The organism is Flavobacterium sp. MEB061, assembly GCF_000834715.1.
Taxonomy (GTDB): domain Bacteria; phylum Bacteroidota; class Bacteroidia; order Flavobacteriales; family Flavobacteriaceae; genus Flavobacterium; species Flavobacterium pectinovorum.
In genome coordinates this window covers 1-57,671 of record NZ_JXQR01000015.1, presented here as the reverse complement: position 1 = coordinate 57,671, position 57,671 = coordinate 1, and the positions used below count along the sequence as shown (strand labels likewise).

At 32.5% G+C, this 57,671-nt stretch carries 48 protein-coding genes; 17 read left to right on the top strand and 31 right to left on the bottom strand.

What is annotated here, in order from left to right:
* Positions 1-153: 153 nt before the first annotated feature.
* On the top strand, positions 154-1,506 hold the full coding sequence (locus RT99_RS07535; RefSeq protein ID WP_042564127.1) for a DEAD/DEAH box helicase: 1,353 nt from the start codon (positions 154-156) through the stop codon (positions 1,504-1,506).
* A 169-nt stretch (positions 1,507-1,675) separates the two neighbouring features.
* On the opposite strand, the gene RT99_RS07530 is transcribed toward RT99_RS07535, so the two are convergent.
* A complete protein-coding gene (locus RT99_RS07530) occupies positions 1,676-2,788 on the bottom strand; it encodes a lactonase family protein (RefSeq protein ID WP_042564126.1) in 1,113 nt (370 codons plus the stop codon).
* 294 nt (positions 2,789-3,082) lie between these two features.
* Here RT99_RS07530 and RT99_RS07525 point away from each other — a divergent pair, with 294 nt between their 5' ends.
* The 6 genes from RT99_RS07525 to RT99_RS07505 all read left to right on the top strand — a co-directional run bounded on the left by RT99_RS07525 (position 3,083) and on the right by RT99_RS07505 (position 8,237).
* Positions 3,083-5,011 carry a BatA and WFA domain-containing protein gene (locus RT99_RS07525; protein WP_042564125.1) on the top strand — a complete coding sequence of 643 codons (1,929 nt, stop codon included), beginning with the start codon at positions 3,083-3,085 and terminating at the stop codon, positions 5,009-5,011.
* A gap of 130 nt (positions 5,012-5,141) precedes the next feature.
* Positions 5,142-6,398, top strand: coding sequence for a dihydroorotase family protein (locus RT99_RS07520; protein ID WP_042564124.1), 1,257 nt, complete (start codon positions 5,142-5,144; stop codon positions 6,396-6,398).
* A gap of 5 nt (positions 6,399-6,403) precedes the next feature.
* Entirely contained in the window at positions 6,404-6,730 is a 327-nt protein-coding gene (locus RT99_RS07515) for a membrane protein (RefSeq protein WP_042564123.1), read from the top strand.
* Positions 6,731-6,854: 124 nt separating this feature from the next.
* The gene (locus RT99_RS07510) at positions 6,855-7,499 is read left to right on the top strand and encodes an alpha/beta hydrolase (protein ID WP_042564122.1); all 645 of its coding nucleotides are present in this window, start codon (positions 6,855-6,857) and stop codon (positions 7,497-7,499) included.
* 112 nt (positions 7,500-7,611) lie between these two features.
* Positions 7,612-7,746 (top strand): hypothetical protein, encoded by a 135-nt coding sequence (locus RT99_RS25795; protein ID WP_256365461.1) that lies wholly within the window; start codon positions 7,612-7,614, stop codon positions 7,744-7,746.
* A gap of 14 nt (positions 7,747-7,760) precedes the next feature.
* Positions 7,761-8,237 (top strand): hypothetical protein, encoded by a 477-nt coding sequence (locus RT99_RS07505; protein ID WP_042564121.1) that lies wholly within the window; start codon positions 7,761-7,763, stop codon positions 8,235-8,237.
* An 81-nt stretch (positions 8,238-8,318) separates the two neighbouring features.
* Here RT99_RS07505 and RT99_RS07500 read toward each other — a convergent pair whose 3' ends face one another.
* Genes RT99_RS07500 through RT99_RS07490 form a run of 3 tightly spaced genes read right to left on the bottom strand, consistent with a single transcriptional unit; the run spans position 8,319 to position 10,067 of the window.
* A complete protein-coding gene (locus RT99_RS07500) occupies positions 8,319-8,741 on the bottom strand; it encodes a hypothetical protein (RefSeq protein WP_042564120.1) in 423 nt (140 codons plus the stop codon).
* 44 nt (positions 8,742-8,785) lie between these two features.
* On the bottom strand, positions 8,786-9,289 hold the full coding sequence (locus RT99_RS07495; protein WP_042564119.1) for a hypothetical protein: 504 nt from the start codon (positions 9,287-9,289) through the stop codon (positions 8,786-8,788).
* Positions 9,290-9,302: 13 nt separating this feature from the next.
* Positions 9,303-10,067, bottom strand: a complete 765-nt coding sequence (locus RT99_RS07490) for an MBL fold metallo-hydrolase (RefSeq protein WP_042564118.1) — start codon at positions 10,065-10,067, stop codon at positions 9,303-9,305.
* Positions 10,068-10,158: 91 nt separating this feature from the next.
* Here RT99_RS07490 and RT99_RS07485 point away from each other — a divergent pair, with 91 nt between their 5' ends.
* Positions 10,159-11,619 (top strand): TonB-dependent receptor, encoded by a 1,461-nt coding sequence (locus RT99_RS07485; protein WP_042564117.1) that lies wholly within the window; start codon positions 10,159-10,161, stop codon positions 11,617-11,619.
* 268 nt (positions 11,620-11,887) lie between these two features.
* On the opposite strand, the gene bcp is transcribed toward RT99_RS07485, so the two are convergent.
* Positions 11,888-12,340 (bottom strand): thioredoxin-dependent thiol peroxidase, encoded by a 453-nt coding sequence (gene bcp / locus RT99_RS07480; RefSeq protein ID WP_042564116.1) that lies wholly within the window; start codon positions 12,338-12,340, stop codon positions 11,888-11,890.
* Between the two features lie 368 nt (positions 12,341-12,708).
* On the opposite strand from bcp, the gene nth reads away from it, so the two are divergent.
* Entirely contained in the window at positions 12,709-13,365 is a 657-nt protein-coding gene (nth, locus tag RT99_RS07475; protein WP_042564115.1) for an endonuclease III, read from the top strand.
* 127 nt (positions 13,366-13,492) lie between these two features.
* On the opposite strand, the gene RT99_RS07470 is transcribed toward nth, so the two are convergent.
* From RT99_RS07470 to RT99_RS07435, 9 genes are all read right to left on the bottom strand, one after another.
* Complete coding sequence (locus RT99_RS07470) at positions 13,493-14,557, bottom strand: tetratricopeptide repeat protein (protein ID WP_042564114.1); 1,065 nt, start codon at positions 14,555-14,557, stop codon at positions 13,493-13,495.
* 576 nt (positions 14,558-15,133) lie between these two features.
* A complete protein-coding gene (locus RT99_RS25280) occupies positions 15,134-15,277 on the bottom strand; it encodes a hypothetical protein (protein WP_165587188.1) in 144 nt (47 codons plus the stop codon).
* 51 nt (positions 15,278-15,328) lie between these two features.
* Positions 15,329-15,913, bottom strand: a complete 585-nt coding sequence (locus tag RT99_RS07465) for an RNA polymerase sigma factor (protein WP_042564113.1) — start codon at positions 15,911-15,913, stop codon at positions 15,329-15,331.
* 323 nt (positions 15,914-16,236) lie between these two features.
* Positions 16,237-17,001 (bottom strand): family 16 glycosylhydrolase, encoded by a 765-nt coding sequence (locus RT99_RS07460; RefSeq protein WP_042564112.1) that lies wholly within the window; start codon positions 16,999-17,001, stop codon positions 16,237-16,239.
* A gap of 77 nt (positions 17,002-17,078) precedes the next feature.
* Entirely contained in the window at positions 17,079-18,752 is a 1,674-nt protein-coding gene (locus RT99_RS07455) for a family 16 glycosylhydrolase (RefSeq protein WP_042564111.1), read from the bottom strand.
* 11 nt (positions 18,753-18,763) lie between these two features.
* Positions 18,764-20,383, bottom strand: coding sequence for a hypothetical protein (locus RT99_RS07450; RefSeq protein ID WP_042564566.1), 1,620 nt, complete (start codon positions 20,381-20,383; stop codon positions 18,764-18,766).
* A gap of 13 nt (positions 20,384-20,396) precedes the next feature.
* The gene (locus RT99_RS07445; protein WP_042564110.1) at positions 20,397-21,878 is read right to left on the bottom strand and encodes a RagB/SusD family nutrient uptake outer membrane protein; all 1,482 of its coding nucleotides are present in this window, start codon (positions 21,876-21,878) and stop codon (positions 20,397-20,399) included.
* A gap of 11 nt (positions 21,879-21,889) precedes the next feature.
* On the bottom strand, positions 21,890-24,955 hold the full coding sequence (locus RT99_RS07440; RefSeq protein ID WP_042564109.1) for a TonB-dependent receptor: 3,066 nt from the start codon (positions 24,953-24,955) through the stop codon (positions 21,890-21,892).
* A 240-nt stretch (positions 24,956-25,195) separates the two neighbouring features.
* On the bottom strand, positions 25,196-27,997 hold the full coding sequence (locus RT99_RS07435) for a triple tyrosine motif-containing protein (RefSeq protein ID WP_305809549.1): 2,802 nt from the start codon (positions 27,995-27,997) through the stop codon (positions 25,196-25,198).
* Positions 27,998-28,340: 343 nt separating this feature from the next.
* On the opposite strand from RT99_RS07435, the gene uvrA reads away from it, so the two are divergent.
* Positions 28,341-31,136, top strand: coding sequence for an excinuclease ABC subunit UvrA (uvrA, locus tag RT99_RS07430; protein ID WP_042564107.1), 2,796 nt, complete (start codon positions 28,341-28,343; stop codon positions 31,134-31,136).
* 242 nt (positions 31,137-31,378) lie between these two features.
* Here the strand turns inward: uvrA and RT99_RS07425 are convergent, their stop codons facing one another.
* The 6 genes from RT99_RS07425 to RT99_RS07400 form a co-directional block, all read right to left on the bottom strand.
* Entirely contained in the window at positions 31,379-31,678 is a 300-nt protein-coding gene (locus tag RT99_RS07425) for a hypothetical protein (RefSeq protein WP_042564106.1), read from the bottom strand.
* Positions 31,679-31,915: 237 nt separating this feature from the next.
* Positions 31,916-33,559, bottom strand: coding sequence for a mechanosensitive ion channel family protein (locus tag RT99_RS07420; protein ID WP_042564105.1), 1,644 nt, complete (start codon positions 33,557-33,559; stop codon positions 31,916-31,918).
* Between the two features lie 94 nt (positions 33,560-33,653).
* Positions 33,654-35,123, bottom strand: coding sequence for a lipopolysaccharide biosynthesis protein (locus tag RT99_RS07415; RefSeq protein WP_042564104.1), 1,470 nt, complete (start codon positions 35,121-35,123; stop codon positions 33,654-33,656).
* Between the two features lie 95 nt (positions 35,124-35,218).
* Entirely contained in the window at positions 35,219-36,502 is a 1,284-nt protein-coding gene (locus RT99_RS07410) for a glycosyltransferase family 4 protein (protein ID WP_042564103.1), read from the bottom strand.
* 291 nt (positions 36,503-36,793) lie between these two features.
* Positions 36,794-39,244, bottom strand: coding sequence for a YfhO family protein (locus RT99_RS07405; protein WP_042564102.1), 2,451 nt, complete (start codon positions 39,242-39,244; stop codon positions 36,794-36,796).
* A gap of 50 nt (positions 39,245-39,294) precedes the next feature.
* A complete protein-coding gene (locus RT99_RS07400) occupies positions 39,295-39,579 on the bottom strand; it encodes a DUF4834 family protein (protein WP_042564565.1) in 285 nt (94 codons plus the stop codon).
* A gap of 125 nt (positions 39,580-39,704) precedes the next feature.
* Here RT99_RS07400 and RT99_RS07395 point away from each other — a divergent pair, with 125 nt between their 5' ends.
* Positions 39,705-40,691, top strand: a complete 987-nt coding sequence (locus RT99_RS07395) for a transporter (RefSeq protein ID WP_042564101.1) — start codon at positions 39,705-39,707, stop codon at positions 40,689-40,691.
* A gap of 52 nt (positions 40,692-40,743) precedes the next feature.
* A complete protein-coding gene (locus RT99_RS07390; protein ID WP_042564100.1) occupies positions 40,744-41,862 on the top strand; it encodes a GNAT family N-acetyltransferase in 1,119 nt (372 codons plus the stop codon).
* An 81-nt stretch (positions 41,863-41,943) separates the two neighbouring features.
* On the opposite strand, the gene RT99_RS07385 is transcribed toward RT99_RS07390, so the two are convergent.
* Both RT99_RS07385 and RT99_RS07380 read right to left on the bottom strand, forming a co-directional pair.
* A complete protein-coding gene (locus tag RT99_RS07385) occupies positions 41,944-42,423 on the bottom strand; it encodes a hypothetical protein (protein ID WP_042564099.1) in 480 nt (159 codons plus the stop codon).
* Between the two features lie 119 nt (positions 42,424-42,542).
* Positions 42,543-43,805, bottom strand: coding sequence for a pyridoxal phosphate-dependent aminotransferase family protein (locus RT99_RS07380; protein WP_042564098.1), 1,263 nt, complete (start codon positions 43,803-43,805; stop codon positions 42,543-42,545).
* A gap of 280 nt (positions 43,806-44,085) precedes the next feature.
* On the opposite strand from RT99_RS07380, the gene nirK reads away from it, so the two are divergent.
* From nirK to RT99_RS07365, 3 genes are read left to right on the top strand one after another with little or no spacing between them, the layout of a single operon-like run.
* The gene (nirK, locus tag RT99_RS07375) at positions 44,086-45,534 is read left to right on the top strand and encodes a copper-containing nitrite reductase (protein ID WP_042564097.1); all 1,449 of its coding nucleotides are present in this window, start codon (positions 44,086-44,088) and stop codon (positions 45,532-45,534) included.
* 10 nt (positions 45,535-45,544) lie between these two features.
* Positions 45,545-46,315: a formylglycine-generating enzyme family protein gene (locus RT99_RS07370; protein ID WP_042564096.1), complete on the top strand. Its 771-nt coding sequence runs from the start codon at positions 45,545-45,547 to the stop codon at positions 46,313-46,315.
* Positions 46,316-46,331: 16 nt separating this feature from the next.
* A complete protein-coding gene (locus tag RT99_RS07365; RefSeq protein ID WP_042564095.1) occupies positions 46,332-46,937 on the top strand; it encodes an SCO family protein in 606 nt (201 codons plus the stop codon).
* A 36-nt stretch (positions 46,938-46,973) separates the two neighbouring features.
* On the opposite strand, the gene RT99_RS07360 is transcribed toward RT99_RS07365, so the two are convergent.
* The 4 genes from RT99_RS07360 to RT99_RS07345 form a co-directional block, all read right to left on the bottom strand.
* Positions 46,974-48,125, bottom strand: coding sequence for a hypothetical protein (locus RT99_RS07360; protein ID WP_242607177.1), 1,152 nt, complete (start codon positions 48,123-48,125; stop codon positions 46,974-46,976).
* Positions 48,126-48,282: 157 nt separating this feature from the next.
* Positions 48,283-49,005, bottom strand: coding sequence for an iron-sulfur cluster repair di-iron protein (gene ric / locus RT99_RS07355; protein WP_042564093.1), 723 nt, complete (start codon positions 49,003-49,005; stop codon positions 48,283-48,285).
* Between the two features lie 114 nt (positions 49,006-49,119).
* Positions 49,120-49,641, bottom strand: a complete 522-nt coding sequence (azu, locus tag RT99_RS07350; RefSeq protein WP_042564092.1) for an azurin — start codon at positions 49,639-49,641, stop codon at positions 49,120-49,122.
* 25 nt (positions 49,642-49,666) lie between these two features.
* Positions 49,667-50,116, bottom strand: a complete 450-nt coding sequence (locus RT99_RS07345) for an Rrf2 family transcriptional regulator (RefSeq protein ID WP_042564564.1) — start codon at positions 50,114-50,116, stop codon at positions 49,667-49,669.
* A gap of 190 nt (positions 50,117-50,306) precedes the next feature.
* On the opposite strand from RT99_RS07345, the gene RT99_RS07340 reads away from it, so the two are divergent.
* Together RT99_RS07340 and RT99_RS07335 are read left to right on the top strand one after the other, a co-directional pair.
* Positions 50,307-51,095 carry an NYN domain-containing protein gene (locus tag RT99_RS07340; RefSeq protein WP_042564091.1) on the top strand — a complete coding sequence of 263 codons (789 nt, stop codon included), beginning with the start codon at positions 50,307-50,309 and terminating at the stop codon, positions 51,093-51,095.
* A 34-nt stretch (positions 51,096-51,129) separates the two neighbouring features.
* On the top strand, positions 51,130-52,641 hold the full coding sequence (locus tag RT99_RS07335) for an FMN-binding glutamate synthase family protein (protein ID WP_042564090.1): 1,512 nt from the start codon (positions 51,130-51,132) through the stop codon (positions 52,639-52,641).
* Between the two features lie 75 nt (positions 52,642-52,716).
* Here RT99_RS07335 and RT99_RS07330 read toward each other — a convergent pair whose 3' ends face one another.
* The 5 genes from RT99_RS07330 to RT99_RS07310 all read right to left on the bottom strand — a co-directional run bounded on the left by RT99_RS07330 (position 52,717) and on the right by RT99_RS07310 (position 57,603).
* Positions 52,717-53,148, bottom strand: a complete 432-nt coding sequence (locus RT99_RS07330) for a hypothetical protein (protein ID WP_042564089.1) — start codon at positions 53,146-53,148, stop codon at positions 52,717-52,719.
* Between the two features lie 193 nt (positions 53,149-53,341).
* Entirely contained in the window at positions 53,342-53,749 is a 408-nt protein-coding gene (locus tag RT99_RS07325) for a hypothetical protein (protein WP_042564088.1), read from the bottom strand.
* A 10-nt stretch (positions 53,750-53,759) separates the two neighbouring features.
* Positions 53,760-54,944, bottom strand: a complete 1,185-nt coding sequence (locus RT99_RS07320; RefSeq protein ID WP_042564087.1) for a glycoside hydrolase family 88 protein — start codon at positions 54,942-54,944, stop codon at positions 53,760-53,762.
* Positions 54,945-55,352: 408 nt separating this feature from the next.
* A complete protein-coding gene (locus tag RT99_RS25670; RefSeq protein WP_242607176.1) occupies positions 55,353-55,739 on the bottom strand; it encodes a transposase in 387 nt (128 codons plus the stop codon).
* A gap of 142 nt (positions 55,740-55,881) precedes the next feature.
* Positions 55,882-57,603: an ABC transporter ATP-binding protein gene (locus RT99_RS07310; RefSeq protein ID WP_371197937.1), complete on the bottom strand. Its 1,722-nt coding sequence runs from the start codon at positions 57,601-57,603 to the stop codon at positions 55,882-55,884.
* Positions 57,604-57,671 lie beyond the last annotated feature (68 nt).

The window sequence follows — 57,671 nt, the reverse complement described above, 5'->3', positions numbered from 1 at the left end:
TTGAAATTTGTGCAAATTTGTGAATTCGTGTTTAAAATTCATTTACAATATTTGTGTCCAAACGATACGTTCCAATGTGTACATTGCTATCAATAACAGAAATCTAACAAAAAATCACGAATTTAACGTACATTTGCACAAAATTTAATGTAAATGAGCACTTTCGAAAAATTCAATCTTCCAAAATCAGTACAAAAAGCAATCGACGAATTAGGATTTGTTACGCCAACTCCTATTCAGGAAAAATCCTTTTCTGTGATTATGTCAGGTCGCGATATGATGGGAATTGCGCAAACCGGAACCGGTAAAACATTTGCATATTTATTGCCTCTTTTAAAATTATACAAATTTACCCCAACCAATACGCCAAAAATTGTAATTCTGGTTCCAACCCGTGAATTAGTAGTTCAGGTTGTAGATGAAATCGAGAAATTAACCAAATATATGTCGGTTAAAACACTTGGTATTTTTGGTGGTGTAAACATCAATACACAAAAAAAAGCTGTTTATGAAGGAGTTGACGTTTTAGTTGGAACTCCGGGTAGAATGATGGATTTGGCACTTGATGCTGTAGTTCGTTTTGATGAAACTCAAAAATTAGTTATTGACGAGTTTGACGAAATGCTAAATTTAGGTTTCCGTACGCAATTGACAGCACTTTTGGCGATGATGAAAACCAAACGTCAGAACATTTTATTCTCTGCAACTATGACGGATGAAGTTGATGCTGTTTTGAATGACTTTTTTGATTTTCCGGAAGAAGTTACACTTGCTGCTTCAGGAACTCCGCTTGAAAACATTACTCAAATTACTTATAATGTTCCTAATTTTAATACAAAAGTTAACCTGTTAAAACATTTATTAGAAACAAATGAAAACATGGAACGTGTTTTGGTTTTCGTTAATAATAAAAAGATTTCAGACATGCTTCATACCCGAATTGAAGAACATTTTGAAGGACAATTTGGGGTAATTCACTCGAATAAATCTCAAAATTATCGTTTGAGTACAATGGCAGAATTTCAGGAAGGAAATCTTCGCGGATTAATTACAACTGATATTATGGCGAGAGGTTTGGATATTTCGAATATCTCTCATGTTATCAACTTTGAACTTCCGGAATTTCCTGAATTATATATGCACAGAATTGGTCGTACAGGTCGTGCAGATGCAACAGGAACCGCAATTAGTTTTATCACACCTCGTGAAGAAGAATTTAAAGTGGAAGTGGAAGTTTTAATGAATCAGGAACTTGAAATAGCAGAATTTCCTGAAGAAGTCGAAATTTCAGCCAAATTAATCGAACCTGAAAAAGACAAACAGCCTATTAAGTTTTTAATGAAAAAAGTAAAACTGGATGGTGACGGTGCTTTTCATGATAAAGCTAAAAAGAATAAAAAAGTGAATCTTGGCGGGCCTTCAAAAACCAAAAAGAAAACTCACGGATCTGTTAACAGAAACATGTTGAAAACGAGAGACAAGAAAAGAAAAGATAAGGACAAATAGTTTCTTTAAAGATGCTAAGGTTCTAAGTTACTAAGATTCTAAGATTAAAAAAAAGCTCAAAAGGTGATAAGAATTTATCTCACATCTTTTGGGCTTTTTTTTAATTATAAACTTTTGTCTATATAAAAACTTAGATTCTTAGTAACTTAGAACCTTAGCATCTTAAAAATTATATCTTCGTAAAAATCAATCCTACCGGCGAACACAATTCGATCTTTTTTCCGGTATTTTTAAGTTTTCCTGTGGTTTTATCTCTTTTAAAAATGATAATATCGTTTGTGTATTGATGTCCAACTAAAAGGAAATTCCCTGTAGGATCAATTGCAAAATCTCTTGGCCCTTTTCCTAAAGTGCTTTGTTGTTCAACCAATTCAATACTTCCATTTTTAAGAATTTTATAAACCGAAATATTGTTAGCGTCAACACGATCCGTTACGTACAAAAATTTTCCGTCAGGTGAAATTTTTATTGCTGCTGCACCCGTTCCTCCGGTAAAACCTTTTGCAAGAATACTAGTTTCGGCAATTAATTTTAAACTTCCGGTTTTACCATAACTAAAAGTTGTCAAAGTACCATCCAATTCCTGAACCAGATAAACAAACTTTCCGTCTTTGCTGAACGTTAAATGTCTTGGCCCACTTCCTGCTTTTACATCAACAGTTCCTTTTAAAGTCAGGATTTCATGTTTTGAAGCTGCATTGTATTTGTAAATAAAAACCTTATCCTGCCCTAAATCATTCGATAAAACAAATTGTTTATCCGGAGAAAAAACTACCATATGCACGTGCGCTTTTTCCTGACGCGCTGCATTTGGTCCTTTTCCTTCATGCTGAATTAATTGCTGTGCTTCTGTTATACTGCCATCAGCATTCTTTTTAAAAACAGCAATACTTCCGCCGGAATAATTAGCAATAATTACATTTTTATCATCATTAATTAAATGACAAGGATCTGCTCCTAATGAAGCATTTGCATTCAATAATTTAAGTTTACCGGTTTTTGAATCGTAACCAAATGCACTTACCGAACTTTGAGTCCCGTTTTCGTTTACCGCATATATAAATTTATTATTTGCAGAAACTGATAAATAGCTTGGACTTACCACTTTTTCTGTAGAATTTTTTAATTTAAAATCTCCTGAATTAGCATCAAAATCGTAAACGTAAATTCCTTTACTATCGCAAGTATTGGTATAGGTTCCTACCAATAAATTAAATTTGTTTTGTGCTTCCATAGTCGTAAAAGCTAAAATTGAAAAAAGCAAAATATACAATCTTTTCATAGTTTTTTTATAGTTTTTTGAATTAGCTAAAATACTGAATATTCTTATTACAAAGTTTCTTTTTTGTTACAAATGAAATTCCAAAAGTTACATTTTTCAAACTGAATTTTGTTCTTTTCTACCATATAAGATATATAAGTTCATTTAATTGACTCATAATGAAGCTTTACTTATGATATCTTATATTACTTATATGGTTTAAAAAATATCCCTGTAAGGTTTAACTAAAAATTTGTATTTTTGACCAATATCTCCGCGAAAAAAAAAAACGTAGCGAAGTAAATCAAAGCCAGAATGCACTTTAAACAGCCCGAAATTCTATACTTTCTCTTTTTATTGATTGTTCCTATTTTGGTTCATTTGTTTCAATTACGACGTTTTAAAACCTCTTTTTTTACAAACGTCCGTTTCCTTAAAGAACTTGCCGTACAAACACGAAAAAGTTCTAAAATCAAGAAAAGACTATTATTAGCGACACGTTTATTGTTACTTACATGTGTAATTTTAGCCTTTGCACAGCCATTTTTTGAAGCCAAAGACAGCAAAAATGCAACAAACGAAATGTACATTGTTTTAGACAATTCGTTTAGCATGCAGGCAAAAGGCAAAAAAGGGGAATTATTAAAACGTGCCGTTCAGGAATTATTGGAAAACACGCCCGAAACTGCACAATTTTCGTTGTTAACCAACACCGAAAATTTTTGGAATACTGATATTAAAGCCTCTAAAAATTCTTTACAAAACTTAAAATACAGCGCAACACCTTTTGAACTTTCGTCAATAATGGCGAAAATAAAAGCGCATAAATCTGCACATAAAAAAGACATTGTTATTATAACAGACGCTGTTGGTTTAGCAGAAAAAGATGTAAAAAACATTGATACCGAAGAAAAGCCGTATTTCATAATTCCGGAAGCCGAACAAAAAAACAACGTTTCGATTGACAGTGTTTATATTAATCAGACTTTAGAAAATTTCTACGAAATAGGTATTAATTTATCTGCTTACGGTGAAGATTTCAAACCCATTTCGATGGCATTGTACAATCAGAAAAAATTGATTGCCAAAACGATAATCAATTTTGATTCGAAGAAAAAGAAAATCAATTTTACGATTCCAAAAGAAGCTTTTCACGGATATGTTACCATTGAAGATAATGGCCTTACTTACGACAACAAACTTTATTTCAGCATTTCAAAAGCTAAAAAAACTAATGTGATTAGCATTGGCGAACCTGAAAAAAGTAATTTCTTATCCAGAATTTATACTTCTGCCGAATTCAATTACAGTAATTATTCGATTAGCAGTTTGGATTATAATAGTTTAGAAAAACAAAATACTATTATTCTCAATGAATTAATTGAAGTTCCTCAGGCTTTGCAAACCACTTTGAAGGCCTTTGTTTCAAAAGGTGGAAATCTGGTTGTGATTCCTGCTGAGAAAAGTTCCATTTCAAACCTGAATACTTTTTTAGGCAATTTTGGAAAAATTCTGTTTAAAAACCTTGAAAACAAAGACAAATTAATCACCAAAATCAACTTTGATCATCCCTTGTTTTCAGGCGTCTTCGAAAATAAAATTACTAATTTTCAATATCCGAAAACAAGTAAATCATTTGAAATTTCAAGTGCGTATCCCGCTGTTTTATCTTATGAAGATCAAAGCGTATTTGTAACGATGATTCAAAATCCGGTTTCTGGAATTACTGCTTTTTCGGCACCTATAAATACAACAAATTCAAATTTTCAGCAATCGCCTTTAATTGTTCCGCTTTTTTATAAAATGGGACAAAATAATCAAAAAACAGGTGTAAACGCTTTAACGATTGGCAATAATCAGCCTTATTTTGTTGATGTTTTATTGAGCAAAGACGCCATTTTAGAAGTAAAAGGAAATGATGATTCCTTTATTCCTATTCAGCAAATATTGAATAATAAAGTCAAATTAACATTCAATGATTTTCCTGAAACTGCGGGAAATTATAGCGTTTTTGATAAAAAAGAATCAGTCGAAAACCTGAGTTTTAATTATAAAAGAAGTGAAAGCGATTTAAATCAGATAAATACAAATGTAGTTTCAGATTTTAAAACTGCAGATACTCTTTCAACCATTTTTAACACGCTACAAACTGAGCGAACTGACAGCCAAATTTGGAAATGGTTTGTTATCTTTGCACTGTTATTTTTAGCATTAGAAATGGCGATCATCAAATTTGTAAAGTAAAACATAACGTTTTACTTTTTTTTGAACCATTAAGAGATTAAGATAATAAAGTTTAGTACTTCTTAATCTAACTTAATTCCTTAATGGTAGAAATAAAAACATTTAATGTTTGAATAAAAAAAATCTACATATGAAAATAATCATCAGAAGCGCCAAAATTATAGATTCAGAAAGTCCGTTTCATAATCAGACCGTTGATCTTTTAATTTCAGATGGTTTAATTGAAAAAATAGGAACTTCGATTCTTGATATTGATGATTCAACCGAAGTGAAATTCGACAATCTGCATCTTTCTCAAGGTTGGTTTGACAGCAGCGTTTCGTTTGGAGAACCAGGTTACGAAGACAGAGAAACTATTGCAAACGGATTGAACGTTGCGGCAAAAAGTGGTTTTACGGCAATTGCTTTACAGCCGAACTCCTTCCCTGTTATCGATAATCAATCACAGGTAAATTTTGTAAAAAATAAAGCGAATGGTTTTGCTACAGAACTTTATCCAATTGGTGCTTTAACAAAAGCAAGCGAAGGAAAAGATATGGCCGAATTATTTGACATGAAAAAATCCGGAGCGATTGCTTTTGGAGATTATAATAAAAGCATTGACAATGCCAATTTGCTGAAAATCGCTTTGCAATATGTTCAGGATTTTGATGGTTTAGTAATCACTTATTCTCAAGATCCAAATATAAAAGGAAACGGAGTTGCAAATGAAGGAATTGTTTCTACAAAATTAGGTTTAAAAGGAATTCCGAATCTGGCCGAAGAACTGCAAATTTCAAGAAACTTGTTTTTATTAGAATATACGGGAGGAAAACTTCATATACCAACTATTTCTACAGCAAAATCGGTCGAATTAATTAAAGAAGCAAAAACAAAAGGTTTACAAGTAACTTGTAGCGTCGCTGTACATCATTTGGTTCTTACAGATGAAAAATTAGAAGGCTTTGATACTCGTTTTAAAGTCACTCCGCCTTTAAGAACCGAAGCGGATAGAAAAGCACTTATAAATGCTGCTTTAGACGGAACTATCGATATGATTACTTCAGATCATAATCCAATTGATATTGAATTCAAAAAAATGGAATTTGATACTGCCAAAAATGGAACAATTGGTTTAGAAAGTGCTTTTGGAGCTTTACTAACTGTTTTACCTTTAGAAATTATAATTGAGAAACTAACTTCAGGTAAATCAGTTTTCGGAATTGAAAACTCTTCAATTGCTGAAGGTTCAAAAGCTAACTTTACTTTTTTTACTCCGGAAGGAACATCAACTTTTACGAAAGAAAATATTCTTTCAAAATCTAAAAATTCTGCCTTTTTAGGAACTGAAATTAAAGGTTCTGTCTACGGAATTTTAAATCAAAACCAACTTGTTATCACAAAATAATTACAATGAATAATTCAATCGAAGAGGGAAAATCAATCGCAATTACCAGTTATATTTTAATTATTGGGGTTTTAATTGCAATGTCCATGAACTCTGAAAATAAAAATAGTTTTGCTTCTTTTCATATTCGTCAGGCCTTAGGATTGTCTTTGGCTTTTATTTCTTTTGGAGCAATCATTAGCAACTTTGATAGTTTTATGATTACTTTCCCAATGTGGATTTGTATTTCTATTTTATGGACTTATGGAATTTTCAGTGCTATTCAGGGACAGATGAGACCAATTCCTTTGGTTGGAAACTTGTTTCAAAAATGGTTTAAAAGCATTGGATAATAAATTCAAATTTTTATCCCGAAGCTTCGGGACCAAATTCCAATAACTTTGTCAAAGTTTAAAACTTTGACAAAGTTGAAAATTCACAATTCATAATTTATAATTTATAATTTACAATTGAAAAATGAATCTATCTTTAGAATATAAAATACAAGAACCAAAAGTAATTTTAGATAAAAATCCTGTTTTACTTTTATTACACGGATATGGCAGCAACGAAGCCGATTTATTTTCGTTTGCTACTGAACTTCCTGATCATTATTATATCATTTCGGCAAGAGCGCCATATGATTTACAATACGAAGCTTATGCCTGGTATGCAATTAATTTTGATGCCGATCAGAATAAATTTTCGGATAACGAACAAGCGAAAACTTCTCGTGATGTAATAGCAAAATTTATCGATGAATTGGTTGCCAATTATCCAATTGATACTAATAATGTAACGTTGGTTGGTTTTAGTCAGGGTTCTATTTTAAGCTATTCTGTTGCACTTTCTTATCCTGAAAAAGTACAGAGAGTTGTAGCGATGAGTGGTTATTTTAACCATGAAATTATCAAAGATGGTTTCGAGAAAAACGACTTCAAAAACTTAAAAATATTCGCTTCTCACGGAACTGTAGATCAGGTTATCCCAATCGAATGGGCAAGAAAAACACCTGCTGTTTTAGAGCAATTAAATATTCCGGTTACTTATAAAGAATATCCTGTTGGGCATGGTGTTGCTCCGCAAAACTTCTTTGATTTTAAGAATTGGCTGGCGGAATAATTTTTTTTTTATTTTAATTGAATGCGTTTAAATAAATCTAAATCACAATTTGTAAGTTTTTACATATATTATTTAGATTTATTCTTTCGTAATTATTATGTAACTTTGTCAAATGAAAACTTCAACTATTCATATCGACAAACCTTCTGATCGTCTTTTAGACAATCTAAGGAATTTACGTAAAGCTAAGGAAGAACGTAAAGAACAAATGCGTGCTGATTGGGCAAAATATTTTCCGAAAAAATAATTTGCCAATAAAAAATGCTTGATAGAATTATACCGTATATAACGGTTGAAGGATTTCAATATCTAATAAAATTCACAGAATTTAACAAATATCATCTTCCGGAAACTTTTATTTTACCTATTGTAGATATTACAATTGAGGTAATGGAAACACCAAACCAAATAAATAACGGAAAAACTTTGTTTCACTTTTCATCAGCCATTCAACAGTTTCTTGATGAAAATAATGTTGTTTTATACTTTTATTGCAGTAACGATCCAATTACCAAAAATAAAAATCGTCAGAATATTTCAGATGCTCAATTTAGAAGTAACTTATTTTGTAAAATGTTTGAGAAGAAAAATCTAAATAATGATTTCATATGTGAGAATATCATAATAAAAGACCCTCATAATGGAGATCATCATATTCATTTAATATCTAAATTGGAAAATGAAATTGAAATTAAAACAATTGTCAATGACAGTCTACCCTATTTTGAAAATAAATAAAACTACTTCCAAATAAATAATAAAAAGAAAATCGCAATTTTCAGCCCCAACAACTGAGACTAAAAACTGCGACTGTAAACTCTATTCTCCTGTATAAATTATCTTCCCCGCTTTTTTCAAAACATAACCTTTCCAGGGAATTAATTGTAAATCACCATTTACCCACGAATCTCCTTCAGATTTTCTTTCTAAAATGATCGATTCTTTTTGAGTATCTAAAAAAAGTTCTGCTTTGTTGCCTTCGAAAACTACGTAAGCAGCTGTTGTATATGTTTTTCCGTTTTCTTCGACGTGAGATAATTTTGTGCCTTCAAAAATTCGGATACACTTGTTTTTAACAATAGACCAAGTGTAACCTGCTGAAGCTTTACAACCGTGACTGTCAACATCACCACCAACCATTACTTTTTCGGGTTTTGTTTCTGTCTTATTTTCTTGAGATATTTTTTTGGCACAAGAAAATGAAAGACCTATAATAACTGAAAATAAAAATACTTTTTTCATTTTTCCTATTTATTGATTAAATACAAAAATAGGAAAAATCTTTCTTATTTTTGATATAAAAGTGATTGATTTGTTTCGAATGAAATGCTTTCGTCATCGTTAACAAAGTATTTCAACAAAGCTTCTCCCCACAATTCTCCGTTACTAAAATCAACGATAATCCATCTGTGATTTAAGATTTTGACTTTATTGATGATAAACTTCTTGCCATCAATCATATCCTGTCCTGTATAAGGATTCCCTTTTGGATTAGAATTTAGGTCTAATAATTTTTCGGTTACAATTGGAATTAATTTTTCGTATAAAATTACTTTCCCGCCAGAAGCACTGTTATCAAAATAATTTTGCGCATTTTCATTATGAGATAGAGAAAAATAATCTGCCTCGGCCAATTGACCTGAAACCAAATTGATACTATCTCTTAGCTTTTTTGTAGTTTTCTCATATCTCTCTTCACCAAATTTTACTTCTCGGCTATAAAACATGTAAGTAAAAATATTCATTAATATCGCAAGGATAAAAAGGTAAAGCATTAAGGATTTTTTCATTTTGTAGGTATAATTAAATTGTAATTTCTAAATTGTCGTAAGCCAGGAAAACGTTTTTAGGCAATTGTTTTTGTACTTCTTCGTGAAATCCTAAAACGTGGCTAATATGCGTTAAATAAGCAACTTCAGGCTTAACCAGATTGATAAAATCAAGCGCTTCCTGTAAATTAAAGTGTGTGTCATGAGGTTCTACACGCAAGGCGTTTACGACCAAAACTTTTAAATTCTGCAGTTTTTTAATCTCAGTTTCATGAATCGTTTTTACATCTGTTAAATAAGCAAAATCATCGATTCGATAGCCAAAAACCTGTAATTCACCGTGCATGACATTTACGGGAATTGACATTTTATTGCCAACAGCAAAAGGTTTGTCATTTACCACTTCGATTGTTTTTACGCTTGGCGCACCGGGATATTTATTTACGGTTTCGAAAACATAATCAAAACGGCGTTTTAAATTATCAATTACACGTTGATGCGCGTAAACCGGAATTTCACCTTGTCTAAAATTGAACGGACGAATATCATCCAAACCTGCCGTGTGATCTGCGTGTTCGTGTGTGAATAAAATCGCATCGATATGCCTACAGCCGCAAGAAAGCATTTGCTGCCTGAAATCGGGCCCGCAATCTATGACATACGAATGATTATCCCACGTAATCCAGATGGATACGCGGAGCCTTTTGTCCTTAGCATCAGTGCTTTTACAAACAGGATGATCGATTCCAATAATTGGAATACCTTGAGAAGTACCGGTACCTAAAAAATAGATCTTCAATTGAACTTGTTTTTTTTACAAAAATAGGGATTATTTCTCTTTCATTAGAAGCCTAATTTGCTAACTTTGTAACAAATCTATTTAAAATAAAATGGGTACAGAAATAAAACTCAAAGGTGACAAGGTCATCGAACAGATTCCTTCTATAAAAGACAAAGCGTTACGCATTAATTTAAACGAGAATATTTACGGAACATTTGCTGAAATTGGTGCTGGACAAGAAACAGTTAGGCATTTTTTCAGATCCGGAGGTTCATCGGGAACTATTGCAAAAGCAATGTCTGCCTATGATAAAGATTTTAGTGATGCCGTTTACGGTATTGAAGGCGACGGACGCTACGTGACAGAAAACCGACTTAAAAAAATGTTGACCTTTGAAGGTGAATTGATTGAAGAGCGTTTGAGCCGCGAAAAACACCCTAATAAACTTTTCTTTAGTTACGCCAATACGGTTGCCACCATAGATTTTGCCAAACAATTTAAAGGTCACGGCTGGGTTGGAATTCGATACCAAATTGAACCAGACGAAGCTTACAACGAAATTATCCTGCACATTCGTTTTAAAGAAACTGACGCCAGACTGCAACAGGAAACACTAGGAATTTTAGGTGTAAACTTAATTTACGGTGCTTTTTACAAATACAACGACCCAAAACGATTACTTCGCTATTTATACGATCACTTAGATAAAGACCAGCTTGAAATAGATACTATTAACTTCTCCGGACCACGTTTTGCTGATGTTGACAACCGTTTGATGAGTTTACAGCTTGTTAAAAACGGAATGACAGATGCGGTAATGTTTAATCCTGAAGGAAAAAATATTCTTCCGGCTGCGATTTTATACAAAAAGAACTTACTTGCTTTAAGAGGAAGTTTCCGCCCGGTTACGAAAGTAAATATGGATATGTATGAGAAATCATTAAATATGTTTCTCGAAGAAAATAAGGTTGAAAAAGACAATACTTTAGTGGTTTTCGAAATTACACTTTCTAATTTACGTTCGGATGGTGAAATTGATGAACGCGATTTTATGGACAGAGCCGAATTGCTTTGTTCGCTTGGTCAAACCGTTATGATTTCGAATTTCCAGGAATATTATAAAGTGGTTGAATATTTTGCTAATTATACCAAAGCGAGAATGGGATTGGCAATGGGAGTTAACAATCTTGTTGATATTTTTGATGAAAAATATTATCGTCATTTAAGTGGAGGAATTCTGGAAGCTTTCGGAAAATTATTTTACCGCGATATGAAAGTTTTCTTATACCCAATGCTGGATGAAAATGGTGTATTAATGAATTCAAGCAATTTAAAAGTACATCCAAGAATGAAAGAATTATACAAATTCTTTAAATTCAACGGAAAAGTAGTGGATATCGCTAATTATGACCCAAATAATCTGGAAGTTTTCTCTCGCGAAGTTTTAAAAATGATCAATCAGGGAAAAACAGGCTGGGAACATATGCTTCCTGCAGGTATTCCGGAAATAATAAAGGAGCACCACCTTTTTGGATATCATCCGGAAAAGGAACTGGAACAAAACGCTTAAAAAAAAATCCCCGAAAAATTTCTTCGGGGATTTTTTTTTGATTTTTGTTTTAAGTTTTACTGCAATCTTGTTTGAACGCAGATGACGCGGATTCGCGTTGCGAAAACGCAGATTGACGCGGATTTTTTGTCTTTGCCTGACAATTGTTACGTTTAATCTTTGTCAAAGTTTAAAACTTTGACAAAGATCCCGTCTCAGCAGTGCGTCTAACACAATATGAAGACGCACTGCTGTGCGTCTCTACGTGAAACTAGAAACCAATAAAAGCTTATTTCAAAATCTGCGCTGCGTGCTCTTTTGTTTTTACCTGGGAAATTACCTCATCGATAATTCCGTTTTCATCGATTACGAAAGTTGTTCTATGTATTCCGTCATATTCTTTTCCCATGAATTTCTTTGGCCCCCAAACGCCAAAAGCATTGATTACAGACTTGTCCTCGTCTGCTAATAATGGAAAAGGAAATTCATATTTGTCTTTGAATTTTAATTGTGCTTTTGCACTATCGGCACTTACTCCCAAAAGTTCATAATTATTGGCTTTAAAACGCTCAAAATTATCTCTTAAATCACAGGCTTCTGCGGTACAGCCAGGTGTACTTGCTTTTGGATAAAAGAAAACTACTAACTTTTTTCCGGCATAATCTGCCAGCTTATGTGTTTTTCCGTCCTGATCTGTTCCTGAAAAATTTGGTGCTTTATCGCCTGCTTTTAATGTTGTCATATTTTTTATTTTTATTTTGAATTTCCTTATACTGTGCAAATTTAACCGCAAAGGTCGCAAAGTTTTTATAGAAAGTTTTCTTAATTGTCGGTACATTTTCAATGTAAAGTTCGCAAAGCTTTGTGCTGAAAACTGCGACTGAAAACTCATAACTTTCTAACTCTTAACTCATAACTTTTTTCATGCCCCAGATTGTAGTGAAAACCCCGGAATTGTGAAAGTTTACATTTTTTGCATTAAGAAAGCGACTGGAAGAAGCTCTTGTTAATGCTTAAAAATGTTACTTTGACAATGAGGAGTTGTAACGGAAAGCTGGATTAGGCACATCATGAAAATTATGCTATTTTTACATCAATAAAAATACGGAAATGAATAAAGAAGCCCGCGTACAATTTGTTATAAATACGTTAAAAGAACTCTACCCTACTATACCTGTTCCGCTAGATCATAAAGATCCCTATACTTTACTTATTGCTGTTTTGTTATCTGCGCAATGTACCGATGTTCGTGTAAATCAGATTACGCCTTTGCTTTTTGCCAAGGCTGACAATCCGTATGATATGGTGAAAATGTCGGTGGAAGAAATTAAGGAAATTATTCGTCCGTGTGGATTATCACCTATGAAATCGAAAGGAATTCATGGTTTATCTGAAATTTTGATTGATAAATATAATGGTGAGGTTCCGCAGAGTTTTGAGGCGCTTGAATCTTTACCGGCTGTTGGACATAAAACAGCAAGTGTGGTAATGTCTCAGGCTTTTGGAGTTCCTGCTTTTCCGGTTGATACGCACATTCACAGATTGATGTACAGGTGGAATCTTTCGAACGGAAAAAACGTGGTTCAGACTGAAAAAGATGCTAAACGATTATTTCCTAAAGAAACATGGAACGATTTGCATTTGCAAATTATTTGGTACGGACGTGAATATTCGCCTGCAAGAGGCTGGAGTTTAGAGAAAGATATTATTACGAGAACAATTGGCAAAAAATCGATAATAGAAGAAGCTCTTAAAAAGAAAATCTAAAAGTGATACATATATTATAACACGAATTTCACTAATTGGCACAAATCTAAATTGTTAAACTTACTTTGGGAAATTAATTTCACAAAATAGTAATTAGTGTCAATTCGTGAAATTCGTGTTTGTTCATTTATTGACTACTTTTTAAGGCGTTGTATTCTGTCGTCATATCGAGTGATCTGTAAATTCCTAAAAGCGATTTAAAAGCGTCTTCATTTTTTGGTTCGATGACTAATACTTTTTTAAGATATGGAATTGCGCTTCGTACTATTTCATCTTTTTTAGCATCTAGTTTATCGTATTCTTTCATCTCCTGCGGACTATTGCCAAGTAAAGCCATCTGATCTACTAATACTCTCTTTAATTGGATTTTGACATAAGCAAGATTGATATAACAGTCTATACAATTTTGATTTAACTGTATTCCTTCTTCATAATATTTTTCGGCATTGGTATAATCTTTTGTTTCCATATAAGAAAATGCCAATGAGTTTAAAATTTCTTCTTTTTTAGAAGGTGGCCAAACATCTCTTGGCTTTTCATAAAGACCAGCAGCGATATTTGATTCTCTCGCGCTTCTGGAAATAAAAGATTCTTCTGCTTTTGTTTTTTTATTGGTAGCGTAAAACATTATCCCTTTTCCGCTGTAATTTATTTTCTTTAGTTTCTCATAATATTTAATTGCAGAAGAATAGTCTTTGCCTGCTAAGGAAGCCGAAGCTGCATTAAGCAAGTTTAGTGTATCTTTTTTATCAAACTGGTAAACTTCGTTACTCTTATCTGCACTTTCTTTGTATTTTCCTGCTTTAAAATCATTGTATGCTCCATCTACAAGTTTAGACTTCATTTCTTTTAAAGCTAAATTTGCTTTAAAAGCGTATTTGTAATTGCGGGAATCATTTTCATACAAAAGCACATCCTGATACGCACCAGAAGCTATTGCGAAATTTGCTGCAGCATCTATGTTTTTGGTTGCCAAATCCTTATAAACATTTCCTTTTGTAAAAAAGAAATCGGATTTTACCTCATCGGGTGCATTAATTACTAAGTATTCTACTTTTTTTAAAATAGCACAAGCTTCTTCAGGTTTTCCTTTATCAAAATAAGATTGCGCTTCTTTGATTTCCTCTTTTTGAGCAAATGCTGCGTAGTTTATCAATAGTAAAATTGATAATATTTTTAGTTTCTTTTTCATTTCATTTTAGTTTGGTTGTTAAATAGATTTGAACGGCTATTGTGGTTATTTATAGTCGCTTTTGGGGACAAATAGCACTTATAGTATTAGTACGCAAAAAAATCTTTTGCTTAACAATATATTAAGATGCGCAACAAATAAAATGAAATAGAGTAGTGTAATTTTTCTTCATAAATTATTGGTTATTGGTTAAACATTTATTTATCTGACATTTAGCTTAGTTTTGAACAATTTTTACTATTCAAAGTTTTTTAATACGAAAAACTCTTCAATAAAGTAATTTACATGAATAAAAAAAAACTTTTTAACTAAAATAAAACAAATATTGAATAAATCAATAAAAATCAATTAAAATATCAAACTTTAACAAACTCAGACATTAAATCAAGAGGAGATCCTGAAAATTATTTTATTAAAAGTTAGAAAACATTACGATAACAATAGCGAAAAAAAGAGACTTAAAATTACGATCAAAAAAAAACTCACTACTTGTATTTACATACAAATAGTGAGCTTTCAACCAAAACGACCATTTGGTTTTTCTTTCGAAACATCCGACCAATAGTAGTGGGCTGTTTAATTAGCTATAATCTCAAAACTTTTATCTTCAATTTTCACAACTGTAAGAGCTTGTGAATAGTTTAATAGAAAAGAAACTACTTCTTTCTTAGGTTTTAAGTTTTTAGAAGCTAATGCTTTCTTAGAGTAAATTTTCGCCATACTATCAAAAATGTTTTATAATAGTATAACGCACTAATGCTCAAAATATTATTAGTTGGTTAAAATAATTTGATGTTTATCAATTATTTTTCTTAAATTCATTAAGGCATAACGCATTCTTCCTAATGCAGTATTGATACTTACACCTGTAAGTTCTGAAATTTCTTTGAAACTCATATCCTGATACATACGCATTACAAGAACTTCTTTTTGATCTTCAGGAAGCTCTTCAATTATCTTTTTGAGATCTACTTCAACCTGATCAAAAATCATTTTATTTTCGATTGTTAATGAATCATCAGACATAATTGAAAAAATAGAAAACTCTTCTGTTTCTCTATACATTGGCATTTTTTTGGTTTTGCGGAAATGATCTACAATTAAATTGTGAGAAATTCGCATAACCCAAGGTAAAAATTTACCTTCTTCATTATATGAATTGGATTTTAAAGTTTTAATAACTTTAATAAATGTATCCTGAAAAATATCATTTGAAATATCTCTATCAGCTATCTTAGAATATATAAATCCATATATCTTAGACTCATGCCTTTTTATCAATGTCGCAAGAGCATTTTCATTGCCTTCGACATAGTTTTTTACCAATAGAGCGTCTGGAATATGCAGATCAGCCATAATACTACTTTTTTAGTTTTTGATTAAAATTTGGAGTAATTTTTCTAAAAAGTAATTTTATGTAATAGGCCTATCTTGAGTTATGTTAATATTGAGTCCAAATTTAACAAATATTTTTTTTAAAAAGCAAATGAATGGAGTAATAATTAATAATAAAATTACAAATAAGATACATTAAAATTAAACTTTGCCATGAAAGTGCTTAATAATATGAAAGAATTAGAATGTTTTAACAAATTAAAAAAAGAGGCATAAATAATTTAAATATCTTATTTTAAACAACTTACACCTGCTTTTTAGTAGTATTATTAGTATTTATTTTTTTATTGATAGACACGAACATAGTCTATATGATACTTTTGAGGCAATATAGAATCATCTACATCTGGTCCTCCAAAATTACCTCCGATAGCTAAATTTACAATTATATAAAATGGTTTATTAAAAGGCCATGTATCTTCGTTTTTAACTTCGGGATTGAAGGTATAAACCAAAGTGGTATCAACAAAGAAATCAATCTTTTCTTTTGTCCATTCAATGGCATAAACATGATACCCTTCTTCTATAGTTGGAAACTCAGTTCTTTTTGTATTGATTGTGTTTCCGTGACTATCTTGTGTATGCAATGTAGTATATACCATGTGCGGATCACGGCCAATATATTCTAATATGTCTATTTCGCCTGTTTTAGGCCATTTTACGGCATCAATATTGGCACCCAGCATCCAGAATGCCGGCCATAAACCATGACCAACCGGAAGTTTAGCTCTTGCTTCGATACGACCATACAAAAACTCTTTTTTGCCTTTGGTTGTGATTTTTGTCGAAGTATATTTATTTCCTTCTTTTTTGGCTTCGATAATTAAATTACCGTCTTTGATTTCATGATTGGTTTTGGTATAAATTTGTCTTTCATTGTTTCCATAACCGCATAAATTTGGGCATCCATCACCGAGTTCAAAATTCCAAACGGCTTCATTTATTTTCTTTTTATTGAAATTTTCCTCCCAAATTAGTTTTCTCTCTACCTTTTGTGCAAAGCAAAAACTAACCGTTAAGAACATTATTAGTACAACTATTTTTTTCATCGTATAGTTTTAAATTTTAAAAATTAGAAGGCCAGCCTGAACTGACCTTCTAATACTTTCTACTAATTAATTATAATCTATTGATAAACTTTTACATAGTCAATCTCCATTGTCGATTGTGTGAAGGCGGGATCAATAGTACCACCTAAATTTCCTCCCATCGCTACATTTAATATTAAGAAGAAATCGCTATTAAACGGAAGAGTGGCATCATTGGCAACTTTGTGAATTTGTACATCATCGACATAAGTAGTTACCGATGCCGGACTCCAAATTGCTTTATAAACATGAAATTCTGTCGAAACATTTGGAATCGTTTTAGAACCCGTGTTTCCGCCGCCACCAAAATGTCCCGGGTAATGAAGCGTACTTAAAATAACATCTTGATTGTTTCCTACGTGTTCCATAATATCAATCTCTCCGCAAGCCGGCCATGGTTTGGTTAAGAAATTAGATCCAAGCATCCAGATTGCAGGCCATGTTCCTTTTCCGATAGGCAATTTGGCGCGGATTTCAATTTTTCCGTACGTAAACTTAAATTTACCATCCGATTTTAGTCTTGTCGAAGAATACTCTACACCTCCGGAAGCTTCTTTTTTAGCGGTAATTTTTAAGCTTCCGCCTTCAACAATAACATTTGATGCTGAATTTGTATAGTTTTGTTTTTCATTATTTCCCCAGCCATCATTATTAGGTCCTCTTCCTAGATCGTAATTCCATTTTGTTGCATCCGGAGCTCCGTCAACATTAAATTCGTCTGACCATACTAAATTGGTATAATCAACCTCTGGGCCTGTATTTTGAACTGGTTTTGTAGTCGTAAAAATATGGTACCATGCTAATGAAGCATTACCGCCCATTACAGCTCTAACTACCATTCTGTTGGCTGTTATAGATAGAATTTCATATGAATTCTGACCAATATAATACCCCATAAATCCGTTGTCAGAGAAGTTCATCATTGTTCCGCGAGTTTGCTTAACATGATCTTTATTTTTTGTCACAACAGATTCTGAAGGACTTAAAGAAACGGTTTTTATTCCGCCGGTATCATAAGTCAAACAAGAATCACTTGATCCACTTCCTCCTGCTACGCTTGCAAATGCAGTATTAAAAAATGTTGCTCCTCCGTTATTTAATTGGTATTTTAATTGGTCACCATCAAGAGAGAAAGTCAATTCATTGTCATACAAACAACTACTTGTCGGCGAACCTGCTTTTTCAAAAGCTCCGGCCTGATAATGGTTTGGATAGAAATTTTTAGTCTCATCACCATCATTTTGACCTACGCCTAAATGCCCTGGTTCTGAAGCTGACCAATACCATTTTTTAGAAGTTCCACCCGTTAAGAATTGAACCGCTTCGTCGTCACTAAAGTTGCTTAAAACTGTAACATCAAGGGTAGTATTTGATGCTACTCCTCCTCTGCCCGTAGCAATGAGCGTTACAGTATAAGTGTTTACTCCTGTTTTTGTAAAACGTTTGGTAAACTTGCCGTTTGGTGAATTTTCAGATGTTCCGTCGCTAAATACATATTTATATGAAATTGCATTATCTGCAGTTGCGGTTAATTTTACCATTCCCGAACCGTCTCCATCTGGAGCATCGGCTGTTTTTCCAACAATTTCAGCAGTTAGCTGAAGATTTGTTGGCGTATCTATTGACCCAAATGCGAAATCATCTTTCTGACAACCCGCCATAAGGAGAATCGTAAATAAGGATACTATCTTTATGATTATTTTTTTGTTCATGATTTCTTCTTTTAATTGGATTGTTTGATGTCATCAAAGTAAAAAGTTTCCCCTGCCCCCGTTTTTCCAAAATCCGGAAATAAAATTACTCTGTCGTATTTAATGCCTGTGCTAAAACCTGGTGCCGTTGTAAGATCAAAGGTTAATTCCTGCCATGCATTTGCTACCGTAGTTTTTACCTTTACTTCTATAAATACCGTTGGATTACCGTTTCCATCTTTTGGAGAGGTCGAAAGTTCCATTTTGTATAAAATATCGGTACCTACTCTAGGCGACCAGACATTTATTTTTACAGTTGTTCCTTTTGTATAATCAAGTGTATTTTCTAAATTCAGGCTTGCCCCTCCCCAGGTTTCTGCTCCTGATTTTTTGTCTAATTTTAAAACTTTATCAGAAACATTGATTCCGGTTTTATTTGGATTTGTAATAACTGATGCATCAACATTTCCAAAACCACCCCAGGCATATGTTAAAGTAGAAGATTCAAAATCAAGTGGTAATTTAATCGCTTCAGTCGGTTCTTTATAGAAATAAAAATTATCGATGTACACCGTATGGCTTCCGCTAGGATTTCCTGAAAAAATTAGTTGTGCAATATGGGCGCGGGTTGTTAATCCTGTAAAATCACTTAAAGGAATATCTAAACTTACCCATTTTCCCTGCTCGGGAGCTGTAACTTTAATTTCATGTTCTACATTATCTCCTCCTGTTTCATAAACGCCATTTGCTCCAAAATCAACTAATTTGATTCTGAATTCTGAAAAATCCAAAGACCAGACATCAATATGAAGATATGTCATAGCCGAAGCGTCTATTGTGGCTGTTGGCTCTGCACCCACAAAATTTAAATTTGAATATTTTTTTACTGCATTTTCTGCAATACTAATATCATCTAATACAGCATCAGACCATGAAGTTCTCCAGGTGCTCATTGGTACATTTGTGTAAGCATCGCTAAACAATGAAATAACATTGGCTGCAGATCTGGTTGGTGTTGGTGCTGCAGAAGTGGGTGCCAAAATTAAAATTGCTTCAAATTGCTCTGTATATTCTGTCGTTTTAATGGCAGCACTTTTTGAAACCACACGAATCGTGTAAACTCCCGGGTTTTGATAGGTATACGAAACAGATTCACCATTGTTTGCCGGAATTGGATCTGGTTTTCCTGTTTCTCCAAAATAAACATCATAAAACAAAGCAAAATCTGCGGTTGCCTTAACTGTTACTTTTTTAGAAACCGTTAAATCATTTGTTATTTCAACTACTAAATTTTCCGGTGCTTTAAACGAAACTACTACTTCTTTTTCTACTTCGGTAGTTTTTCCGTTAAGTCCCATTGCCGTAATTTTAGACTTATAAACGCCTTCTTTATATACGTGTGCAACTGTTGATCCGGCTCCAATATAATCAGAATCTGCGCTTCCGTCTCCAAAACTAATTTTGTATTGTGTTACGCCTTCGCCTTTTGGCACAAAGGTAACTTTACCTGTATTGTCCTGTGTTACTGTGGTCAAAGCCGATACATTAGTCGGAGCGCCTAAACCTTCTAAATCAATATCGCTGTTATCGCTTGAGCAGCTAAAAAATACTGCCAAAACGAAAAGACTTATAATAGAATGTATTTTTTTCATAATTGATGTTTTTTTAATATCCAGGATTTTGTTCCCAATTTCCATTTGCAAACTGAATTTCTTCAATCGGAAGCGGAAATAACTCGTTTTTGTTAGCTGTAAAACCAGGAATAGTTCCCACTGCTTTTCCGGTTCTTACCAAGTCGAAAAAACGATGTCCTTCTCCAAAAAGTTCTACTCTTCTTTCTGCTAAAATAAAATCTGTTAAGGCTGCTCCTGAAGCAGTTATATCATGATTGTTATCTCCAAAAGCACGTCTTCTAACCTGATTAAGGTATTCCCTGGCTTTTGCATCATCGATTTCACCTCTGTTATAAGCTTCTGCAGCCATTAATAAAACATCTGCATAACGAATTGCTCTGTAGTTGTTCGGGTTTGTTAAATTCAAATCTCCGGCTGCATCTGAGCTTCTTTTTCTTGGAAGATATTTTCTGTTGAAGAATCCTGTATCCTCATTTCCTTTTCCATAAGTTACTCCACTATTAGCCCCGGCCCAAGCTGCAATATCCAAAATAGCAACTGCTTTACGTTTATCTCCGGTTTCAAAAGCATCTGATGATTCCTGAGTAGGAAGATTAAAACTAAATCCGGAAGAGAAAACTGGTCCTGAATAATTTCTGATTCCGCTAAAACCTACGGCAACGTTTCCTTCACTACATTGTAAACAACCAAAACCTGCTCCTTCAACATCTGTATACTGTACTTCAAAAACAGATTCGGGTCCGTTTTCTCCATCTAATTCAAACATTTTATTATAATCTGTTTCTAAGGAATAAGGTGATGTATTTATCAACGCTTGTAAAGTACTGGCTGCCTGCGAAAATTTACCCTGAAACAAATACGCTTTTCCTAATAATGCCTGAGCAGCCCCTTTTGTAACTCGACCTTTTTGAGCTGCAATTGGAGATAAATTTGCCGACGCAAAAACCAAATCAGCCTCGATAGAAGCATAAACTTCTTCAACTGATGAACGCGGAATTGTTTTTTCATCTCCAATTTTAAACCTCACATCGCCTTTCATCGGTATACCACCAAACCATTTTACTAATTCAAATTGGTAATACGCTCTTAAAAAACGAGTTTCGGCTATAAGCTGTGTTTTTCCTTCAAAATCTGTTTTGTTCTGAAATTCAAGTATATAATTGGCTCTTTGAACTCCTGCAAACATCCAGTTCCATACATCTCTTAAGTTACTGTTTACTTCAGTGTGAATCATATCGTCTACTTGCTGAAAACCAATTACATCTGTAGGACTTTCTCCTCCTGCCAATGTATTATCCGAAGCAATTTCTCCCAATAAAACATTTACATATGTTGATTGCAGCAAATCATAAGTGGCAATTAATGCCTGATCGTAATCTTCTTTAGAATTAAAATAATTCTCAGAGTCGATTGAATATTCGGGTTTAGGATTCACAAATTCGTCTGAACAAGAAGTTGTTACAGTTAGAATTAATGTTATCATTACCAGAGTAGTAAATAAATATTTTTTCATTTTAATTGAAATTAAAAATTAATGTTTAAGCCCAATAAATAAGTTCTTGGAACAGGATAAAATCCGTAATCGATTCCGGCACCAATTGGCGATTGAGAAACTCCGTCTCGATTTGTAGGTCCAAATGAAGCACCCGGATCAAACCCTTTGTATTTAGTAAATGTGTATAGATTATTTACTCCGGCATAAAGTCTTAGCTTTGTAATTCCAGCTTTTTGAGTCACTTTCGGATCAAGTGTATATCCTAATTGTACATTTTGAATTCTGAGATAAGAAGCATCTTCAACAAAATAATCTGATAACACATTGTTTGCTGTAGCTCCTGTAGTTACTTTTGGTACAGAATTACTTGTTCCTTCACCTGTCCATCTGTCTAAAACATAATCAAGACGATTGGCATCTGAAAGTGTTCTTTCGTAGTTACGAACCATATCATTTCCTACTGATGCAAATGTATATACGGCAAAATCAATGTTTTTATAATTTAACTGAATATTGAAACCCATTGTAGCATCTGCGATTGGATCGCCAATATCTGTTCTGTCTTTGTTATCAATTACTCCATCACCATTTATGTCTACGTAACGAATATCACCCGGAGAAGCATTTGCTCCTAGAGCTAATTGCGATGGATGAGCCTCAACTTCGGCCTGATTCTGAAAAATTCCATCTGTTTTATATCCATAAAAATATCCAATTGGTTTTCCGGCTTCCATGCGGGCTGCAGCTGGTTGACCTACTCCAAAAGAACCTTGTTCGATAAAACCGGTTCCGTTATTTACTTCTATAACTTCATTTTTAAGAAAGGTTACATTATAACCTAATGTCATTGAAAATGAATCTGAAAATTTCTCTTTGTAATCTATCGCAAATTCAAATCCTGAATTTCTCACCGTACCAGCATTCATTGTTGGAGCACTTGCCCCCGGAGCACCAACTCCTATAATTCCTGAAACCGGAATATTTGGTATTAATAAATCTTTTCTGGTATCGATAAAATAATCTGCAACTACAGAAACTTTATCATTGAATAATCTTAAATCTAAACCAACATCAAACTTTTTGGCTTCTTCCCATTTTAAATCCGGATTTGGTATTTGTCCCGTTGCCGCACCATTTACTAATAAACCATCAAATACATAAGTTGCTTCACCATTTAAAATGCTTAAATACCCATTATTCGGTATTTGATCATTTCCTAAAGTTCCATAACTAACTCTGAATTTTAAGAAGTTAAACGTTTGTGATTCTCCAAAAAAACCTTCATCAGAAGCAACCCATCCTGCTGTAAAAGACGGGAAATAACCCACTTTATTACCCGGACCAAATTTTGTTGAGGAATCTCGTCTGATCATTGCTGAAAAAAGATACTTTCCTTTATAATCATATTGTGCTCTTCCAAAATAAGAAATCCTTCTTTGATCGTAAACGTAACCACCCGTATTTAAAGCAGTTGGCAAACCTTTAGTTAAAGAAAGATCTGCAAACTCCCATGAATTATTTGGCACATCATAACCTGTTGCAACGGCAGAATTTCCCCATTGTTTATAGATTGTATTACCTAATGTTGCTGTAATATTATGGTTCTCTGCTATTTTAGTATTATAAGTTCCATAAATATCAAATGAATAGTCATTATCGTTTACAGTTCTTTGCGTTACAGAACTTCTCTGAACATCAAAAACTTTTCCTCCATAACTTATTTGTGGATCAAATGTTTTGCTTTCACTATTTGCGGTATTAAATCCTATGGAGCTTGATAACACAAATCCTTTAAAAATTTTATAATCTAAACCAAAGTTTCCGTTTAGTTTTTTATAATTATAATCGTTGTATGTGTTTTCTATTTGTGCCAGCGGATTAATAATTTCTGTTCCAAATCCTGTTGTGCTTGGCACTAATGTAAAATTGCCATTTGCATCGTATGGACTTAATGTAGCCGGCACGTTTAAAGCATTAAATAATACAGATCCTAATCCGTTTTCATTAATTGTTTTTCTGTTAAAATAGGTATAGATTACATTCGTTTTTAGCTTGAATTTATCACTCAAATCTGCTCCTAATGCTATTCTGGCAGTATTTCTCAGGTAACCTGATTTGTCGCCGCCAACAATACCTTCCTGATCCAGGTGTGAGCCACTAATAGAATAGGTGATTTTTTCAGATCCTCCTGAAATGGTCAAATCGCTGTTTAATAACGGAACACCTTTTCCTAAAACTTCTTTTTGCCAGTCTGTTCCTTTTCCTAAGCCACTTACATTTGGATAAGGAAGTGCTCTTCCGCCATTGGCATAACTTTCATTTAATAATAAAGCGTATTCTGTAGCATCAAGGATCGACAATTTTCTCGAAGCCTCCTGAAATCCGGTGTAGCTATTAAAAGAAATTCTTGTTTTTGAGTTTTTCTTTCCCATTTTGGTTGTAACCAAAATAATACCGTTTGCACCAATCGTTCCATAAATGGCTGCTTGAGCATCTTTTAAAACCGTTATGGTTTCAATATCGTTCGGGTTTAAAACATTCAGGTCTCCAACATAGCCGTCAATAATCGTAGTGGGTCCGTTTTGTCCATTTGTAGCAATACCACGAATACGAACGTCTATAGGTGCGCCCGGAGCTCCGGATTGTGTTGTAACGTTTACACCCGAAATTGTTCCTTGTAAAGCCTGCTCAATTCTTGCAGGTTTCAGGATATCAAGTGTTTTACTATCCAGAACAGAAACTGCTCCTGTTAGCTCTCTTTTCTTTTGACTACCATACCCTATGACAACAACTTCGTCTAAAGATCTGGTGTCGTCGCTCATCTTAACAGTAACTTTTGGTCCTGAAACCACAACTTCCTGCGTTCGGTAACCAATATAACTTAAAACAAGTGTGGTGCCGTTTGAAACACCGCTCAGTTTAAAAGATCCGTCGAAGTCTGTGGTTGTGCTTTGAGACGAACTTTTAACTTTTACATTTACGCCAGGCAATGATAAACCTGAGCCATCCAGTACAGTTCCGTTTACATCAAAAGTTTGCGAGAACGCAAAAGATGTAAACAGTAACAATACTATTAATAATAATTTTGGTTTCATAATTAGTTAGTTTTTTATTGAAGCTAAAATATCCTATACTTTTAAGAATACGATAAAACTAACCACAACAAAAAACATACATCACAAAAAAAATTACTTAAATTTAATATATGACAAAAAATAGCTCGGTTTACCTAGAAAATCATAATGTTAATTTCTTTAACAAATAAGTGTAATAAATACAAGAAAACGTTAATGTTGTGGTGTTGTATAGGCGTTTTTGAAGGAATTTCTGACTTCCTATACAGCAAGAATATATTCGACTAAACCGATTTCGTGCTGTAAATCCATTTTTTTACGCAAACGATATCTTTTAATTTCAACGCTTCGAACAGAAATATTAAACAGAGGCGCAATTTCTTTGGATGAAAGGTTCAGTCTAAGATAGGCACAAAGTCGCAAATCATTCGGAGTAAGTAATGGATGCAATTGTTTAATTCTCTTTAGGAAATCTTTATCGGCATTATCAAAAGCTTCTTTAAAAACCTTCCAGGAATCTTCTTCGGTAATATTATCGTTGATGGTTCTTATAACAGATTTGATGTTTTTATTATCGTCTTGCGAAGTCTTTTTTAAATCCTCTTTTATAAAAGCCAAAAGTTCGTTTTTGCTATTTAAACTCATTGTCGAGACTGCCAATTCCCTATTTTTATTATCAACATCCTGGGATAATTGCTCGTTTCTGAGTTTCATTAATTGCTGTTCGTTTTCAAGCTCTTTAATCTCAAGCAAAAGATTGTTTTCTTCAATTAATTTCTCTTTTTGCTTTTGATAAAAATTACGATAGGCTTTATTAATAAAATAACCAATGACAATCAACAGCAGCAAATAAATAAAACACGCCAGATTGGTTAAATACCAAGGTTTTAAAACCACAAACGTATAAGTTGCCGTGTTTTGCAAAAGTGTATTGGCGTATTTCGCCCGAACTTTGAACGTGTATTTTCCCGGAGACAGGTTTTTAAAATTAACCGAAGATTTCGTGCTCCATTCGCTCCATTCATTCTGAAAACCTTCTAATAAATATTGATATTCAGAATTGATGTATTTGTTGTATTCCGGAACGGTGTAATTTAAAGTAATATTATTTTCATTTGATTTAAAACTCCCTTCATCATTTAAAACAACATTCTTTAAAATCTGGTTTTGTTTATTAATAAAAATACCGGAAATAGAAACAGCATAGTTTTTAAAACTCAAATCTTCAATATTAAGCGTATAATAACCATCTGTAGTTCCTATTAAATACGTTGATTTTGAAATTTGTGTAATATTCTCAAAACCCAACATCGAATTAGTTAAAGAAGACGGAATCGGAATTACATTCTGTTTTAACTGATTACTCAATTTGCTTGCAGAAAAATAATGAATGTAATTTTTAGAAAACAGCCAGATTTTATTCGACTGATCTACAATTAATTTACCCGAAGTATATTCGTCTTTTTCAAAAATAGAACTTAATAATTTATCCTTTTCAAACTGTTTTGTTTTGGGATTTAATTTAAAAATCCCGCCTTTGTACGCGTAATATATCGCATTATTAAATTTTGTTAAACTGGCATTTTTTCCTTTTTTTGGAGAAGAATAAGTGTGAAATTCTTTGATTTTTGAAAACGAATTATCCAATTTGAATCTAAAAATCCCTTTGTATTCATGACTTACATAAACTTCAAGATTTGGCGTTATTTCAAAATATCTTGATGAATAATTAAAACCTTCTATTTTATTTCTGAATTTCCATTGCTTATTGACTTTCTCTAAAACCGAAATCCCGTAGTAATTTCCCTGAAGCAAAATATTTTTATTATTTGGCGAAGGCTCAAACTTCCATGTTCCCGAGCCTCTGAAAATAGTATTGGCCGAAGTATTTTCTACAATAAAAGTTCCCGAATCATGACCGCAAAAAAGCGTATTATGATAAGCAAACAACGACCAAACTTGTCCTTTTGTTCCGTTTATAAACTGAAAATTATCTTTGCTTTGGTATTTTTTACAAAACAATCCCTGATTTGTTCCCACATAAAGCATTCCGTTGTGAGAGATTGAGGCGTAAACGGTTCCTAAAACCCCTGTATCGTCTGTAAAACTATGCACAGGCGTTTGCAGATTGATGCAATTGATTCCGTTATCCAGACCCACCCAAACATTCTGATCTTTATCTTCAAACAAAGACAGAGCGGTATTGTTGCTCAGTCCTTTGCTTTGCGAAATATGATAATTTAATTTTCCCGTATTCGATAAAATAAAAATTCCGTTAGAAACCGTTCCCAAAGCATAACTTCCGTCATGAAGTTTTTGACTACTGTACACAAAACCCGATTTTATCTGTGCATCAGCTTCTGTTGCAAAAGGCGTTAAAGCTGTTCCTGTAAGTTTATAAAATCCGTCTAATTGCGTCTGAATCAGCAAACCATCATCAATTGTAAAAACATTGACAATTGTATATTTTTTCAGAATTGGGTTATCAGAAATCAATTTTCCCTTTCCTCCTTCTATTTCGAAAAGACCTTCGTTTATGGTTTGATAATAAATTGAATTTTTAGTGCTAAATGATTTTATAACACCATTTTTAGGTGAAATAATTTTAAAGCTTTTTGTCTTGGTATCATAAATATAAATTCGGTTCAAAGACTGAAATAATATCCATTGATCGTATTTTAAAATGTTCCAAAACTGTTCGTCATCCAGGATTTTATTCCTGATTGTATCACTTAGCGAAGTATATTTTAATTTTCCGTTTGTCTGTCTTGTCCAGTAACCAAAATTCATGTAACAGCCTGTATAAACCTTGTTGTCGATTACTTTTACAGAACGCATTATGGTTTCATTAGGTGTTGGATATAACTCCCAATTTGTGCCATTATATTCTAAAAGTCCATCATTATTGGCAAAATACATGCGATTTTGGTCGTCCTGCGAAATCATCCAGCTTTGATTTCCGGCACCGTAAACAGTTGAAGGATATTTTACAATTGGCGGTAATTCCTGAGAAAACAGGACAAAACCCATTAAAAAACAAAGAATAAAAAGTTTAGTTTTCAAAATTTGGTCAGAATATTAAAATAGTATTAAAGCAGTTCTAAAATAGGGTATTTTTCTATTAAAACAATAATTAATTTAAACACATAGAAACATAGATTTTGGAATCCTAAAAAGGCATTTCACTTCATTTAAATACACAAAGAATCGTAATTTATTTCACGCAGATTTAAAAGATTTAAGCAGATGGACGCAGATTATTTATTTTTAATTTAAAATCTGCTCAGATCTGCAAAATCTGCGTGAAACAAAATTATTCAGCTAAGCAATTAGTTAAAATTTGTAACAATCTCATTAACAAAACTCAATTCAAAATTGATTACTTTTGTAAAAATTGACTTTTTTTATGCAAATTGATCTTTCTACACTAGACCCCAAACATAATATCATCATTAAAGGAGCGCAGGTACATAATTTAAAAAATGTAGATGTTGCTATTCCACGAAACAAACTTGTAGTCATTACAGGGCTTTCAGGCTCAGGAAAATCGAGTCTGGCTTTTGATACTTTATATGCTGAAGGACAGCGTCGTTATGTGGAGAGTTTATCATCCTATGCTCGCCAGTTTTTAGGCAGATTAGACAAACCAAAAGTAGAATATATTAAAGGGATTGCTCCGGCAATTGCCATTGAGCAAAAAGTAAATACAACAAACGCTCGTTCTACAGTTGGAACTTCAACTGAAATCTACGATTATATCAAACTTTTGTTTGCCAGAATTGGCCGTACTTATTCGCCAATTTCAGGTCAGGAAGTCAAAAAAAATACTGTTACCGATGTTGTTTCTGATGTGAAAAATTTCGAATTAGACAGCAAATGGCTATTACTTTCTCCTATTCATCTTGAAGAAGGACGCCAACTCGAGGACAAACTTAAAGTGCTTTTGCAACAAGGTTTTGCCCGTATTCTGGTTGATAACGAAATGGTTCGTCTGGACGAGTTCACGCCAACAGATCTTCATAAATTAGACAATAAAGATATCTTATTGATCATTGACAGAATTGTTGTTAAGGATGAAGAAGAATTCTACAATCGTCTTGCAGATGCCGTGCAAACAGCTTTTTTTGAAGGAAAAGGAATTTGTTATCTACAGGAATTAGGTACAGATAAAAGATTCTCCTATTCTAATAATTTTGAATTGGACGGAATTACATTTCTGGAACCAAACGTACATTTGTTCAGCTTTAATAATCCATATGGTGCTTGCCCGGTTTGCGAAGGCTACGGAAATATTATTGGTATTGATGCTGATTTAGTTGTTCCAAATACCTCTTTATCCGTTTTTGAAAGTGCTATTTACCCTTGGCGAGGCGATAGTATGAGCTGGTACAAAGACGAATTGGTAAAACATGCCTATAAATTTGATTTCCCTATTCATAAACCATATTTCGAACTTTCAGATGAACAAAAAGATGTAATCTGGACAGGAAACAAATATTTTCAGGGATTAAACGGCTTCTTTAAAGAACTTGAAGAAAAAAATTATAAGATTCAGAATCGTGTGATGTTGTCTCGCTACCGCGGAAAAACAAAATGTCACGCTTGTCGCGGAAAGCGTTTACGAGAAGAAGCTTCGTATGTAAAAATTGGTGGCAAAACTGTTTCTGATTTAGTTGATTTACCAATTAAACATTTGGTTACTTTTTTCAAAAATCTTGAACTGAATGTTTACGAACAGCAGATCGCAAAACGTTTGATGCTTGAGATAAACAATCGTCTATCATTTCTAACAGAAGTTGGTTTAGATTATTTAACCTTAAACAGAAACTCTGCTACACTTTCAGGAGGAGAATCGCAACGTATAAACCTGGCCACTTCATTAGGAAGTAGTTTGGTTGGTTCGATGTATATTCTCGACGAACCAAGTATTGGTTTACACCCAAAAGACTCTGAAAGACTGATTAAAGTTTTGCTTTCACTTCGTGATTTAGGTAATACGGTGATTGTCGTTGAGCATGACGAAGATATTATGAAAGCTGCCGATATGATTATCGATATTGGTCCGGAAGCTGGAACTTTTGGAGGAAACCTTGTCGCTCAGGGAACTTATGATGAAATTTTAAAATCAGAATCTTTAACTGCCAAATATTTAAATGGTGATTTAGAAATTTCAGTTCCGAAGAAAAGAAGGAAATTCAAAAACCATATTGACATTATTGGCGCCAGAGAAAACAATTTAAAAAATATTAATGTAACCTTTCCTTTGGATGTTTTAACGGTAATTACCGGAGTTTCAGGAAGCGGAAAAAGTACCTTAATTAAGAAAATTTTGTTTCCGGCAATGCAGAAAAAACTGGAAAGCGCAGCCGAAAAAGCGGGTCAGTTTAGCGATATAACAGGTTCTTTTTCGCAAATAAAACATATCGAATATGTTGATCAAAACCCAATTGGAAGAAGTTCGAGATCAAATCCTGTAACTTACATTAAAGCGTATGATGACATTCGTGATTTGTATGCCAAAGAAAAATTATCCAAAATAAGAGGTTACCAGGCCAAACATTTTTCTTTTAACGTAGATGGCGGCCGATGTGAAACCTGTAAAGGAGAAGGCTCTATAAACGTCGAAATGGTATTTATGGCCGATGTTTCGTTGCCATGTGAAACTTGTGGAGGAAAACGTTTCAAAAAAGAGATTCTGGAAATTAATTTTGACGAAAAAAACATCAACGATATTCTGACTATGACTATTGATGATGCTATTGTTTTTTTCGAAAAAAATAAACAAACCAAAATCACTCAAAAATTACAGCCGCTTCAGGATGTTGGTTTGGGATATGTGCAATTAGGACAATCTTCTTCTACCCTTTCCGGCGGTGAAGCACAACGTATTAAACTGGCTTCATTTCTAGTAAAAGGTGCCACAAAAGATAAAGCTTTATTTGTTTTTGATGAACCAACAACGGGTTTACATTTTCATGACATCAAAAAGTTAATGGCTTCGTTTGATGCACTAATTGAAAAAGGACATTCTATAATTGTAATTGAACACAATCTTGACCTGATAAAATGCGCCGACTGGATTCTTGATTTAGGTCCTGAAGGAGGGGAAAACGGTGGTTATTTATTAGCAGCCGGAACTCCTGAAGATATTGTAAAAGTAAAAGAATCTGTAACGGGAATTTATTTAAAAGATAAACTTTAATAATAAATTCCAAATTCTAACCATCACACTCTTATTCCTGCAAGGTTTCCAAAACCTTGTAGGTATTACAATATTTAGATTTTAAACTTTATGTGATTTAAATCTATACCTACAAGGTTTTGAAAACCTTGCAGGAAAGCAAATCTTATTTTAAGATATTCCTAAATAAAAACTTCCAAATTCCAATACACTCTAATCACGTATTTGGAATTTGGAAGTTATTTTTTGAAATTTAATTTCTTTTAAGCAACCAAACATCTTTCTTCAAACGGCAAACCATCCTCGTCAATAGCAACCAGTATTTTTTTCTTTTTTGATGCTTCCAAAGTAAGATAAAGCCATGCAAATGACCATAATCCTAAGGTCAGGCAAAAAATGGTAAAATTCAAACCATGATTAACGACCTTTCCTCCTTTTGAAAGAACGGCAAAAAGCAATTTGTCATTTCTTTCTTCAAGCGTAAATCCATTATGAACTTTATTTGATATCATATTAGAAAATACCTGTAAGCTCTGTTCCTGACTAAGGTGACTTTTTTTCATAATTATCAAATTAAAATTAATCCAAGAGTATTATGACTATGTATGTTTTGGTAAAAACTATCAGTAATGCTCTTTAAATAAAAACATTTCAACTTTACTTTTATTGCATTTTATAAGATATTTTTTATTTAATCAATCAAAGGAATGATAAATTCTTATATAAAATTAATTTTTATAATAGTAATAACAAAATAACCACTGTTAAAATTTTAAGATTTCTATCTGTACAACAACATTTTAACCTTTAGTTTTAATATTAAAGGATGGCGCTTCGTAATCTTTTCCCAAATAGTTCTCGGGAATCGTTGTTGTATTTCCGTCTCTCAAAGCATTATAATGTGGCGACATAATTTCAATTCCGGCAGCATTAAATGAATCCTGAATATTTTGATGCAGGGAAGAATAGATTCTGGGTTGCTTTGTAGGTTCTTTTGTATAGACATTTATTTGATAAGAAACATAAAAATCATCCAAACTGGTTTGCAGCACAAAAGGTTCCGGTGTTTTCTGTATCATATCTGTTTTTAATGCTGCCTCTATTAATGCTTTATGAATTGCTGTCCACGGAACATCATAACCAATTGTAACAGTTGTATGAATTAAAAGACCATTTGTAGCCTGCTTCGTATTTGCAGAAAAATTGGTTGAAGTACTTGATAAAACGGTCGCATTTGGTATTGTTATGTCTTCTAATTTTGGTGTTCTTATTCGGGTTACTAATGCTGTTTTTTCAATTACTTCTCCGCTTACATCGCCAATTTTAATAAAGTCGCCAATTTTAAACGGACGCATATAAGTAATTACCAATCCCGCAACCATATTTGCAATGGCGTTTGAAGATCCTAATGAAAATAAAACCCCTACAAATACCGAAACACCTTTAAAAATTGGAGAATCAGATCCCGGTAAATACGGAAAAATAATAACGAGCATAAAAGCATACATTAATAACCGAATAATATTGAATGTTGGCATTGCCCAATCATTATAAAAACCATCAATTTTTATGTTTTCCTTTTTTATCTCATCAAAAAAGAACTTAATGATTTTTATAGAATATCTAAAAATGATAATAATAACTATTATTGTTACCAAGCTTGGCAAGAAACCAACAAATCCCATTACGGCTAATTTTGCAGGGGTTAAAATCCAACGCAATAAAGTTGTGGTATAAGCTTCCGTAGCAGGAAAAATGCTAAACAAAACAGGCAGCGAAAAATAAACTATTAAAATCAAGGTAAAGATCTTAATAAAGCCGAACAACCGCATCAACAAAAACTGCTGTTTATGCGGCGAAAGGATATTGATATTGTTATAATTAAAGCCTTTAAAATACCTGTCGCTATTTTTTAAAAGATAAAGTTTTATACGATTGAAAATCTTTCCAACCAAAAACAAAACAACTCCAATAATTAAAATTAATAATGCTGTATATCCAAATCGTTTAGGTAATTGCGAATAGTTTTCATTTTGATAAATAACTGCTTTTTTGATTAAATTCAGATTTCGTTTTGCAATATAAGCAGTGGTTTGATTTTCGAGTTTTGCATCAATATCCAAAATAGACATGATAATAAAATCGCTTTTGTACGTGATGTCCTGAGAAATATCTGAAGGAACAACTACAAGAGAATCTGATTCAAAAAAAGAATCATGATAAAGTTTTCTGATTTTTTCTGTAATAGCATTTGCCCTGTTCTCTGCAGAAAAAGAACCAACTTTATTATAAACATAAAAAAGTGTGTCCTTAAAAGGCGAAACCGGATATCCTTTTAATGAAACAGTTTTCTGTGCCGCGTTTATGGTATCATTTTGGGCAATAGCAAAGGAAGAAAATAAAACAACAAACAATACTAGAAAAAAAAGTAATTTATTTTTCATATCCTGTTATAAATAAGTTAGTTATCCTTCTAACAAATATAAAACAAAATAGAATTGAATTTAGATTACTTTCTGTTTTCTCAATAAAATCGTACTAAATTTTAAAACCTACTTTCCTTAAAAGGCCATCAATTACCTTGTTGATATCCGGAGAAATATCAAATTTATAGTTCAGATAAACATACAGAATTGTTACCAATATCGATTTTAAAGCAATACTAATTAATTGATAAAAAGGAAATTCCCAAAAATAAAACATTAAAAACAATACAAAAGTTAGTAGCATTGAATAAATAGTTTGTTTTGTAAATGGGTATAAATCGATCTTTTTTACCACAAAAAGTAATTTTGCCAAACTATATAATGTAATAGATAATAAAGTCGCAAATGCAGAGCCTGTAATTCCAAAAATTGGAATAAAAATCATGTTTAAGACTATTGTTAAAAACACTAAAAGCAGTCCTAAATACAACACCATTCTGTAATATTTCGTATTAAAAATAATAGCGTTATTGTTTCCTAATATCAAATCAAAATATTTCGATAAACCAATCATAAATACAACTGAAATTCCTCCGCTGTATTCTTTTGGAACTAATTCATACAATTGATTGATATTTACAAAAATGCATAACATTACATAACCACCAACCATTTGTAAATTTATCGATGTCTTTTTGTATAAGTCATTCAATTCGTCGTGTTTGTTGTCGTGCATTAATTTTGCCGTAATCGGATATACAATTTGGTGCATTGCGCGACTTGGAACCGAAATTACCAAAGCAATGTAAGTTGCTACAGAATAATAGGCAATATTCTCAATTTTCATGTATTGATTCAGCATCAATTTATCACCATCTAAAAGTAAATTGGCCACACTTCCTGAAAGAATAATGAAGAAAGTATATTCCATTACATCTTTTACATTCTGAGGAATATTAATCTGAAACTTAGGCTTTTTAATGTAAAATGCATAAAACATGGTTATTAAAAACGCAATAAAATATATCGCTGCCGTTAAATAAACAAACTGCACTAATGTTATCCAGTCAAAATATAAACCTACCAAAGCTACTGTTGAGAATAATCTTAAACCAACTTCTTTAATAAAATTTCCAAAAACAGAGTGCATATGAACCCGTGCCCAGGCATAAAAAATCTCAAAATACGCCATGCAAATTCCAATAAACGGAATTAAATACATAAACTCTTTTACAACAGGATTTTCCTTAGATACAAAAGCGGTAATATCATCAAAGAAAAAAATTCCGATAATTCCTAAAGGAATACACATTAAAACGGGAAACAAAGCTGTAAAGGACAGAAACTGCTCTCTTTCCTCTTCTGTTTTATACTGTGAATAAAATTTTACCAGCGTATTTTGCATTCCAATAGCAAATAAAGGCATAATAACATTTGCTGCCGAAAGAATATAGTTGGTTAAAGCATAATAAGTTGCACCTAAAAAAACAGGATATAAATAAAGTGTATTAATGGCTCCGATACCGAAACCTATATAAGTAATTATAGTATTTTTGAAAGACTGATTTAAAACAATACCCATGTTTTTGATTGCAGATTTTTGATTGTAGATCGTTGATTTCCTACTCTCTTATGAATTTTTAAATTGTTATTTCTTTTTGATATTGTTATTGCTTTTTACTTTATCAATTGTGCTAATTGTTTGGTGAGGTTTTTTCGTGAATATTGTTGTAAACCAACGCCATTAGACTGTAATTTTCCTTCCAAAAACTGATTATAAAAGTCCAAAATTACACTTTTTAATTTCGCTTTTTCAGAATAATCAAAAAATACTCCTGTATTTGTTTCTTTTATAATATCTGCAAAATCAGAACCTTGCGGCCCAATAGCAATTATTGGCCTGTTTGAAACCATATATTCAAACAATTTACCCGGAATAATACTTTTCGTATCTTCAGAATTGATTTCGATTAAAAGCAAAACCTGTGACTTTTTTTGATGAGCAATCGCTTCATGATGCGAAACATAACCTAAAAGATTCAAATATTCCTTTAGATTAAATTGCGAAATAGCATCTAAAACTTCCTGACTCACAGCGCCAATTAACTTAATTTCTAAATGCTTTTTAAAATCAGGGATTTCTTTTAGTAATTCAACCAGACATTCCCATAAAAAAGGAGGATTTCTATCTGATAAAAATGAACCGATATGCGCCAGAGTAAATTTGGTGTCTAAAGTTTGCTTCTCTACATTTTCGATATCATAGCCGTTTGTAATTACCGAAATTGGTTTGTTGGTAATTGCTTCAAATTCTGCTTTGGTTGTTTTGCTGGTTACAATAATTGTATCAGCAGTATTTAAAACTTTACTTTCTAATTTTTTATGTTTTTTAGCAGCGTAATTTGACAAACGCAATGCTTTATGATATCCAATTGTTGTCCACGGATCACGGAAATCAGCAAACCATTTTACATTTAATTTTTCTTTTAATTCTAAACCTATTAAATGCAAACTATGTGGTGGGCCAGACGTTACAATGGTATCAATATTATTTTCCCTGATGTATTTTTCGAGATAAGATACAGATGGTTTTACCCATAAAACACGTGCATCAGGAATAAAAAGATTTCCGCGCACCCATAAAAATGTCTTGTCCAGAAAGGTTTGCTTTTTCTTTTGAGGAAAAATTCCTGAACTGATTTTCTTGGTTTTATTCTTCGAAAAAACAGAAGCTAATTGATAAGGTTCTAAAATTTTATTTTTAAGAATAATAACTTTGTCTGAAATTTGACTGACCAAACCCTCATCAATAATTGGATATGTTGGATTTTCCGGAACATACACAATTGGCTGAACATTAAATTCAGGTAAATATTTTACAAATTTCAACCAACGCTGTACGCCGGGACCCCCGGCTGGCGGGAAATAATAAGTAATGATTAAGAGCTTTTTTTGTTCCAATGAAAATTTGGTTTATTATTTTGAAGTGTAAATAGGCGTTCTAAGAAACATTTTTATTTAAATGGAATTCTGTTAGCAATACGTAATGTATAGGAAACTTCAATAAGTATAATTAATCGTTCTAACCTTTCAAGATAAGAAAGTGATTTTATTTCAACAATTCTTTGATCTTCTTTCATTATAAAAGTCATCGTATCCCATCATATAAATTCCGAAAAAAGCAAATACCAATAAATCAAAAATGATAAAAAGAATTATTTTAAAAATCTTTGAAATACGCATGCAAAGAATTTAGGCTTTATCTTGATTCTTATTATTACTGGTGTTTTTTCTTTCGAAATAAACTCCACCAATTAAAAGTAGCAACATTCCAATTGAACTTGCTAAAGCAATCGTTCCTCCGGTTTTTACAACTTGTGGTTCAAATTTAAATTCGATAGTATGTTTTCCTCCCGGAACTTCCATTGCTCTTAAAACATAATCTACAGGGAAATGATCTGTTAATTGTCCATCAACATAGGCATTCCATCCATTTTTATAATAAATTTCAGAGAATACCGCTAAACCATCTTTTTTATTATCTGATTGATATTTAATGTAGTTTGGTTTGTATTCCACAACTTTAATAGTTCCGGTAGTATCCCATTGTTTTTTTAATCTGGCACTTTTAAATTTACCTTCATAATCATGAACATTAAAAACCGCAACATTTTTTGTATCGATTTTATCTAATGCTTTCATAACATCATCTGGTCTGTTCACTAATCGTACTGAACCTACAAACCATGCATTTCCGTTTGTATTTGGATTTACTGTCGGGAATTCTTTTCCTTCTTTATCTGTTTGGATAATATATTTTACATTCAACATATCCAAAACTTCCATATTGTTTTTTGCTATTTGATAATCAAATAACTGTTGCATTCTTCTAGGTTTTGCTGCGTGATATCCTCCTAAAGAATGATGAAAATACGAAGCACGTGCGCTAGACATATTTCCGTTAACTTCAAAAACTCTATAATGTGTTGTATCTTTTAAAATCTGAGCATCCGATGGCGTTTCCTGAAATGGAGCAGCAATTTGTACCGGACTCAGAAAATCTTTTGCCGAAACATATTTTTTATCTACAAAAAACAAATCGAAGATCATTAAAAGACCAACAATAATTAAAGTAGTATTTTGAGCTAATTTATTTTTGATAAATAACCATAAAATTCCAAAAGTAACTACGATAAAAAATCCTGAACGCAATAAATCAGCAGAATACAAACTCATTCTGTCTTCTTTTAAAGCATCAACAAAAGCAGGACCGTAACTTTCTAAATAATAGCTATCATTGCTTCCTGTAAAGTGAAAAAATCCTTTTGCAATTACCAAAATAACGATAATTCCTAAACCAAAAACTCCTGTTTGCACCAAAGCTTTCTGCTGTAATTTTGGTTCATCTTTCGCTTTGAAAAAAGATTGTAATCCCATAACCGCAAGTACCGGGAAACACAATTCTAAAATAACCTGAATAGAAGAAACTGCTCTGAATTTATCGTACATTGGAACGTAATCGATAAAAAAGTCAGTTAATAATGAGAAGTTTTTTCCCCATGAAAGTATTAATGAAAATAATGCTCCTCCAATGAAAACATATTTTATTTTTCTGTCATCAATAAATAAAGCTAAAATACCTAAAAAGAAAACCACAACACCAATATATGCAGGAGCAGCAACAATAGGCTGATCTCCCCAATAAGTTGGCATTCCCGAAACAAAATCCTGTGCTTGTTCTGATGGCACTCCTTGTTCCATCATGAACGAATACATACGGCTATCAGTCCCTACATTTTCATGATTTGATCCTCCAAAAATTCTTGGGGCAATTAAGTTAAAGCTTTCCGCAATTCCGTAACTGTATTCTGTAATATAATCGCGGCTTAAAGCATTTTCATTTAATTTTTTAGATCCGTCTGGATTAAAAGTTAACTCGCTGTTGCTACGTGTACTAAATTTAGCATATTCACTTGTGGCCATTAAATTAGTTGCATTTGCTCCAATAGCAAAAATCCCTGCAACTGCCAAAACTCCAAACGATATTAATAATGGCTTATATTCTTTGTCTTTAATAAATTGAAAAGTAAAATATCCTGAAAGAATTAATAAGAATATCAACAGATAATACGTCATTTGAAAGTGGTTTGCATTCACTTCAAGTGCAACTGCAAACATAGTGAGTAAGCCTCCCCAAATGTATTTTTTCTGAAAAACAAGTATAAAACCGGCAATTACAAGCGGCATATAAGCAATAGCATGCGCTTTTGCATTATGACCAACTCCTAAAATAATAATTAAATAAGTAGAAAAACCAAACGCAATCGCGCCAATAAATGCTTTTAGCGGATCTGTTTTTAGAACTAATAACAATCCGTAAAAACCCAGGAAATATAGAAATAAATAATCTGCAGGACGTGGTAAAAAACGTAAAGCATCATCTAGTTTGCCTACATAATCATTTGGGTAATTTGCTCCTAACTGATATGTTGGCATTCCGCCAAAAGCCGAATTTGTCCAATAAGGTTCACTATGTTCTGCAGCTCTAAAATCATTTTGCTCTTTTGCCATTCCGGTATATTGTGCAATATCGGATTGGAAAATTTGTTTTCCCTGTAAAACCGGGTAAAAATAAATTAAGGAAACGAGAATAAAGCCCAATATAACAAGGGCATGCGGATAGAACTTATTTACTATTTTCAATTTAGGTTAGTTTAGGTTAAATGATGATTCCTATTATTTAGGGCACAAACTTAATCTATTTCTTCGTAATCAACATAATCACCCACTTTTTTGGTTTCGCGTGGATTTTTTGCATTAGCAGTATTGATGATTATTTCATCATTATTGTTACGAGTTTTTTGCCAGCTATTATCCTGACTATATTGTTGTTGTTTTTGAAAATTCTCTCCTGCTTTTTCAACCGCTTTTTTCACCAATACAGGCAAAAAGATTCTGGCTAAAAATTTAAAAATATAATAAAATGCTATCATGTATACAATAGCTTTTATTAAACCTGAAAAAGATGCTTCTTGCATGATCATATAATTTTTTTCCAAAATTAATAAATCAATTGTTTAAAATTAAAATATGAATCTTAAATAAATAATAAAATATGTACATTTGAAATGCGTTATATCTTTTTAATCCCAAAAACAGATTTATGTTAAAAATTAAATACCTACTTATTGCATCTCTTTTTTTTGCACCACAATTGTTTTTTGCGCAATATACGGATGTTATTAACTCCAACAGGCCAGGTGAAACGATGTCTGCCTATGCAGTTGGAAAATCAGTAATTCAGGCCGAAATTGGCATTTACGGCATCAAAGAAAAACACGATTTATTAAATTATGATGCAAGTGGTTTTGGAACCGATTTAACGTTTAGATACGGCGCTTTTCTTGAAAAACTAGAATTCGTCCTGGACTTGCAATATCAAATGGAAAACTTTGATACTCCGTATACAAGCTACAAAAAAAACAATTTCAGACAAACCGTTTTGGGAGCTAAATATTTAATTTATGATCCTTTTAAAAATTACGAAAAAACAAAAAACATTTACAGCTATAAAGCCAATCATCGCTTTGACTGGCACTCTTTAATTCCGGCTGTTTCGGTATTTGCAGGGGCTAATTTTGTCGGAGCTGACAACCCGTATTCTTTTTCTCCGCAGTCAAGTATTTCTCCAAAGATTGCATTGATTACCCAAAACGTTTTTGGAGGCGGAAAATGGGTTTTTGTAACTAATATTATCGCAGATTATATTACAACAGACTATCCAAGTTACGGATATGTATTAACTTTGACGCATGGATTTAATGACAAATGGTCTGGATTCATTGAAAATCAAGGATATAAAAGTGATTTTTACAGTGACGCTATTGTTCGTGGAGGAGCTGCTTACTTAATTAATCCGAATTTGCAGGTGGACGCATCAATAAGTACAAACTTTAAAAATTCGCCTTCTATTATGTATGGCGGAGTTGGAGTTTCATGGCGTTATGACGGTAAGTACAAGGAAAAGCAAATGGAATTTAAAAGAGAATCCAGAAAAGAGAAAAAAGTAAAAGATCCGAAATCAAAGAAATCGGAGAAAGAAACTGATTATCAGGAACAGGAAAGAAAACGTAAATCTAAATACGAATAAGAATTAATAACCAACTTCTCTATATAAAAGAGATTTTACAATAACGATCTTAATGATTACAATTAAAGAAGCAAAAACCCAGAAAGAATTAACAGAATATATCAAATTTCCGTTTTCATTATACAAAAACAATCCTTATTGGGTTCCGCCTATTATTGCAGATGAATTAGAATCGTTTGACAAAACAAAAAATCCTGCTTTTGATAGTGCTGAGGCGTATTTTTATCTGGCTTATAAAAATGATGAAATTGTTGGTCGAATCACAGCAATTATCAATTGGTCTGAAGTCAATAATCAGCATAAAAGAAAGGTTCGTTTTGGCTGGTTTGATGTAATTGATGATATTGAAGTTACAAAAGCCTTATTAGAAAAAGTTTATGAATTAGGAAGGCTACATAATCTGGAACATGCTGAAGGTCCTATGGGATTTTCGAATTTAGATAAAGTTGGAGTTCTTACCGAAGGTTATGACCAGATGGGAACTATGATTACCTGGTACAATAATCCGTATTATGTAACTCATTTTGAACAATTAGGTTTTCAGGTCGAAAAAGAATATATCGAAAGTATTTTTCCGTTTTCAAATGTAAAACCTGAATTTTTCCTGAAAGCTCAGGAATTAATCAAAAAAAGATATGGCTTAAGAGCATTAACATTTACAAAAACAAAAGACATTATGCCGCACGTTGACAAAATGTTTGATTTGTTTAATGAATCCTATGCAAAACTAGCTTCGTTTGTAGCGATTTCAGATGTTCAGAAAGAATATTTTAAGAAAAAATACATCAGTTTTATCAATCCGGAATACATTAAATTTGTCGTTGATAAAGAGGATAATCTAGTTGCTTTTAGTATTGTAATGCCTAGTTTTACAGAAGCATTACAGAAAGCAAAAGGGAAATTATTTCCATTTGGTTTTATTCATTTATTAAGAGCCAGAAAAAAGAGTAAAGATGTGGTTTTTTACTTAATTGGTGTTCATCCTGACTACCAAAACAAAGGTGTAACAGCTATTATTTTTGATGAATATTTTAAAACTTTTTCTGAAAAAGGAATTCAAAATTGCATCAGAACCCCGGAGTTAGCCGAAAACACAGCTATTCATTTACTTTGGAAAAACTTTGATCCAAAAATTCACTGTCAGAGAAAAACGTATCTGAAAAACTTATAAGAAAACAATCTATTTATCGTTTACAAAAAATCCCTTCTACGAAGGGATTTCTTTTTTACAATTTTTTTATTTCTTTATTTCTTATTGAGGACAATCAACTTTTGTTAATGTATTTTTTGCGTCAAATTTTAATTTTGTTTTATCTTTAAAACTTACTTTGTCATTTGCATCTACTACATCTCCGTATCCTTCAATAAGGGTTCCGTCTTTTTGCAAAAAAACCACTTCTCTAACAGAAGAAACTCCTTCAGACATGAAAGTATAATCTGCAATTAATGTATCGCCTTTCATGTTTCCTATTAAAGTACCTTCGTTTTTATCTTTTCCTGTTAAGTTATAACTCAATTTTCCGTTTACTTCCTGATGTGAGTTAACATTAAAACTTAAGGCTACTATATTCCCATTAAGTCTTGATGCATAACATTGATCTCCTGCCGGCTCTACAAGTTCTGCTTCTTTTGGAGCGCTTGGTTCTATTTGCGGAGGTGGAAGCGTGGTTTCCTTTTTACAGGAAATAAAAAGGGTTAAAATCATTATTGTTATTGCTGATACTTTTTTCATAATCTGATTTTTTAATAATTAGTACTATAAAGTTAGTTCAAATAAAAAAAATCCATTCGCATAAACGAATGGATTTTTTATATAATTCCCATATGAGGGAATCGTTATTTTAAAAGAAATTAAGCGTCTAAATCAACTGTTGTTCTGCTTGCGATTTCTTTATATGTACCGTTTTCTAATTTTTCACGAATTGCTTCAAAAGCAGTAAGTGTTTCATCAATATCAGCTAAAGTATGTGATGTTGTCGGGATCATTCTCAATAAAATAATTCCTTTTGGAATTACAGGATAAATTACAATCGACAAGAAAATACCGTAGTTTTCTCTTAAATCGTTTACCATAACCATTGCTTCCGGCACACTTCCTTCTAAATAAACTGGTGTAACACAAGTATTTGTATCTCCGATATTAAAATTTCTTGAACGTAATCCGTTTTGTAATGCATTTACATTTTCCCAAAGTTTATCTTTCAATTCCGGGTGATTACGCAATAATTCCAAACGTTTTAAAGAACCAATTGTCTGAATCATCGGTAACGCTTTTGCAAACATTTGCGAACGTAAATTATATTTCAAATAATCGATAATATCTTTATCTGCAGCAATAAAAGCTCCAATATTTGCCATTGATTTTGCAAAAGTTGAAAAGTAAACATCGATACCATCCTGACATCCCTGCTCTTCACCTGCTCCGGCTCCTGTTTTTCCAAGTGTACCAAAACCGTGTGCATCATCAACCAATAAACGGAAATTATATTTTTCTTTTAAAGCAACAATTTCTTTTAATTTACCTTGCTGTCCTCGCATTCCAAAAACACCTTCAGTAATAAAAAGAATACCTCCACCTGTTTCAAGTGCCATTTTGGTAGCTCTTTGCAGGTTTTTTTCCATACTTTCAAGATCGTTGTGCTTGTAAGTAAAACGTTTACCCATATGCAAACGAACACCATCAATAATACAAGCATGTGAATCTACGTCATATACAATAATATCATTTTTAGTAACCAGTGCATCAATAGTAGAAACCATTCCCTGGTAACCAAAATTCAATAAATAAGCTGCAGGTTTCATTACAAACTCAGCCAACTCATTTTCTAACTGCTCATGGTATTTCGTATGTCCTGACATCATTCTGGCTCCCATAGGATAAGCTGCGCCAAATTGAGTAGCTGCATCGATATCTGCCTGACGAACCTCCGGATGATTTGCAAGACCTAAATAGTCATTCAAACTCCAATTTAAAATATTTTTTCCACCAAATTGCATTCTTGGACCAAGTTCACCTTCTAATTTAGGGAAAACAAAATAACCCTCAGCTTGCGAAGCCCATTTTCCTAATGGTCCTTTATTGTTCTGAATTCTTTCGAATAAATCTTTTACCATAAATATATTTTGAAGTAATAATTTTTATTTATACAGGGTGCAAAAATAATGATTATTATTCTAAAATAGAGTTAGCCAATTATTTTTATTAAAAAATATTGAAAATATTGAACTTTAGCTTCAATACTGTAACCTTTTTGCAAGAATTAACCAATCAATTATTTAATTATTAAATACAATTTTTGAAAAAATATAAGTAATATATGACTTTTATCATGATAAAAGACAAAACAGTCTTTTAATTTTACTTCAGATTTAAAACTAAAGTAAACCAATTATTATGAAAAAGAAGAATGATGCCCTTATTGTTATCAGGCTATTTGTATACACCTTTTTTTGTGTATTAATTTTATCTTCCTGTAAAAAAAGTGAAGAACCAGTCGATTACACTACAATTAAAACAGAAGGACAAATGGATGCCGAACTTACCGCTCCGCCAATGGTACCAAAACCAATTGGAAAAAGAGCTGCCATGAAACTGAAGGTAAACATGGAAATTAAGGAACAGGAAGGCACAATGACAGATGGTGTAAAATATACGTACTGGACATTTGGAGGATCTGTTCCGGGAAGTTTTATCAGAACGCGTGTGGGCGATGAAGTTGAGTTTCACCTAAAAAATCATCCGGACAATAAATTACCGCATAACATCGATTTGCATGCCGTTACTGGCCCTGGCGGAGGTGCAACATCATCTTTAGTAGCTCCCGGACATGAAAAGGTGTTTAGCTTTAAAGTTATAAATCCGGGACTTTATGTTTACCACTGTGCGACTGCTCCTGTGGGAATGCATATTGCCAACGGAATGTACGGTTTGATTTTGGTTGAACCTGAAGGCGGACTTCCTCCGGTTGATAAGGAATACTATGTAATGCAGGGCGATTTTTATACGCAGGGCGAATATGGAGCCAAAGGACTTCAACCTTTTGATATGAATAAAGCGATTAAAGAAACTCCTGATTATGTTGTTTTTAATGGAAAAGTAGGATCGATGACAAACGGAAATGAACTTACCGCAAAAGTGGGCGAAACAGTACGTTTATTTGTGGGGAACGGAGGTCCGAATTTAGTTTCTTCTTTTCATGTTATTGGAGAAATCTTTGACAACGTGCATGTTGAAGGTGGCGCTATGATGAATAAAAACGTTCAGACTACATTAATTCCGGCAGGCGGATCTGCTATTGTTGATTTTAAAGTAGAAACTCCGGGAAATTTTATCTTAGTAGATCACTCAATTTTTAGAGCATTTAATAAAGGTGCTTTAGGAATTTTAAAAGTCGAAGGTGCCGAAAATAAAACCATTTATTCAGGAACTATTCAGGAAGGTATTTATTTGCCGGAAGGTGGAACTATTCAAAAAATGCCTGAAACTAAAACTGCAGTAACAACAGCTCCAAAAAGAACTTTGGCTGATAAAATAAAAATTGGAAAAGAAATTTTCGGAACAACTTGTTTTGCCTGTCACCAATCTGAAGGGCAAGGAATTCCGGGAGCTTTCCCTCCTCTTGCAAAATCAGATTATCTGAATGCAGATTCAAAAAGAGCTATCAAAACAATTTTACATGGTTTAAGCGGTGAAATTACTGTAAATGGTAAAAAATTTAATAGTGTGATGCCAGCGCAAAACTTATCTGATGATGAAATAGCCAATGTTATGACTTATATATATAGTAACTGGGGTAATAATAAAACAGAAGTTACACCGGAAATGGTTAAGGCACAACGATAAAATAGAAACAATGGCAAAAAACATTTATATTATTTTTCTATTCTTGGCTCAGATTGGATTCTTAAGAGCGCAAGAATCGAAAATGGTTCCGGTAAAAGAGGGTTCATTTGTCCCTCTTTACGGAGCCACATCGAAAAATCCTGTAAAAGTAAAATCGTTTTTTATAGATGTTTATCCTGTTACTAATGCTGAGTTTTTAAGTTTTATCAAAAAAAATCCAAGCCTTAGCAAATCTAAAATAAAAGGCATTTTTGCTGATAAAAGTTATTTAGCTTACTGGAAAAATGATCTTGATTTTGGAAATGTAAACCCTAAATCGCCTGTAACAAATGTTTCGTGGTATGCCGCCAAAAAATACTGCGAGTGTCAGGGAAAGCGTTTACCAACAATGGATGAATGGGAATATGTGGCTATGGCCGATGAAAAAAAAACAGATGCCAGAACCAAAACAGAATTCAATAAGTACATTCTGTCCTGGTATGAAAAATCAAAAACCTACGAAAATTCAATTGGTCAAACATTCAAAAATTACTGGGGCGTTTATGATATGCATGGATTAGTTTGGGAATGGACAGCCGATTTTAACAGCATTTTTTTATCAGGAGAATCCAGAAAAGATAAAAGTGAAGACAAAAACCTTTTTTGCGGCGGCGCATCTGTCAATGCAACTGACTTAATGGATTATGCTGCATTTATGCGATATGCTTTTAGAGGAAGTCTTAAAGCGCAATATTCGACCCGAAATCTTGGTTTCAGATGTGCTGATACAAAGAAACTTTAATTTTAAATTATTAAAAATGAATAAAACTATACTGGTGTTCATTATTCTTCTTTTTACTTTACAAAGCTGCAAAGACTCTGAAAAAAAAGAAAGCCAACCGATACCAAAAAGCAAAGAAATTAGTGATTTATCAATCTATAATTTACCCTCTGAATGGACAACTCAGGATGGAAAAAATATCGAATTAAAAAGTTTAAATGGTAATGTTCTTGTCATGGTAATGATTTACACATCGTGCAAGGCTGCCTGCCCAAGATTAGTGGCAGACATGAGATCTATTGAAACAAAACTTGACAAACAAACTAAAAAAAACGTAAAACTTATATTGGTAAGTATTGATCCTAAAACCGATACCCCGCAAAGATTAAAGGCTTTTGCAATAGAAAATAAAATGAATCAGGATCCCTGGATTTTTCTTCGCTCTACAGAAGAAAATACACGCGAATTTGCTGCTGTGCTTGCGGTAAATTATAAGCAAATTTCGCCAATCGATTTTTCGCATTCAAATATTATAAGTGTTTTTAATCCAAAAGGCGAATTAATATACCAGCAAGAAGGTTTAGGAGTAAATAACGATAAAACCATAACGATAATAAACGAAGAAGCTAAAAAAATTAAATAGGTTGATTAGTCAAAAACAAGAGAAGATTTTAATTAATCAACTCTTGTTTTTTTTATTTATAATTGAAGTTACAATCAAAATTAATCCTGATACAATTAAAAAACTCGCTGCAAAAATGCTTTCGTAATATCCAGGAAATTTTCCTTTGTTAAAATAGAAAAATGATCCCTGAAGAAATAACAAGACTTCAGTTGCAGCATATCCTAAAATAAAAAACTTCATTCCTAAGCGAAGTATAGAAGATTGATTTGAAAGTATTTTATTCTGAATCAATATTCCGAACAAAAAACCGGTAATTATACCCAATGATGTTAAGTGGATGAATCCAATTACAAAATTTCTTACCTGATGAGAAGTTTCAGCCAGACAAGGTAACAAAACCAATAATTGCAAGCTTATTTTTAGAAATAAAGAACTAAACGCTAACCCATAAACTATTTTGTTTGTTGAATTTAAACTGGCTTTAAAAGTCTTTATTTGAGTTTTTAGCATTTTATAGAAATAAACAAAAACCAAAAGCTGAAGCAAAATGCCACAAGCATTTATCCATCTTAATATTTTCATATCAACAAACCAACTAACAGGAAATGCAACCGTTAAAAGGATTGAAATAACTAGCAAAATTTGAAATATTCTGAAATGTTTTAGATTGATTTGCCCCTTAAATTGTTGTAAAAACAATGCTAAAACTGCTATTAAAAACCAGCCATTAAATTGAAAATGAAGAAAAAACTGAATTGCAATTTGATAAAAAACACTTTGCTTGCCCAATGTACTTATTGCCGGACCAAGACACCAAACCCCAAAAGTGGAAAAAACCATAAACAGAATCGAGATCAATAAAAGTCTTTTATTATAGGTTTTATCAGCTGCTGCATCTTTCCAAACGAGCCAGCAAAAAACATAACTTAATAAAATATGTGCAGTCGAAAATATAATCGAAAACAATCCATAACCCTGAACAGGAAAAGCAATCATCATTCCGATAACTGCACATTCTGTTACCCAGAATAATTGATTGTAAATTGGTTTCTCTCTTTTATTATTTGGAACAAAAAAATGAATGATTAAAATATAAATCATCATGTAAATCCAACCTAACATGGCAACATGAGAATGTGCATGAAGCAGATAAATATAATTTACATTTAAAGGCAAAAGGTATGAAAAACGCAACAGCAAACCCATAATTGAAGCTATAAGAAAGTTGAGAAAACAACAAAGTATCCAACTTTTTTGCGAATTCATTTTAAAAGATATTTTCATTTCTTTTCAAATAAAAATGCACCAAACATAAGTCAAATTTGTGATTTAGTTGGTGCATTAATTTCTAAATTAGTTAGTTTTAGGCAAATTCCTCTTCCAGAATTACAGCTTTAGGAAACAGGATATTATTTTCAAGATGAATGTGTTTGTGCAAATCTTCTTCAAATTCTTTTAACATCGCAAATGTTACTTTATAAGTTGTACATCCATCAGCTGGTGGCGTATAATTATCAGTCAGTTTTGCAATTTCACTAAAACGATCTCCTTCATTTTCATGTTCCTGCATCATCATCGCAATAGGATTTGAAACTGTCCCGAAAGAAGGCTGTGTTAAAACCCCATTAGATTCTTTCGTTTTTACCATTCGTTTAATAAAAGGAAATAACATTAATTCTTCCTTTTTCATGTGCTGTGACAATTCGCCTGCACCTGCGGTAAACAGTTCATTAATTCTAAATAATTCCGGATGTCCTCCACCATGAACTTTACATAATTTATCTAAAAACTGGGTCAAAATAGTTGTTTTATCTTCAACATAACGATGGTGTGTTTTTTCAATATAATCAACCAATAAATCTAATGGCCAGGAATTAAAATCTATCGTATTTCCGTTTTCAGACTGTAGAACATCAAAAACGTTTTGCATTAATACATCTGAATCAATTTCCTGTTTTTCGCAAACTTCTGTTATGGTTCGGTTTCCTTTACAACAAAAATCGATTTGATATTTTGTAAAAACTGCCGCTGTTCTAAAATCCTGTGCTACAAATGAGCCTACTGTTTTATTCTTTAAATTTTCCATTTTTTTAAAATTAGTTATTGTTATTTCTAATTCATTTTAATAAAAGATAAAATTATCTTTTATTAAAATATAAAAAAACTCTAATGCATCATAAAACATTAGAGTTTTTATGTTTTATTCTACAATTAAAACACCTTTCATCATGGCAAAATGCCCGGGAAAAGTACATAAAAAGTTATATGTTCCTTTTTTATCAATTGTAAATTCTATTGTATCTTCTTCTCCTCCGCCAAGTAATTTAGTGTGGGCAATAATTGATGCTTTTTCTGAAGCAGGAATATAATCGGTATCTTTTGCTGTAATTGCTTTTGAAGCAAAAGCAGCTTCATCTGTACCTTCCTGTAAAATAACCAAATTGTGTCCCATGGCTTCTTTTGGTATTTTACCTACATGCTTTAAAGTTAAAGTTATTGGCTTCCCGGCAGTTGCTCTTAATTCGCTTGTATTAAATTGCATTTGATCGTTTCCTTCAACAACCAAAACGTTGCTTACTGCAGTTGCCGCCTGCCCTTCTCCTTCTGTAGTTTCATTTACTTCTGTTGACTCTTCAGTTGGTGCTGTTTCTTTTTTTCCACAAGAAGTTATGGCTAAAAATCCCATTAGCACAAGCATCGAAATTTTGACTTTCTTATTCATTATTAAGTATTTAAATTATAAAATTTTATTCGTTTTTGTTCAATATTTTAAGATGAAAATCGCCCGAATTAACACCCAAAGCCAATTCTTCTAATGTTGTATTGGTTAACATGGCAAGAAGCAATTCCCGTATTTTTTTAAATTCATTATGAACCGGGCAAGGATGTGTTTCTGAACATTCTTTTAATCCAATTCCGCAACCTTTATATATAGTGTTTCCATCAATTGCATCAACAATCTGAATTAATTTGATTGATTTTACGGCTTCTTTTGAAACTTCAAATCCTCCACCCACTCCTTTTGCAGAAGCTATGATTCCGTTTTTGGTTAAAATCTGCATTATTTTGGCCGTAAACGGTTCAGGAGAATCAATTTCTTTTGACACATCTTTTATTCCAACACGAACACCTTCTGATGATTTGGTTGCGATAAATATAGAAGCCCGAATCCCGTATTCGCACGCTTTTGAAAACATATAAAGTTGATTAAATTCCATACAAATATATTCAAACCTATATTAAAAGACAAATTTATCTTTAATTAATTTTTATAGAAAATATCTTATTTATAACCAAAATAATTTATTAGTAACAAAAGACATATTTATCATGAAGTCTAAATAAAAACCAATTTTAGTTTTACCTTTGTTTTCTAACTTGTAAATAATGCCTTTAAATAACGTAAAAGACTTAAAACTAGCTGTTCTTATTGATGCCGACAACGTTCCGTACAGTAACGTAAAAGGTATGATGGAAGAAATCGCTAAATTTGGCACACCAACTACTAAGCGTATTTATGCAGACTGGACCAAACCAAACTCAAATGGGTGGAAAGGCGTTTTACTCGAACATGCCATTACTCCTATCCAACAATACAGTTATACGGTTGGAAAAAACTCATCAGATTCTGCATTGATTATCGACGCAATGGATTTACTTTATTCAGGAAAACTGGATGGTTTTTGCATCGTTTCAAGCGATAGCGATTTTACCCGTTTGGCTATTCGTTTGCGTGAATCAGGCATGAAAGTTATTGGTATTGGCGAAAAGAAAACTCCAAACTCATTTATTGTTGCCTGCGACAGGTTTATTTATATTGAGGTTTTGGATGGAGCAATCCAAAAGAAAAAACTTAAAGCTACCGCAGATGCTAAAAAACCTGTTGAAAAGCCTGTTGAAAAACCTACCGAAAAAGCACTACACAAAATAGACAAACAAACTATTGACCTTATAGAAGCTACAATTGAAGATATCGAAGATGATGACGGCTGGGCATTTTTGGGCGATGTTGGAAATTTAATTGTGAAGAAAAAACCAGAATTTGACCCAAGAAATTATGGCTTTTCTAAGCTTACGCCAATGCTAAAATCTTTAACTGATATTCTTGAAATCGATGAAAGAGAATCAGATAAAAAAGGAATCAAACATGTCTATGTTAGATTACGATTCAATTAATTATTACTTTATTACTTTTTAATTTTTTAAAAACATGAGAAAAAAATTCTTTATCTACGGATTCTTATTGTTTCTAATTGTTGCAGCAACTTATTATTATACTGAACGCGGTTTTTTACTCGTTATAATTTTACCAATACTATTAGTGATTGGTGTTTATAACGCCATTCAAACAAAACATGCCATATTAAGAAACTTTCCTGTTTTGGGTTATTTCAGATATTTATTCGAAATGATTGCACCGGAAATTCAACAATACTTTATTGAAAGATCTACAGACGGAAAACCTTTTTCAAGGAACCAGCGTTCTTTGGTTTATCAAAGAGCTAAAAATATAGATTCAAGTACTCCTTTTGGAACGCAGCTAAACTTAAATCATGATAGTTACGAAGGAATAAAACATTCCATTTTTCCGGCAAAAGTAAACGAAGAACTGCCACGTGTATTGGTTGGTGGAAAAGATTGCAAACAACCTTATCTTGCTTCTTTATTTAATGTTTCGGCCATGAGTTTTGGTTCGCTAAGCGAAAATGCGGTTCGCGCCATTAATATTGGTGCTAAAAAAGGAAATTTTTACCAAAATACCGGAGAAGGTGGTTTAACGGAATTTCATCTTGCAGGTGGTGGTGACATTACCTGGCAAATTGGTACAGGTTATTTTGGCTGTCGCGATGATGATGGAAATTTCAGTCCTGAAAAATTCTCAGAAAAAGCCAATCTCCCAAATGTGAAAATGATTGAGATTAAACTTTCGCAAGGTGCAAAACCAGGTCATGGAGGTGTGCTTCCGGCGGCAAAAAATACAGAACAAATTGCAAAAATCAGAGGTGTTAAACCGCATACGATGATTCTTTCTCCTCCGGGTCACCATGCTTTTTCTGACGGTAAAGGACTTATTCATTTTATAGCACAATTACGTAAATTATCAAACGGAAAACCAATTGGATTTAAATTGTGTATTGGTAACACTAACGAATTTGAAGCTCTTTGTCATGAAATGATTGCCGAAGATATTTATCCTGATTTTATAACTGTTGATGGTGCTGAAGGTGGTACAGGAGCAGCTCCTTTAGAATTTGCTGATGGTGTTGGAATGCCGTTTGAACCTGCATTAATTTTTGTCAATAAAACACTTATCGCATTAAATATTCGTGATAAAATAAGAATTATTGGAAGCGGAAAAATCATTTCAGGCTATTCTATTTTACATGCAGTTGCCCTGGGTGCTGATATGTGTAATAGTGCGCGCGGATTTATGTTTTCACTAGGTTGTATTCAGGCGCTTCGTTGTCATAATAATGAATGTCCAACCGGAGTTGCGACCCAAAATAAAATGCTAATGAAAGGTTTGGTTGTCACCGACAAATCAGATCGTGTGTATCATTTTCATAAAAATACTTTACACGCTGCCAATGAACTTTTGGCTGCAGCCGGCAAAACATCTTTTGCAGATGTTGGTCCTAATATTTTTATGCGTGGAGACGAATTCACACATCTTTCAGATATTTATTTTCCAGATATTCTAACCAATGTTAGAAAACATTAGAATAAAAAATCCTCTTTGTTATCTCAAAGAGGATTTTTTATTTTTTGCAAATTATGTTTTTGACATTCATCCAAATTAAAGCTTTGCTGTTTCTTTTCCAACTACAGAACCATTTTCCAAAACAGCCAATTCTTCTTTATCAACTAATTGCTGAGCAAGGATTATATTGTTGTAGGATAAAAAGTACACATCAAACTTTACTCCTTCTTCAATTAACGATGGAGAAATTTGATCGTTTTTAACCATTTCTTTAAGCAAATCAGGAAAAGTATCTTTATAAGCCAGTTTGTTTATTTCAGTTCCTTCTAAATTGGTTTCAATTCTTATTTCAATTTTATTATCATTTAAAAATGCTTTAGCACTAGTACTAACAACATTTCCTCCTTTTATAGAAGATGAAGTATTGTAATTACTTACATGTTCCTGAATTTTCTGCTTGGTGTTTTTACAGCTTACCAACAACAATACAAAGGCAAAGGCAAATACGATTTGAGTAATTTTTTTCATAATTTTTTGGTTTTATGGTTAAATATTAACTCAAACATAACAAACTTTACAGACAAAAACAATATAAGTTAATAAAAACAAAAACCTAATCACTTGAATATAAATAAATTATTACAAAACTAAAAATCCTATCAGACACAAAAAAGCCCTTTAAACATATTTTAAAGGGCTTTAATTTTTTAAACCAAATCGATTATTTTTTTATTAATTCCGACATAGTCTCAGCGTTTACTATTTCTTTTACAAACACGGTATTGTCATCAGCCAAAAAATAAACATCAAATTGCACGCCTTCATTTACTAATTCTTTCGGAATTTGATCTTTATTAAGCATCTCTTTCAATAAATCCGGAAAACTTTTTAAAGCTGCCGTTTTATTAGATTCATTCTGTTCTAAATTAGTTTCAAAACGCAATTCTATTTTGTTGTCATTTATATATCCTCTGGCAGTCGTAAGCGTTACATTTTCTGCTTTAAAACTGGGAGCGGTACTATTATAAGTGGTAACATATTCCTGAAGTTTCTGTTTTGTGTTTTTACAGCTAATCAGCATCAATATCACAATAATTGCAAACAAAGATTGGGTTATTTTCTTAATCATAACATTAAAATTATTTTAGTTTTTGAAGTCTTAAAAGTGCCTCAAGATAATAATAATCGGCGTAATTAATGGAACAATCTATTTCGCTTCCGGCAGGTTTATGTCCGGTTGAATGCAATAAGAATGCTGAGTTCACTTCATGACTTTGATAATGCCCTGAAAGTTCCACAATCATCTTTTTAGATTTTGAAAGATATTCATTTTTGAGGTTTTTATCTTTTGTATAAGAACTCAATTCAATAAGTGCCGAAGAAACAATTGCTGCTGCAGAAGCATCTCTTGGCTCGTTTGGAATATTGGGTGCATTAAAATCCCAATACGGAATTAAATCCTCCGTCATTAATTTATCCAGATAAACACGGGTTACTTTATGAGCAAAATCTAAAAATTTAGGATCTTTTGTTTCTCTGTAAGTCATTGTAAAACCATAAATTGCCCACGCCTGACCTCTCGCCCACATGCTATCGTCGCTATAACCTTGCGCTGTTCTTCCTTTTATTTTTTTACCTGTTTCATAATCATAAATTAAAACATGATAAGAACTGTAATCAGGTCTAAAATGATTGCTCATTGTAGTTTCAGCATGTTTGACTGCAATATCGTACAGCTTTTTCTTCCCTCCGTTTTTAGATGCCCAAAAAAGCAATTCTAAATTCATCATATTATCGATAATCGTATTGTGCCCTCCATATTTATTGTGCGGCCAGGACTGAATTGTTCCAACTTTTGGGTTAAAAAGTGTCGCCAAAGTATCGGCTGTTTTCAGGATAATATCTTTGTACGCCGTGTTTTTCGTTAATCGATAACCATTTCCGAAACTATTAAAAATTTGAAATCCAAGATCGTGATCATTTGCTTTGCTAACAGATAAAGGCGTCAAAAATCGGCTGAATTTGTCTGCTTCTCTTTCCCATTTTTTATCTCCGGTTGCTTCGTACAAATACCATAATTCTCCTGGCCAGAATCCACTTGTCCAATCTTTATAATCGACAAATTTCCATTCTTTACTTCCTGTTGGGATACTTCTTGGCGAAGTCCCGTCATTTGGAACTACAGTTAATGTTTTCGATGCTTGTACTGCACAATAATCGAGTTGCTTTTTAATATCAAATGAATTTTTTTTTTGTGAATAGGCCATATTCATAAAAGATAAAAAGCTTATTAAAGCACTAAAAATGAATGGTTTTGTAATCATTGTGGTTATAATTTTGGGTAGATAGTTTTGTTTTTAATTGATTAGATAAATTTATAAAATAAAGCTGACCTTTGTGAATCTTTGTATTTTTGTCTACCTAAAATGTACGAATGATTTTTGTACGTCTTCATCTTTGTCAAAGTTTAAAACTTTGACAAAGATTCGGTTCCAATTAAATAAAGGTAAATTGATTTAAATTTCAAAATCGATTAATTTCTCATGGCAGTAAATAAAATTATTTAAATCATGAAATAACCCAATTACTTCTTCTCTCATTAATTTGGTTTTCAATACAGACAAAACTGTAAAATACGATGAAAATTTATACGTTCGAAAATTTAAATTTATATCCGCAGGATTTTGATTTACATAAATTATTACATTTTTTAGATATTCCACACTATTAATTTACTTTCTTTTAAATGGCGATTCAAATAATGGTCCGTGTCTTTTATGAACCTTATTATATGATTGAGTATAAGAACTAATAAATTTACTAATTTGTTTACTTACTAAACTTTGGACTGAATGTAATCCTTGCTTTTTGACTTGATTAACTTTTTGATTTGCAAAAATTAATAGTTCTTTTTCTGATTTTACTTTTATTACAAAATGAAAATGATTTGGCATTAAACAATAACCATATACATCACAAACCTCAATCATATATTTTAAAAATTGCTTCATAAAAAACATATAATTTTCATCTTCTTCAAAAATTTTATTTCCATTAACCCCACGATTATAAATATGATAAAAGCAATCAGACTCCAGGTTTTGTAATCGTATATCCATTTTTATTTTTATGCTTCGAAAATTCAAAGTTAAAAATATTTAAGATTTTTCTTTCTTTTTTAATGTGGAATGCGAAAATCTTTGTCAAAGTTTTAAACTTTGACAAAGATCACGACGCGTAATGCATTCGATAAATTATTCCTTATTCAAGGGTCTGCGTAATTTTATCAATGTTTAAGCTATTTGCCATAGCTGTAAATATTTGATAATAAACATCTTTATTATCATATAATTCATCGTGTGTTCCTTGCTCTACACATTCTCCTTTTTCTAATACAATAATATGCGAAGCATCAATAATTTGAGAAATGCTATGTGAAATAATAATTACGGTTCTGTCCTTTTTTATAGCATCCAGAGATTTTTTTATTTGCTCTGTTGCAATGGCATCCAAACTTGCTGTGGGTTCATCCAGGAAAATAATTGGCGGATTTTTTAAAAATAATCTGGCAATTGCAATTCGCTGCTGTTGCCCGCCTGAAAGCAAATGTGCATCAGAATCATACCCTTTTGGCAATTGTATCACTTGTTCGTGAATGTATGCTTGTTTGGCTGCATCTATAATTTCTGATTTTGTAGCATCAGGATTTCCATAAAGAATATTCTCGGCAATTGTGCCTTTAAAAATGTGATTCTTCTGCAAAACCAAACCAATATTTTTACGCAAAAAATCGGTATCGTAATCATTTAAATCTACCCCATCCAAATAAATTTTTCCTGATGAAGGCAAATAAAACTTATCCAATAAATTGATAATAGTACTTTTGCCCGCACCGCTAAGTCCGACCAATGCGCTGGTTTCATTTGGCTTAATGGTAAAATTAATATTCGAAAGCGCTTTGGTCCCATTCGGATAAACAAAATCTACATTTTTTACTTCTATAAGCCCAACAATTTTCTCCGGGATATAATCTCCGCTTGTTTCTTTTTCCTGATCAGATTCTAAAATTTCAAAAAATCCTTCCGAATAAATCAAAGCATCATTTACTTCATCGTAAATGCGATGCAATTGTCTAATTGGAGATGAAACATTGTTAAACAACATGATATGAAACATAATCGCACCAATTGTCATCGTATTATTCAAAACAAAATAAGCGGTGAGAATAATGATAATCACAACTCCTATTTGTTCAATAAAACCTTTTATACTTTCAAAAATGAAACTCGTTTTTCTGGTCGCCAATTGATTTTCGGTCATTTCAAATTGAATATTCTTATGACGATCGGCTTCCATTGGTTCACGAACAAAAGATTTAATAACCGTTATAGATTCGATTAAACTTATGATTCCGTTATTCTTTGTTTCACGATAATTCCGCATTCTCCTTCTAAAACCGCTTAATTTACTGGCTTGCAATTGGCTTACATAAAAATAAATAGGAATAATACACAAGCTTACTAAACCAACATAAACATTGGCATAAAACATCAATATCAATGCAACAAAAGCATTTGCAAATAAGGGCAGGATATCAATAAAAAAATTCTGAACCAATCTTGTCAAACTGCTGATCCCTAAATCTATTCTGGTTTGAAGTTTTCCGCTTTCATTTTCGTTTGAGGTATAAAACTTCATTCTGTAAGTCAGAATTTTTTCGACTATTGACTGGGAAATATCACGGGTTATAAAAATTCGCAGTTTTTCTCCATAAAACTTCTGTCCAAACTGTACTATTGAATAAACCAACTCTTTAGTAAGCAATACAATACTAATAATTTCTAGTAAATGAAATCCTTTGGACAAAGGTTCATGCGCTACCATCAATTTACTGATAGAATCAACCGTATACTTTAATATTAAAGCATTTACCTGTGCCGCAAATGAACCTAAAAAAGTAAGCAGTAAAGTAGCAATTACCATTTTTCGATATGGTTTAACAAAAGGTGTTATTTTTTTATAGAGCGCGGATATCTGCATTTATTTTTTTT

What these genes read in the sequence shown, in the direction of transcription:
- RT99_RS07320 (WP_042564087.1), bottom strand. Translation starts at nt 54,944, where the DNA reads ATGATTACAAAACCATTCATTTTTAGTGCTTTAATAAGCTTTTTATCT.
- RT99_RS07520 (WP_042564124.1), top strand. Translation starts at nt 5,142, where the DNA reads ATGAAAATAATCATCAGAAGCGCCAAAATTATAGATTCAGAAAGTCCG.
- uvrA (WP_042564107.1), top strand. Translation starts at nt 28,341, where the DNA reads ATGCAAATTGATCTTTCTACACTAGACCCCAAACATAATATCATCATT.
- RT99_RS07460 (WP_042564112.1), bottom strand. Translation starts at nt 17,001, where the DNA reads ATGAAAAAAATAGTTGTACTAATAATGTTCTTAACGGTTAGTTTTTGC.
- RT99_RS07390 (WP_042564100.1), top strand. Translation starts at nt 40,744, where the DNA reads ATGATTACAATTAAAGAAGCAAAAACCCAGAAAGAATTAACAGAATAT.
- RT99_RS07495 (WP_042564119.1), bottom strand. Translation starts at nt 9,289, where the DNA reads ATGAAAAAATCCTTAATGCTTTACCTTTTTATCCTTGCGATATTAATG.
- bcp (WP_042564116.1), bottom strand. Translation starts at nt 12,340, where the DNA reads ATGACAACATTAAAAGCAGGCGATAAAGCACCAAATTTTTCAGGAACA.
- RT99_RS07340 (WP_042564091.1), top strand. Translation starts at nt 50,307, where the DNA reads ATGCCTTTAAATAACGTAAAAGACTTAAAACTAGCTGTTCTTATTGAT.
- nth (WP_042564115.1), top strand. Translation starts at nt 12,709, where the DNA reads ATGAATAAAGAAGCCCGCGTACAATTTGTTATAAATACGTTAAAAGAA.
- RT99_RS07310 (WP_371197937.1), bottom strand. Translation starts at nt 57,603, where the DNA reads ATGGTAATTGCTACTTTACTGCTTACTTTTTTAGGTTCATTTGCGGCA.
- RT99_RS07400 (WP_042564565.1), bottom strand. Translation starts at nt 39,579, where the DNA reads ATGCAAGAAGCATCTTTTTCAGGTTTAATAAAAGCTATTGTATACATG.
- RT99_RS07515 (WP_042564123.1), top strand. Translation starts at nt 6,404, where the DNA reads ATGAATAATTCAATCGAAGAGGGAAAATCAATCGCAATTACCAGTTAT.
- RT99_RS25280 (WP_165587188.1), bottom strand. Translation starts at nt 15,277, where the DNA reads ATGGCGAAAATTTACTCTAAGAAAGCATTAGCTTCTAAAAACTTAAAA.
- RT99_RS07425 (WP_042564106.1), bottom strand. Translation starts at nt 31,678, where the DNA reads ATGAAAAAAAGTCACCTTAGTCAGGAACAGAGCTTACAGGTATTTTCT.
- RT99_RS07450 (WP_042564566.1), bottom strand. Translation starts at nt 20,383, where the DNA reads ATGAAAAAAATACATTCTATTATAAGTCTTTTCGTTTTGGCAGTATTT.
- RT99_RS25670 (WP_242607176.1), bottom strand. Translation starts at nt 55,739, where the DNA reads ATGGATATACGATTACAAAACCTGGAGTCTGATTGCTTTTATCATATT.
- RT99_RS07445 (WP_042564110.1), bottom strand. Translation starts at nt 21,878, where the DNA reads ATGAAAAAATATTTATTTACTACTCTGGTAATGATAACATTAATTCTA.
- RT99_RS07370 (WP_042564096.1), top strand. Translation starts at nt 45,545, where the DNA reads ATGGCAAAAAACATTTATATTATTTTTCTATTCTTGGCTCAGATTGGA.
- RT99_RS07385 (WP_042564099.1), bottom strand. Translation starts at nt 42,423, where the DNA reads ATGAAAAAAGTATCAGCAATAACAATAATGATTTTAACCCTTTTTATT.
- ric (WP_042564093.1), bottom strand. Translation starts at nt 49,005, where the DNA reads ATGGAAAATTTAAAGAATAAAACAGTAGGCTCATTTGTAGCACAGGAT.
- RT99_RS07395 (WP_042564101.1), top strand. Translation starts at nt 39,705, where the DNA reads ATGTTAAAAATTAAATACCTACTTATTGCATCTCTTTTTTTTGCACCA.
- RT99_RS07530 (WP_042564126.1), bottom strand. Translation starts at nt 2,788, where the DNA reads ATGAAAAGATTGTATATTTTGCTTTTTTCAATTTTAGCTTTTACGACT.
- nirK (WP_042564097.1), top strand. Translation starts at nt 44,086, where the DNA reads ATGAAAAAGAAGAATGATGCCCTTATTGTTATCAGGCTATTTGTATAC.
- RT99_RS07360 (WP_242607177.1), bottom strand. Translation starts at nt 48,125, where the DNA reads ATGGGTTTGCTGTTGCGTTTTTCATACCTTTTGCCTTTAAATGTAAAT.
- RT99_RS07440 (WP_042564109.1), bottom strand. Translation starts at nt 24,955, where the DNA reads ATGAAACCAAAATTATTATTAATAGTATTGTTACTGTTTACATCTTTT.
- RT99_RS07485 (WP_042564117.1), top strand. Translation starts at nt 10,159, where the DNA reads ATGGGTACAGAAATAAAACTCAAAGGTGACAAGGTCATCGAACAGATT.
- RT99_RS07415 (WP_042564104.1), bottom strand. Translation starts at nt 35,123, where the DNA reads ATGGGTATTGTTTTAAATCAGTCTTTCAAAAATACTATAATTACTTAT.
- RT99_RS07420 (WP_042564105.1), bottom strand. Translation starts at nt 33,559, where the DNA reads ATGAAAAATAAATTACTTTTTTTTCTAGTATTGTTTGTTGTTTTATTT.
- RT99_RS07505 (WP_042564121.1), top strand. Translation starts at nt 7,761, where the DNA reads ATGCTTGATAGAATTATACCGTATATAACGGTTGAAGGATTTCAATAT.
- RT99_RS07470 (WP_042564114.1), bottom strand. Translation starts at nt 14,557, where the DNA reads ATGAAAAAGAAACTAAAAATATTATCAATTTTACTATTGATAAACTAC.
- RT99_RS25795 (WP_256365461.1), top strand. Translation starts at nt 7,612, where the DNA reads ATGAAAACTTCAACTATTCATATCGACAAACCTTCTGATCGTCTTTTA.
- RT99_RS07325 (WP_042564088.1), bottom strand. Translation starts at nt 53,749, where the DNA reads ATGATTAAGAAAATAACCCAATCTTTGTTTGCAATTATTGTGATATTG.
- azu (WP_042564092.1), bottom strand. Translation starts at nt 49,641, where the DNA reads ATGAATAAGAAAGTCAAAATTTCGATGCTTGTGCTAATGGGATTTTTA.
- RT99_RS07525 (WP_042564125.1), top strand. Translation starts at nt 3,083, where the DNA reads ATGCACTTTAAACAGCCCGAAATTCTATACTTTCTCTTTTTATTGATT.
- RT99_RS07365 (WP_042564095.1), top strand. Translation starts at nt 46,332, where the DNA reads ATGAATAAAACTATACTGGTGTTCATTATTCTTCTTTTTACTTTACAA.
- RT99_RS07345 (WP_042564564.1), bottom strand. Translation starts at nt 50,116, where the DNA reads ATGTTTTCAAAAGCGTGCGAATACGGGATTCGGGCTTCTATATTTATC.
- RT99_RS07335 (WP_042564090.1), top strand. Translation starts at nt 51,130, where the DNA reads ATGAGAAAAAAATTCTTTATCTACGGATTCTTATTGTTTCTAATTGTT.
- RT99_RS07535 (WP_042564127.1), top strand. Translation starts at nt 154, where the DNA reads ATGAGCACTTTCGAAAAATTCAATCTTCCAAAATCAGTACAAAAAGCA.
- RT99_RS07380 (WP_042564098.1), bottom strand. Translation starts at nt 43,805, where the DNA reads ATGGTAAAAGATTTATTCGAAAGAATTCAGAACAATAAAGGACCATTA.
- RT99_RS07465 (WP_042564113.1), bottom strand. Translation starts at nt 15,913, where the DNA reads ATGGCTGATCTGCATATTCCAGACGCTCTATTGGTAAAAAACTATGTC.
- RT99_RS07500 (WP_042564120.1), bottom strand. Translation starts at nt 8,741, where the DNA reads ATGAAAAAAGTATTTTTATTTTCAGTTATTATAGGTCTTTCATTTTCT.
- RT99_RS07330 (WP_042564089.1), bottom strand. Translation starts at nt 53,148, where the DNA reads ATGAAAAAAATTACTCAAATCGTATTTGCCTTTGCCTTTGTATTGTTG.
- RT99_RS07455 (WP_042564111.1), bottom strand. Translation starts at nt 18,752, where the DNA reads ATGAACAAAAAAATAATCATAAAGATAGTATCCTTATTTACGATTCTC.
- RT99_RS07510 (WP_042564122.1), top strand. Translation starts at nt 6,855, where the DNA reads ATGAATCTATCTTTAGAATATAAAATACAAGAACCAAAAGTAATTTTA.